The organism is Sulfurimonas sp., from assembly GCF_028714975.1.
GTDB lineage: Bacteria > Campylobacterota > Campylobacteria > Campylobacterales > Sulfurimonadaceae > Sulfurimonas.
This window is the reverse complement of sequence record NZ_JAQTLH010000012.1, coordinates 1-52,973: the sequence shown is the minus strand read 5'-3', so window position 1 is coordinate 52,973 and position 52,973 is coordinate 1. Positions and strand designations below refer to the sequence as shown.

54 protein-coding genes and 1 rRNA gene are annotated in these 52,973 nt (G+C 36.6%); 13 read left to right on the top strand and 42 right to left on the bottom strand.

Going from position 1 to position 52,973, the window contains the following annotated elements; translation table 11 throughout:
- The first annotated feature begins 116 nt into the window (after window positions 1-116).
- On the top strand, window positions 117-1,259 hold the full coding sequence (nusA, locus tag PHQ93_RS09925; RefSeq protein ID WP_299943861.1) for a transcription termination factor NusA: 1,143 nt from the start codon (window positions 117-119) through the stop codon (window positions 1,257-1,259).
- 88 nt (window positions 1,260-1,347) lie between these two features.
- Here the strand turns inward: nusA and PHQ93_RS09920 are convergent, their stop codons facing one another.
- Window positions 1,348-2,307, bottom strand: a complete 960-nt coding sequence (locus PHQ93_RS09920) for an ABC transporter permease (protein ID WP_299943855.1) — start codon at window positions 2,305-2,307, stop codon at window positions 1,348-1,350.
- Between the two features lie 108 nt (window positions 2,308-2,415).
- A complete protein-coding gene (locus tag PHQ93_RS09915) occupies window positions 2,416-3,726 on the bottom strand; it encodes a hypothetical protein (protein WP_299943852.1) in 1,311 nt (436 codons plus the stop codon).
- A 156-nt stretch (window positions 3,727-3,882) separates the two neighbouring features.
- Between PHQ93_RS09915 and PHQ93_RS09910 the strand changes: the two genes are divergently transcribed.
- Window positions 3,883-4,236 carry a hypothetical protein gene (locus PHQ93_RS09910; RefSeq protein WP_299943849.1) on the top strand — a complete coding sequence of 118 codons (354 nt, stop codon included), beginning with the start codon at window positions 3,883-3,885 and terminating at the stop codon, window positions 4,234-4,236.
- Window positions 4,237-4,313: 77 nt separating this feature from the next.
- Here PHQ93_RS09910 and PHQ93_RS09905 read toward each other — a convergent pair whose 3' ends face one another.
- The 5 genes from PHQ93_RS09905 to gap form a co-directional block, all read right to left on the bottom strand.
- Window positions 4,314-4,979 carry a TorF family putative porin gene (locus PHQ93_RS09905; protein WP_299943846.1) on the bottom strand — a complete coding sequence of 222 codons (666 nt, stop codon included), beginning with the start codon at window positions 4,977-4,979 and terminating at the stop codon, window positions 4,314-4,316.
- Window positions 4,980-5,123: 144 nt separating this feature from the next.
- Window positions 5,124-5,945, bottom strand: coding sequence for an enoyl-ACP reductase FabI (gene fabI, locus PHQ93_RS09900; protein ID WP_299912213.1), 822 nt, complete (start codon window positions 5,943-5,945; stop codon window positions 5,124-5,126).
- A gap of 19 nt (window positions 5,946-5,964) precedes the next feature.
- Window positions 5,965-6,672: a triose-phosphate isomerase gene (locus tag PHQ93_RS09895; protein WP_299943843.1), complete on the bottom strand. Its 708-nt coding sequence runs from the start codon at window positions 6,670-6,672 to the stop codon at window positions 5,965-5,967.
- 2 nt (window positions 6,673-6,674) lie between these two features.
- Entirely contained in the window at window positions 6,675-7,874 is a 1,200-nt protein-coding gene (gene pgk, locus PHQ93_RS09890) for a phosphoglycerate kinase (RefSeq protein WP_299943840.1), read from the bottom strand.
- Window positions 7,875-7,911: 37 nt separating this feature from the next.
- Window positions 7,912-8,910 (bottom strand): type I glyceraldehyde-3-phosphate dehydrogenase, encoded by a 999-nt coding sequence (gene gap, locus PHQ93_RS09885; RefSeq protein WP_299943837.1) that lies wholly within the window; start codon window positions 8,908-8,910, stop codon window positions 7,912-7,914.
- A 66-nt stretch (window positions 8,911-8,976) separates the two neighbouring features.
- Here gap and nadD point away from each other — a divergent pair, with 66 nt between their 5' ends.
- Window positions 8,977-9,507 (top strand): nicotinate (nicotinamide) nucleotide adenylyltransferase, encoded by a 531-nt coding sequence (gene nadD, locus PHQ93_RS09880; protein WP_299943834.1) that lies wholly within the window; start codon window positions 8,977-8,979, stop codon window positions 9,505-9,507.
- Between the two features lie 22 nt (window positions 9,508-9,529).
- On the top strand, window positions 9,530-9,865 hold the full coding sequence (gene rsfS, locus PHQ93_RS09875) for a ribosome silencing factor (protein ID WP_299943831.1): 336 nt from the start codon (window positions 9,530-9,532) through the stop codon (window positions 9,863-9,865).
- Between the two features lie 36 nt (window positions 9,866-9,901).
- Here rsfS and mltF read toward each other — a convergent pair whose 3' ends face one another.
- The 6 genes from mltF to PHQ93_RS09845 all read right to left on the bottom strand — a co-directional run bounded on the left by mltF (window position 9,902) and on the right by PHQ93_RS09845 (window position 17,045).
- Window positions 9,902-11,311: a membrane-bound lytic murein transglycosylase MltF gene (gene mltF / locus PHQ93_RS09870; protein WP_299943828.1), complete on the bottom strand. Its 1,410-nt coding sequence runs from the start codon at window positions 11,309-11,311 to the stop codon at window positions 9,902-9,904.
- A 34-nt stretch (window positions 11,312-11,345) separates the two neighbouring features.
- Complete coding sequence (locus PHQ93_RS09865) at window positions 11,346-12,620, bottom strand: ArsS family sensor histidine kinase (RefSeq protein WP_299943825.1); 1,275 nt, start codon at window positions 12,618-12,620, stop codon at window positions 11,346-11,348.
- Between the two features lie 26 nt (window positions 12,621-12,646).
- Entirely contained in the window at window positions 12,647-13,309 is a 663-nt protein-coding gene (locus tag PHQ93_RS09860; protein ID WP_299943822.1) for a response regulator transcription factor, read from the bottom strand.
- 62 nt (window positions 13,310-13,371) lie between these two features.
- Window positions 13,372-15,513 (bottom strand): ferrous iron transport protein B, encoded by a 2,142-nt coding sequence (gene feoB, locus PHQ93_RS09855; RefSeq protein WP_299943819.1) that lies wholly within the window; start codon window positions 15,511-15,513, stop codon window positions 13,372-13,374.
- Entirely contained in the window at window positions 15,510-15,740 is a 231-nt protein-coding gene (locus PHQ93_RS09850; RefSeq protein WP_299943817.1) for a FeoA family protein, read from the bottom strand. The genes feoB and PHQ93_RS09850 overlap by 4 nt, the downstream gene beginning before the upstream one ends.
- An 81-nt stretch (window positions 15,741-15,821) precedes the next feature.
- Window positions 15,822-17,045 (bottom strand): hypothetical protein, encoded by a 1,224-nt coding sequence (locus PHQ93_RS09845; RefSeq protein WP_299943814.1) that lies wholly within the window; start codon window positions 17,043-17,045, stop codon window positions 15,822-15,824.
- A 172-nt stretch (window positions 17,046-17,217) separates the two neighbouring features.
- On the opposite strand from PHQ93_RS09845, the gene PHQ93_RS09840 reads away from it, so the two are divergent.
- Window positions 17,218-17,775 (top strand): CDP-alcohol phosphatidyltransferase family protein, encoded by a 558-nt coding sequence (locus tag PHQ93_RS09840; protein WP_299943811.1) that lies wholly within the window; start codon window positions 17,218-17,220, stop codon window positions 17,773-17,775.
- Window positions 17,776-17,777: 2 nt separating this feature from the next.
- Here the strand turns inward: PHQ93_RS09840 and PHQ93_RS09835 are convergent, their stop codons facing one another.
- Window positions 17,778-18,161, bottom strand: coding sequence for a DoxX family protein (locus tag PHQ93_RS09835; protein WP_299943808.1), 384 nt, complete (start codon window positions 18,159-18,161; stop codon window positions 17,778-17,780).
- Entirely contained in the window at window positions 18,151-18,348 is a 198-nt protein-coding gene (locus PHQ93_RS09830; protein ID WP_299943805.1) for a hypothetical protein, read from the bottom strand. Before PHQ93_RS09830 ends, PHQ93_RS09835 begins: the two co-directional genes overlap by 11 nt.
- Window positions 18,349-18,714: 366 nt before the next feature.
- On the opposite strand from PHQ93_RS09830, the gene PHQ93_RS09825 reads away from it, so the two are divergent.
- The 3 genes from PHQ93_RS09825 to PHQ93_RS09815 all read left to right on the top strand — a co-directional run bounded on the left by PHQ93_RS09825 (window position 18,715) and on the right by PHQ93_RS09815 (window position 21,507).
- The gene (locus tag PHQ93_RS09825) at window positions 18,715-20,337 is read left to right on the top strand and encodes a DEAD/DEAH box helicase (protein WP_299943802.1); all 1,623 of its coding nucleotides are present in this window, start codon (window positions 18,715-18,717) and stop codon (window positions 20,335-20,337) included.
- 213 nt (window positions 20,338-20,550) lie between these two features.
- The gene (locus tag PHQ93_RS09820; protein WP_299943799.1) at window positions 20,551-20,922 is read left to right on the top strand and encodes an HIT family protein; all 372 of its coding nucleotides are present in this window, start codon (window positions 20,551-20,553) and stop codon (window positions 20,920-20,922) included.
- 51 nt (window positions 20,923-20,973) lie between these two features.
- Window positions 20,974-21,507, top strand: a complete 534-nt coding sequence (locus PHQ93_RS09815; protein ID WP_299943796.1) for a hypothetical protein — start codon at window positions 20,974-20,976, stop codon at window positions 21,505-21,507.
- 297 nt (window positions 21,508-21,804) lie between these two features.
- Here the strand turns inward: PHQ93_RS09815 and PHQ93_RS09810 are convergent, their stop codons facing one another.
- The 7 genes from PHQ93_RS09810 to metK form a co-directional block, all read right to left on the bottom strand.
- Complete coding sequence (locus PHQ93_RS09810) at window positions 21,805-22,809, bottom strand: beta-ketoacyl-ACP synthase III (protein WP_299943793.1); 1,005 nt, start codon at window positions 22,807-22,809, stop codon at window positions 21,805-21,807.
- Window positions 22,809-23,807 carry a phosphate acyltransferase PlsX gene (gene plsX, locus PHQ93_RS09805; RefSeq protein ID WP_299943791.1) on the bottom strand — a complete coding sequence of 333 codons (999 nt, stop codon included), beginning with the start codon at window positions 23,805-23,807 and terminating at the stop codon, window positions 22,809-22,811. Before plsX ends, PHQ93_RS09810 begins: the two co-directional genes overlap by 1 nt.
- Before the next feature lie 3 nt (window positions 23,808-23,810).
- On the bottom strand, window positions 23,811-23,960 hold the full coding sequence (gene rpmF, locus PHQ93_RS09800; RefSeq protein ID WP_294880190.1) for a 50S ribosomal protein L32: 150 nt from the start codon (window positions 23,958-23,960) through the stop codon (window positions 23,811-23,813).
- A gap of 132 nt (window positions 23,961-24,092) precedes the next feature.
- Complete coding sequence (locus PHQ93_RS09795; RefSeq protein WP_299943789.1) at window positions 24,093-24,473, bottom strand: hypothetical protein; 381 nt, start codon at window positions 24,471-24,473, stop codon at window positions 24,093-24,095.
- A gap of 47 nt (window positions 24,474-24,520) precedes the next feature.
- On the bottom strand, window positions 24,521-24,934 hold the full coding sequence (gene ndk / locus PHQ93_RS09790; RefSeq protein ID WP_299912126.1) for a nucleoside-diphosphate kinase: 414 nt from the start codon (window positions 24,932-24,934) through the stop codon (window positions 24,521-24,523).
- A 143-nt stretch (window positions 24,935-25,077) separates the two neighbouring features.
- Window positions 25,078-25,362: a 4Fe-4S dicluster domain-containing protein gene (locus tag PHQ93_RS09785; RefSeq protein WP_299912123.1), complete on the bottom strand. Its 285-nt coding sequence runs from the start codon at window positions 25,360-25,362 to the stop codon at window positions 25,078-25,080.
- A 153-nt stretch (window positions 25,363-25,515) separates the two neighbouring features.
- On the bottom strand, window positions 25,516-26,691 hold the full coding sequence (gene metK / locus PHQ93_RS09780) for a methionine adenosyltransferase (RefSeq protein ID WP_299943787.1): 1,176 nt from the start codon (window positions 26,689-26,691) through the stop codon (window positions 25,516-25,518).
- 177 nt (window positions 26,692-26,868) lie between these two features.
- On the opposite strand from metK, the gene PHQ93_RS09775 reads away from it, so the two are divergent.
- Complete coding sequence (locus PHQ93_RS09775; RefSeq protein ID WP_299943784.1) at window positions 26,869-27,465, top strand: peroxiredoxin; 597 nt, start codon at window positions 26,869-26,871, stop codon at window positions 27,463-27,465.
- Between the two features lie 18 nt (window positions 27,466-27,483).
- Here PHQ93_RS09775 and PHQ93_RS09770 read toward each other — a convergent pair whose 3' ends face one another.
- A complete protein-coding gene (locus PHQ93_RS09770) occupies window positions 27,484-28,764 on the bottom strand; it encodes an ATP-dependent RecD-like DNA helicase (RefSeq protein WP_299943782.1) in 1,281 nt (426 codons plus the stop codon).
- Window positions 28,765-28,814: 50 nt separating this feature from the next.
- Here PHQ93_RS09770 and PHQ93_RS09765 point away from each other — a divergent pair, with 50 nt between their 5' ends.
- Window positions 28,815-30,059 (top strand): diguanylate cyclase, encoded by a 1,245-nt coding sequence (locus PHQ93_RS09765; RefSeq protein WP_299943780.1) that lies wholly within the window; start codon window positions 28,815-28,817, stop codon window positions 30,057-30,059.
- Here PHQ93_RS09765 and PHQ93_RS09760 read toward each other — a convergent pair.
- The 18 genes from PHQ93_RS09760 to bioD form a co-directional block, all read right to left on the bottom strand.
- A complete protein-coding gene (locus PHQ93_RS09760; RefSeq protein WP_299943777.1) occupies window positions 30,056-31,156 on the bottom strand; it encodes a VWA-like domain-containing protein in 1,101 nt (366 codons plus the stop codon). The two genes, PHQ93_RS09765 and PHQ93_RS09760, sit on opposite strands and share 4 nt — an antisense overlap.
- On the bottom strand, window positions 31,137-32,972 hold the full coding sequence (dxs, locus tag PHQ93_RS09755; RefSeq protein WP_299943774.1) for a 1-deoxy-D-xylulose-5-phosphate synthase: 1,836 nt from the start codon (window positions 32,970-32,972) through the stop codon (window positions 31,137-31,139). Before dxs ends, PHQ93_RS09760 begins: the two co-directional genes overlap by 20 nt.
- Before the next feature lie 9 nt (window positions 32,973-32,981).
- Window positions 32,982-33,770, bottom strand: a complete 789-nt coding sequence (gene fliH, locus PHQ93_RS09750) for a flagellar assembly protein FliH (protein ID WP_299943772.1) — start codon at window positions 33,768-33,770, stop codon at window positions 32,982-32,984.
- Window position 33,771: 1 nt separating this feature from the next.
- Complete coding sequence (gene fliG, locus PHQ93_RS09745) at window positions 33,772-34,800, bottom strand: flagellar motor switch protein FliG (protein ID WP_299943769.1); 1,029 nt, start codon at window positions 34,798-34,800, stop codon at window positions 33,772-33,774.
- Window positions 34,801-34,813: 13 nt separating this feature from the next.
- Entirely contained in the window at window positions 34,814-36,514 is a 1,701-nt protein-coding gene (gene fliF, locus PHQ93_RS09740) for a flagellar basal-body MS-ring/collar protein FliF (RefSeq protein ID WP_299943767.1), read from the bottom strand.
- An 18-nt stretch (window positions 36,515-36,532) separates the two neighbouring features.
- Window positions 36,533-37,627 carry a histidinol-phosphate transaminase gene (gene hisC / locus PHQ93_RS09735; RefSeq protein ID WP_299943764.1) on the bottom strand — a complete coding sequence of 365 codons (1,095 nt, stop codon included), beginning with the start codon at window positions 37,625-37,627 and terminating at the stop codon, window positions 36,533-36,535.
- Complete coding sequence (gene pheA / locus PHQ93_RS09730) at window positions 37,617-38,708, bottom strand: prephenate dehydratase (RefSeq protein ID WP_299943761.1); 1,092 nt, start codon at window positions 38,706-38,708, stop codon at window positions 37,617-37,619. Before pheA ends, hisC begins: the two co-directional genes overlap by 11 nt.
- The gene (locus PHQ93_RS09725) at window positions 38,705-39,481 is read right to left on the bottom strand and encodes an HAD-IIA family hydrolase (RefSeq protein ID WP_299943758.1); all 777 of its coding nucleotides are present in this window, start codon (window positions 39,479-39,481) and stop codon (window positions 38,705-38,707) included. Before PHQ93_RS09725 ends, pheA begins: the two co-directional genes overlap by 4 nt.
- A 1-nt stretch (window position 39,482) precedes the next feature.
- Window positions 39,483-40,694 (bottom strand): diaminopimelate decarboxylase, encoded by a 1,212-nt coding sequence (gene lysA / locus PHQ93_RS09720; RefSeq protein WP_299943755.1) that lies wholly within the window; start codon window positions 40,692-40,694, stop codon window positions 39,483-39,485.
- A gap of 43 nt (window positions 40,695-40,737) precedes the next feature.
- Window positions 40,738-41,835: an LptF/LptG family permease gene (locus PHQ93_RS09715; protein ID WP_299943752.1), complete on the bottom strand. Its 1,098-nt coding sequence runs from the start codon at window positions 41,833-41,835 to the stop codon at window positions 40,738-40,740.
- Between the two features lie 30 nt (window positions 41,836-41,865).
- Window positions 41,866-42,426 carry an aminoacyl-tRNA hydrolase gene (gene pth / locus PHQ93_RS09710; protein WP_299943858.1) on the bottom strand — a complete coding sequence of 187 codons (561 nt, stop codon included), beginning with the start codon at window positions 42,424-42,426 and terminating at the stop codon, window positions 41,866-41,868.
- On the bottom strand, window positions 42,426-42,962 hold the full coding sequence (locus PHQ93_RS09705) for a 50S ribosomal protein L25/general stress protein Ctc (protein ID WP_299943749.1): 537 nt from the start codon (window positions 42,960-42,962) through the stop codon (window positions 42,426-42,428). Before PHQ93_RS09705 ends, pth begins: the two co-directional genes overlap by 1 nt.
- 79 nt (window positions 42,963-43,041) lie before the next feature.
- The gene (locus tag PHQ93_RS09700; RefSeq protein WP_299943746.1) at window positions 43,042-44,241 is read right to left on the bottom strand and encodes a type IV pilus twitching motility protein PilT; all 1,200 of its coding nucleotides are present in this window, start codon (window positions 44,239-44,241) and stop codon (window positions 43,042-43,044) included.
- Entirely contained in the window at window positions 44,238-45,218 is a 981-nt protein-coding gene (locus PHQ93_RS09695) for a transaldolase (protein ID WP_299943743.1), read from the bottom strand. Before PHQ93_RS09695 ends, PHQ93_RS09700 begins: the two co-directional genes overlap by 4 nt.
- A gap of 54 nt (window positions 45,219-45,272) precedes the next feature.
- Window positions 45,273-46,670, bottom strand: coding sequence for an ATP-binding protein (locus tag PHQ93_RS09690; RefSeq protein ID WP_299943740.1), 1,398 nt, complete (start codon window positions 46,668-46,670; stop codon window positions 45,273-45,275).
- 12 nt (window positions 46,671-46,682) lie between these two features.
- Window positions 46,683-47,621 carry an aminodeoxychorismate synthase component I gene (locus PHQ93_RS09685; RefSeq protein WP_299943737.1) on the bottom strand — a complete coding sequence of 313 codons (939 nt, stop codon included), beginning with the start codon at window positions 47,619-47,621 and terminating at the stop codon, window positions 46,683-46,685.
- Entirely contained in the window at window positions 47,611-48,486 is an 876-nt protein-coding gene (locus tag PHQ93_RS09680) for an aspartate carbamoyltransferase catalytic subunit (protein ID WP_299943734.1), read from the bottom strand. The genes PHQ93_RS09685 and PHQ93_RS09680 overlap by 11 nt, the downstream gene beginning before the upstream one ends.
- Window positions 48,487-48,535: 49 nt before the next feature.
- A complete protein-coding gene (bioD, locus tag PHQ93_RS09675; protein ID WP_299943731.1) occupies window positions 48,536-49,183 on the bottom strand; it encodes a dethiobiotin synthase in 648 nt (215 codons plus the stop codon).
- 182 nt (window positions 49,184-49,365) lie between these two features.
- Here bioD and PHQ93_RS09670 point away from each other — a divergent pair, with 182 nt between their 5' ends.
- Genes PHQ93_RS09670 through aat form a run of 3 tightly spaced genes read left to right on the top strand, consistent with a single transcriptional unit; the run spans window position 49,366 to window position 52,531 of the window.
- Window positions 49,366-49,665, top strand: a complete 300-nt coding sequence (locus PHQ93_RS09670; RefSeq protein WP_299943728.1) for an ATP-dependent Clp protease adaptor ClpS — start codon at window positions 49,366-49,368, stop codon at window positions 49,663-49,665.
- Window positions 49,665-51,842: an ATP-dependent Clp protease ATP-binding subunit ClpA gene (gene clpA, locus PHQ93_RS09665; RefSeq protein ID WP_299943723.1), complete on the top strand. Its 2,178-nt coding sequence runs from the start codon at window positions 49,665-49,667 to the stop codon at window positions 51,840-51,842. Before PHQ93_RS09670 ends, clpA begins: the two co-directional genes overlap by 1 nt.
- Window positions 51,839-52,531 (top strand): leucyl/phenylalanyl-tRNA--protein transferase, encoded by a 693-nt coding sequence (aat, locus tag PHQ93_RS09660; RefSeq protein WP_299943720.1) that lies wholly within the window; start codon window positions 51,839-51,841, stop codon window positions 52,529-52,531. The genes clpA and aat overlap by 4 nt, the downstream gene beginning before the upstream one ends.
- Before the next feature lie 54 nt (window positions 52,532-52,585).
- Here the strand turns inward: aat and rrf are convergent.
- Window positions 52,586-52,701: ribosomal RNA gene (gene rrf / locus PHQ93_RS09655) — 5S ribosomal RNA — on the bottom strand.
- Window positions 52,702-52,973: the final 272 nt, after the last annotated feature.

The following is a 52,973-nucleotide window of genomic DNA, read 5'->3' as shown; positions in this document are numbered from 1 at the left end:
AAATCGTATTAAAGATGATTTTATGCTATTTTGGTATAATGTCATAACTTCATAAGAAATCCCTATATTTTTTAACACTGTTTTTTTATGAGACAACCCTGTACAAGGATACAATAATAGAAAAAATTTTAGATATAGTCGAAGCAATTGCGCATGAAAAAGGTCTCAACCCTGAAAAAGTAACCGAAGCTTTAAAAGCGGCATTTATTCAAACGGCAAAGAGAGTTATAAACCCGAAATTTGCTTTTGAGGCAGTTATAAACAACCAAACAAAAACTATTGATATCATTCAAACAATTACCGTTGTAGAAGATAATGATGAAAAACTTCAAGATCCAAATATCGCTCCGGCTTATATCTCTATAAAAGAAGCAAGAGGGTATGATGACCAAGTAGAACTTGACGATCAACTTCAAATCCCGCATGATTTAGAACAGTATGGCAGAACAGCCGCATCGTCGCTTCATCGTGAGATAGAGTATCATATTCAAAGATTGGTAGAAGATGAGATTTTTAACAAATACAAATCAAAAATCGGTACACTCGTCACAGGCAGAGTTACTAGAGTCGATCCTCAAAATGCAACTTACATAGAAATTGATGAAATCAGAGCCGTACTGCCGATGAAAAGCCGTATAAAAGGTGAGAAATTTAAAGTCGGCGACCACTTAAAAGCAGTAGTCCGTCACGTAAATATGGACAAAGACAACGGCATCCAAATCGAACTATCACGCACTTCACCAAAATTTTTAGAAGAGCTTTTGGCACTTGAAGTTCCTGAAATTGCGGATGGAACCGTTATCGTAGAAAAAAGCGCTCGTATTCCCGGCGAGAGAGCTAAAATAGCACTTATAAGCACACACCCTCAAGTAGACGCCGTTGGTGCTACCGTGGGCGTAAAAGGTGTTCGTATCAATGCCGTAAGTCAGGAGTTAATCGGGGAAAATATAGATTGTATAGAGTACACATCTATTCCTGAACTTTTTTTATCAAGAATTATGAGCCCTGCTATCATATCTGCCGTTGAAATTATAAGAAATGAGAACGGTGAGGCTACCAAAGCGATTATTACGCTTCCATCGGATCAAAAATCAAAAGCTATCGGTAAAAACGGCATAAATATCCGTTTGGCGTCAATGTTAAGCGGATTAAACATCGAACTTGTTGAAAATGATAGTAAGATAGGCAAAACTATCGAAAAGAATGAGCCGCAAAAGCAAAAAGATGGTGTTGATGCATTAAAAGCATTGTTTAACTGATTAAATACTCTAAATAAATAAAGATTGCCGCGCTTCGCTCGCAATGACAGGCGCGGCAATCTTAAAAGAATAACAACAAATTTTATTTTTACTCTCTCTTCATATACGGATTTAATTTTAGCAGTATCAAATCCGCAATCATATTCCCCAAAAGCGTTAAAAATGCCGTTATCATCAAAGTGCCCATAATTATCGGATAGTCACGACTCAGAGCACTCATAAAAAAGAGCTGACCCATCCCCTCAATGCCGAAAATAGACTCTAAAATCACACTGCCGCCTATAAGCCCCGGCAAAGACAATCCCAAAAGCGTAATTATCGGCGGAAGCAAATTCGGCAATATATAGTAACGAAGCAGCTTTTTTTTATCAAGCCCGCGAGATAAGGCAAAGTAGTAGTAATCGCTCTTTAGTATCTCCAGAGTTAGGGAGCGGATATAGATTATCATGCTTCCAAGACCGACAAATATCATAACTCCGACCGGCAAAACCAAGTGCCATGCCATGTCAAGATAGTAAGAAAATCCCTCTTTTGGCTCGATTGAGTGCAATCCTGCTATGGGAAACAGATTTAAAGTTAAAGAAAAAAAGATTATAAAAAGCAGTGCTAAATAGTATGACGGCATAGAAAAAGAGACAAGTGATATCTGACGAATAATATAATCACTCTTTTTTTCATAGTTTAGAGCCGATTTTATCCCCAGATATAGAGATATAACAAAGACGGCGACAAGTGCAATAATATTCATAATCAAAGTAACAGGAAGTCGCTTGAATATCTCTTTTGCAACATCTTGACCGCTTACAAAAGAGATACCGAAATTTAGTGAAAAAAGATTTACAACCCAGTCGATATATTGCTGCGAGAGTGATTTATCAAGCCCGTAAACAGCCTTTAGTACGGCTATGGCTTCCTCCGTCATATTTGGATTTAACTCGCCTGCCCCAAAAAAACTATTAGGTGCCGCATGAATCGCCAAAAATGAAATTATAGAGATTAGAAACAGCATAAACAAAATATAAGAGATTTTTTTCAGTAATTCCATCATAAAGAAATTATAGCAAAAAGTTTATAAGAGCGCCCATTTTCTCCAAAAACAGGAAGGAGAAAAGAGAAAATGGGCTGTTTTAAAGGATAATTCTAATATGTAGCACTATTAGAAGTTATATGTTAAATAGACTTGAACATCTGTACTTTTTACATCGTTTGCATTGTTAAGCGCATCCGTATCTGCAAAGATAAGTGCCAACGAAGTATCAAGCGGTCCAAAAGATTTAGAAGCAGCAACGGTAATCTCTTTTACTTTTTTCTCTTCAAATAGAGTTAATCCTGCACCTTTTGGCGCTATGTCTGCAGCATAAAAACCGGCAAGAAGTCCTATATCAGGACCAACTTTTGTTTGAGCAGTAATACTATAAGAATCAGCACCTGCTGCAGATACTAAACCACGATTCCACCACATTTCGGTATATAGCTTAGATTGTCCGCCTTTAGTAGCAAATGAACCAGTTGCAGTGTTTGCCACACCTAAAAGACCGTCATCGTCGATTGAAGAGTATGCAACTTTAAAAGTAGCAACATCTTTCATCTTATAACCTAACATTGCGGCGTATCCTGTCGTATCAGCCGATGGCGCTGCATCTGCCTTGGTATTCATATATTGAACACCTGCTAAAATACCGTCTATATTTAAATCAGCTTGTAGCCAATATGCTTTAGCAAGTCTCACCATATCATAATACCAAGCTTGAACAGTTAAAGGTTTAACCGAGTTATTTACGATACCGTACGCATATGTACCGTTTGTACCGAATGTACTAAAAGCTCCTTTAGCAGCAACATAACCCGCCGCAGCCAAACCTAAATTATTTAAGCTACCCGCACCGCCTTCACGCAAACTTGCTCTATCATCTGCACTGCCGTTTGATTTACCGATGTAAGTAGCAACTAAAGTAGTATCTTTTATGCTTTGGTTGATTAAAACAACCGCTTCAAAAGTGTTTTTATCAACACCCCATTTTTCAGTAAAAGCAAGCGGCGTATCAAGCGATTGACGACCGATTTTTACCGTAGTATCAAATGCGCTGCCTGCAAGCCATACTTCATCAACCCACATAGCGCTTTCAACTTGAGCACCACCCGCAAAAGATGCACCGCTAGAACCAGCCGCAGTATGAGCGTTTGACCAAACGCTGTCGACTAAGTTATGCTCAACGCCTAAAGTTGTAACTACTTGCATACCTACACCGGCAGAAACGCCTTTTGTCAAATCGGTAGTTAAATCTGCACGAGCGGCAAAGTTAGTGTAGCCTGAATCTTTAGTAAACATACTCGGCGAATTAGCTGCGTCAGAATCTTGCGTTCCATAATACAATTTAGCATTACCTGAAACTTTTGTGTTTTCAATTGCAAATGCACTTGAACCTATTAGCATTGCTGCTATTAAACTTAATTTCGTTAATCTCATTTTAACTCTCCAAATTTAAAAATTGCCAACATATTGTCAACAAAATGTCAATACATTGTCAGCATAATGTCACATTTATCTTTAATTTAAGATTAACTTATAGAAAAGTATTAATATTTTTATAATATTTTGGAATTATTTATGTATACTTGCACTATGAATAATTTAATATTAGCTATATCGGCGGTCGTACTTTTAACTTCCTGCAGCAAGGTAGACGGTGCAAATCCATCACAAAACAGGGCTTTGAACAGTATCTCAGGGGAATTGGAAAATAAAAAAAGCAGCTTTTTGCAAAATAAGCTTGATAGTTGGGTAAAAGAGGAGTGGACTCCTACGGTTGAAAAAAATGAAACCATCAAAAAGAAAAATGAGGATGAAAGTAGAAATTTTGTTTTGCAAGAGTATGTAGATAAAATGGGAGTTTATAACAAGGAGCATAACTCAACTACAGCAGAGTCTCACACGCAAAAAATATCTTCTATGCCTATCATAGGAGATGTAAAATAAATTATAGGATGGGGGCTGCAAGGGACATTTGCCCCTGCAGTTAAAACGGACTCGTTCGTTTTAATGCGTAATATCAGTTAAAACCTAAAGGTAACCGTACCTACAATATTCTCTTCATCAGCAGCGGAATCAATTCCATGGTTAAAGTCAATATACGTAATGCTTAACTCAAATTTTTCAAATGCTCTGTTTAATCCTATGGAGTAGTATGTACCAATATTGTGATAGTCGCCGTAATTAGCACTAAATCCTACATCGTAAGGCAATTTAGCCGAAGCACCGATTTCCCAAAAATCTTGAGGATTTAAATTATTAGTTTTAATACTCTTGTTATATTTCGCTTTTACGCCAAATTTTTCCCACTCTTTACTTAACCCGAAATATACATCTGCAAAGTTGTATTCATTTGACATATTAGGATAAGAATATTCAATAGCACCGATATCAAAACCGATTCCGGCTAATTCACTCTTGTATCCACCGTAAATATCCGCTTCTAAAGAGTTTTTCGTATCTCCAAAATCAACATTTGATCCCCAAACGCCTACATATAAACCTTTATACTCTAAGTCGACTCCGCCTTGAACAGCAGGGCTGTTCTTGGTTTGAGTCATACCTCTAAATATGTAGTTACTTGTAATTGCCATATTTGCACTTATGCCAAAATCAGATTTTTTTTCTTCTTCTGCAAATGCCATCGTCGTAATAAGGGCTACTGATAAACTAAGTTTAATAAATTTCATTTCATATCCTTTTTCTAATGAAGAGATTATGACATATTGATTTTATTATGAAGAGGGATAATTGATTAAAAATTAGGCAATATAGTGCCCATTGGAAAGTGGCAGTTTAACTCTTTTGGTAAGAGTTAAACTGCATTAAAGTTATTATTTAGCAGCATCCCAAGAGAGAACAGTTTTACCATCCTCGTTAACTTCGGCAGCAGCCATTCCCATAATGTTATATCCTGCATCTACATAGTGGATTTCACCAGTCACGCCTGATGCCAAATCACTCAAAAGATACATAGCCGAATTACCGACCTGCTCCGTTGTTACATTTTTCTTCAGCGGTGAATTAATCTCATTCCAATTAAGAATCTGTTTAAAATCACCGATTCCCGCAGCTGCAAGAGTTCTAATAGGTCCCGCAGAGATTGCATTAACGCGTTGACCTTTTTTACCCAAATCAACAGCCATATATCTAACCGTTGATTCAAGTGCGGCTTTTGCTACACCCATAACATTGTAGTTTACTATATATTTCGGGCCGCCTAGATAAGAGAGAGTAAGAATTGAAGCATCATCGCTTAAAACAGACTCTAAACGGTTTGTTAAATCTATCAAAGAGTAGACGGAGATATCCATCGCAATAGCAAACGCTTGCTTTGTAGTCTTCATAAACGGCTCGCTGAGTGCTTCTTTTGGAGCAAACGCAACAGAGTGAACTAAAAAGTCAATCTTTCCGAAATCTTTCTCTATCAAACCTGCGATTTTTGACATATGCTCTTCGTTTGAGACATCAAGCTCATAAACTTTATCACTGCCAAAACTCTCTGCCAACGGCTCTACTCTCTTTTTTAATGCATCATTTAAGTATGTAAACGCTAACTCCGCACCTTGCTCGTGACAAGCTTTTGCTATTCCGTACGCTATTGATTTGTCATTTGCAAGTCCTACTATTAAACCTTTTTTGCCCTTCATTATCATCTTTATATATTCTCCTTGATTATTTATTTAATTTTTCTGCATACTCGCACATTGTACAAAAATGCTCCACATATAACGCTGCACTGCCTACTAAAATACCGTCTACGCCTTCAAGTGCCAAAACCTCTTTTGCATTTGTAACTTTTACGCTTCCTCCATAAAGAAGAGGTGCGCTTGATTTGGCTTTTAACTCTTTATGGATAGCTACAATATCTTCTAAAGTCGGTGTAAGCCCAGTTCCGATTGCCCAAACCGGTTCATACGCAATAATTAGATTTTCATATGTAACATCTATCCCCGCATACTGCTTGGATATATACTCCATCATCTTTTCGTGTCCCGCTTCTCTAACCTCAAGAGGCTCTCCGACACAGTAGATGATTTTAAAACCGAGTTCTTTGTAAAAATCAAACTTTTTTACAAGCATCTCTTGAGTTTCGCCTATAACATGTCTTCTTTCGCTATGCCCGATTAAAATAGTTTTTATGCCAAACTCTTCTAGCTGTTCATATCCTATTTCGCCAGTAAAAGCGCCGTTTATAGTCGGATACGCGTTTTGCGTCCCAATGGTTACTCTTCCTGAATGTCGATTTAAATTGGATATTGCAGGAAAAACTAAAACCTCTTGCGAGATACTATTTTTATCTAAAAAATTTTCTACCTCTTTTATATACTTAACACTTTTTTCTCGTGTTAGATTTGTTTTTAAATTCGCTGCAATTATCAAAATCAATCCTCTTCAATCATTAAAGATGCTACACCCGGCAAGATTTTGCCCTCTAATAGTTCTAGCGAAGCACCTCCGCCTGTTGAGATAAACGTCATCTCGTCGTCTACTCCGATTCTTTGAACAAGATCGGCAGTATCACCGCCGCCGACGATCGTCGTAGCATAGCTATCGGCTACGAAATTAGCTATTTTGTTTGAGCCGCGTGCAAATCTATCCATCTCATAAACGCCCATAGGTCCATTCCAAAGAACAGTCTGTACATCGCTTAAAACTTCTCTATATAGTCTTACGGTGGCAGGTCCGATATCTAAGCCCATCCATCCTTCAGGTATCTCTTGAACGGAGACCAGCTTGCTTATAGCATCCTCCGAAAACTTCTCCGCCGCTACGACATCTACCGGAAGATAAAATTTAACTCCCAGTTTCGTAGCCTCTTGCATAACACGACCCGCTTCTTCAAGCAAATCATCCTCTACTAGTGAAGCACCTATATCATACCCGAGTTTTTTTAAGAATGTAAACGCCATTCCCCCGCCGATTAATACCTTATCGACTCTAGGAAGCAAGTTAATCAACGCTTCAAGTTTACCGGATACTTTTGAGCCGCCGATAATAGCTGCAAACGGGCGAACAGGATTTTGTATAATTTTACCTAAAAACTCTATCTCTTTTTGTAGTAAAAAACCGGCAGCTTTATGTTTGTTGTCAAAATAATGAGTTATTCCCTCAACCGAAGAGTGTGCTCTATGACTTACGCCAAAAGCATCATTTATGTAAAAATCCGCCATAGATGCCAATTTTCTTGACAACTCCGCATCATTTTTCGTCTCACCCTCTTCATAACGAAGATTTTCAAGAAGAAGAACTTCACCTGACTTAAGTGCAGCGGCTCTGCTTAATGCATCTTCTCCTATAACATCTTGCGCAAGCGCTACTTCTCTCTTTAGCAGATGGTGAATTCTTCTAGCCACCGGAAGCAGTGAGTACTTAGCAACGACCTGACCGTCGGGGCGACCGAGATGGGATGCCAAAACAACCGCACAACCGTGATCTAAACAATAGTTAATGGTAGAGAGCGCCGAACGAATACGGCGGTCATCGGATATATTTCCGAACTCATCCATCGGGACATTAAAATCACATCGAATAAAAACTTTTTTACCCGCTAAATCCAAATTTTTTATATTTAAAAGTTCCATATATCTCCAAAAATTTTATTTTAACAAAGCGTTAGTTCTACTTAGATATGTGCAGAGCCATATCTATAAGTCTTGTCGAGTATCCCCACTCATTGTCATACCATGCCATAACTTTTACCATATCGCCGTCAATTACCTGAGTTAAATCCTCTGCAACGATTGAACTGTATTCGCATCCGACGAAGTCTTGGGAAACTCTCATCTCTTTATCTATCAAAAGAATACCTTTTAAAGTTGTATTTGCAGCTTCATTCATAACGGCATTTATCTCTTGTTTTGTTGTTTTTTTATTTACTACGACATTTAAGTCCACCATCGAGACATTCGGCGTAGGAACGCGAACGCTTTGTCCGTGAAGTTTGCCTTGAAGCTGAGGAAGAACCAAACCGATTGCTTTTGCGGCACCCGTAGTTGTCGGAATCATATTTATTGCTCCGGCACGGGCACGGCGTTTATCTTTTGAGTGCTTTACATCTAAGATATTTTGGTCATTCGTGTATGAGTGAATAGTCGTCATAAGACCTTTTTGGATTCCAAAAGCATCATCAAGCACTTTTGCGATAGGTCCAAGGCAGTTTGTAGTACAAGAAGCGTTTGAAACGATGCTTTGTCCTGCGTAAAGATGCTCATTCACACCCATAACAAAAGTAGGCGTATCATCTTTTGCAGGTGCCGAAAATAGAACTTTTTTTATGCCGTTATCGATGTGAATTTGCGCATCTTCTTGACTTAAAAAAACGCCCGTACACTCTAAAACTATATCTGCACCGCACTCGGCAAATTTTAAATTTTTTGGATCACGATCACTAAAAACTCTTATTTTTTTGCCGTCAATCGTAATGTTTTCACTATCTAGTTGAACTACATCATGTCCGAATGTCCCATGAACAGAATCATTTTTAAGAAGATAGAGCATCATATCGATAGTTGCCATGTCGTTTATAGCCACTATTTCTACATCATCTCTAGTTGCAGCTATTCGGGCCACGCAGCGACCGATTCTACCAAATCCGTTAATTGCTATTTTTAGCGCCATCATATTTCCTAATTAAAATAAAAATTGGGCAATTTTACCTAAACTTAGTTATAATTCGCTTTAAATATGGATACAATCGCACTTTTTGGCGGCTCTTTTGACCCGCCGCATATCGGTCATGAGGCTATTGTTAAGGCTTTGAGTGAGTTCAAAGATATTGACAAAGTTATAGTAGTGCCGACATTTTTAAATCCGTTTAAATCTCAATTTTATGCCCCCGCATCTCTTAGGGTAAAATGGCTAAAAGAGATTTTTAGCGACTATAATAATGTTGAAGTCTCAGAGTATGAAGTTCTTCAAGAAAAAAAAGTACCTACTATTCAAACGGTTAAACACCTTTTAAAAAGTTATAAAAAAATATATCTTGTAATCGGTGCCGACAATCTTGCTTCACTCCACGAGTGGAACAGATATAATGAGCTTAGGGATTTAGTTACTTTTATTGTCGTTCCCAGAGACGGGATTGAAATTTCACAAGAGTTTTTAAGGCTTAATATTGATGAAAAAGTTTCATCGACAAAACTTAGAGAAGAGATTGAAATTTCAAAACTACCGAAAAAGTGTGCAAAAGAGATATATAATTTTTATACCGAATAAAATTTGGCATTAAGGAAAACAATTGCAAAGCAGAATAGAAAAAATAACAGAAGTTTTAGACAAAAACAAAGCAGAAAATATTGAAGTTTTTGATCTTAGAGAAAAGAATTACTTTGTTGATTATGCGATTATTGCATCATCACTCGGTTCAAGACACACATCGGCTCTACTTGATCATCTAAAAAATGAACTCAAACCGGCAGAAAAATTTAACAATGTCGATGAGAGCAGTGACTGGATTGTTGTTGATTTAGGTGATATTCTTATACACATTATGACACCCGAGTACAGAGTCAAGTATGACATGGAGAGTTTTTTAAGCTCTTTAGCCGACGGCAAAGAGGGCACGCCTCTTTAATTTTATGCTTGAGTTTTAAAAAACTCAAGTTATTAACTACTGTGCTGCTTTACTTAATAGTTTTTCACTGCTATTTTTTTGTAAAATATCCATGTAGCTATATATCGCTTCAACATATTTAACCGCTTCACTTCCTCTTGCATATCCGTGTTTTAATGTCGTATGATATTTCTTCTGAGAAAGAAGCGGCAGCACTTTTTTCAAATCAGCCCAACTGTTTTGGTTTAATCCCATCTGCTGTGCTAATTTTTGAGCATCTAAAACATGCGCCTCTCCGATATTGTAAGCAACAAGCGCAAACTTTAAACGATCCTCTCCGACTACTTCGTTTGAAACGGTTTTCATTATCTGATTTAAATGTTTTGCTCCGCCTAATATACTCTGCTTAGGATCTACCCTATCTCTCACTCCTAAATGTTCTGCGGTATCTTGTGTAAGCATCATAAGTCCTCTTACTCCGGTATCGCTTCTAGCATTTTCATTCCAATGCGACTCTTGATATGACAATGATGCCAATAATGAAAAAGGTATTTCATACTTTGTAGAAGCCTCTTGAAAATATTTTTCATATTTTGGCAGTACGGTTTTTGCTTTTTCGTTAAACATTGCAGTATCGTTATAATTGAAAAATAGTACATAGCTATAGTAACGATCTTTTAGTTGTGACATCTCTTTGCTTTGATTAAAAGAGTTTAACCAAGAGTACATATCCTCTTTGAGTTCTTTTGCGTCTTGAGCTAAAACCCATGCTTGTTGTGTACGGCTGCTTATATCAAATGCAAGTGCTATATTTTGAAAATAGCGCTGATTTAGTACATATATGTTTGAGTCCACTATGGTACAGTCTATCTCGTTTGAATCGACTTTTGCAATCAGCTCTTCAGTCGAATACTCCGAAGTGTAAGTTGCATTTATATCAAACCCTTCAGTTTTTAACAATTCTATGGTTTCACTATAACTTGTACCTTCTCCTACAACAATTTTAAGTCCCGTTAAATCATCGACATTATTTGGAAATTTGCCGTTTAACAACATTTTTTTATGGCAAACAACTTGTTCTTGAGCTTCAAAATAGGATGGTCCGAAATTAAAATTCTTTTCTCTCTCTTTAGTCTTTGAGAGTGCTGCCGATGTGATATGAATATCCGGATTTTTACTAAGCTCAAGCGCCTCTTTTGTAGTATTTGCGGTAGTAATATTTAACTTAACTCCCAAATGTTTTGAGTAAGCATCAAGAAGATCATATTCAAAACCTTTTGATCCGTCCGAACCTATATAATATGTTGAGGATGAGTTTAGCAATACTACATTGAGAATTCCTCCCTCTTTTATCTTTTTTAATGTTTTTGTCTTGGTTTCTTTTTGCACACCCTGATATAATGTATGGCTTATCCAACCGAAAATAAAAAAATATATTGCAAAAAAAGCGATTGTCGATTTTTTCATATAACTGTTCATCCTAATTATTTAGACTTAAAATTCATACAAATATAAAACGGTTGAGACCGTTTTCATACTCATGTGCTAAGACTTGACCGTGAGCTTTTAAAATAGAATCAACTAAATATAGTCCGAGTCCGAAACTATTTTTTGACGGATTGTCTTTCGTAAACGGCTCTATGTAATACTGCAAAGGATGTGCTATACACGCTCCTTTACTTTCAAAAGAGAGTTCATTATTTTTTATCAAAATCTTTACATGCGCATCAGTTGAATATTTGATACCGTTGTCTATCATATTTTTAATAGCCGTCGTATATAACCTATAATTTACATTGATTTTATGCGTTGCATCAACTTCAATAGTCACGCTGCTTCTCTCTATCATCGCCATATCGATGGCACCGTCTATTATATCTACCAAACGGTACTCTTTAACCTCAGTTTTATCTCCTAAACTTGTGACTTCCTCTATAAGTGCAAATTCATTAATCAGTGACTCTAAGCGACCGAAAATAGAACTAAACCTATCTCTTTGTTTTTGAGATTCTAACATTTGAGTCGCGATTGTTCCCTTTGCAATAGGAGTTTTAAGCTCATGCATAATATTTCTTAAAAAGAGAGTTCGTGAATCTAAAATATTATTAATCTTCCCTCTTGTTGATTCAAGTTCATTTGAAATCAATGAAATTTCATCGCACCCTTTTGTTTTAAAAGAGACATTCATATCTCCGTTACCATAAAGTGCGATTTTCTTTCTAAGTCTGATAAGCGGACGCAACTTTTGTAAAATCAATGCAAACGAAAAGGTGAGAATCGCTATTATTAGCAAATATGCGTAGGCAACATTCCAATATTTATACGGTTTTAACTCTTCATCTAAAATAAGTACGGAAGATGACGGAGATTCGATGTAAAAATATATATTTTTATTAAACTCCAACATATTTACTTTTAAATCGGTAACAACTTTTTTAGTATAAAGACCTTTTTGCGAAAGCATAAAAGAAGCGTCAACATTTTTAAAATCTTTTTTCTTTAAAACTTTTGCATTTTTTAAAATAACATCTACAACTTTTCTATCTTTTTCCAGCACAAACTCATATATAGCCAAATTTGCTTCAAGCATAATTTGAGAAGTAACTTCTTGTTCATGTTGACGGAATATTTGAGTGATTATCGCATGTTTTGTAAAAATATGATCTATATAGTGCTGTTTATTGAGTTGAAAAAACTTCCAAAACACGACACTTACACTCACTAAAGTAACAGTGAGTGCAAATAAGACAGTTATTAAAACGGCATGTTGACGCATTGGTTTATCTCCTAAAACAATGACAATTATTTAAGAAGCTTATAACCCACACCTCTAACCGATTCAATAAGAGATTTATCTCCGAGTTTATTTCTAATTCTTCCGACCATTACATCAATGCTTTTATTTGAGGAATCTTCATTTATAGCATTTACATTATGAATCAAATCTTCTCTTGAGACGACAAGCCCCTGCTTTGCAATCATATATGACAAAATTCCAAACTCTGCATTTGTAAGGTCGATGTTTCTACCCTTATAGGTAATCATCATAGACGAAGTATCACATTTAAAGTCGCTTTTTGACTCCTCTTTTTGTTGTGATTTTGCTTCGTATCGTCTTAAAACTGAGTGAATTCTAGCCTCAAGCTCTCGCGGATCATACGGCTTTGGAATATAATCGTCAGCCCCAAGCTCAAGTGCTTTTACCTTGTCCGTAACATCGCTTCTAGCAGATGAGATGATGATTGGGATATCCTGTCTCTCGCGAATTGCTTCACAAACCTCTAAACCGTCCATACCAGGCAAGGTTAAATCCAAAATAACCAAGTCAAATGGCTCCAACTTCAATATACTTACCGCTTTAAAAGGGTCGTCCTCTGTGACAACCTCAAACTTAAACTGTTGAAGATATTCCGTCAATATCTCCGCCAATTCTAAGTCATCTTCAATCATTAATATTTTTTTCATACATGAATCTTAACAGATATCAACTAATAAGTGGTTAATGATATATAAAAAGTATCTATAAATTAATTATAAAACATAGATGTAACGTTAAACGCTATAAATGCAAGCGTATATGCTACTACGGATGTTAATGCCAAAAGATAAAAGAAGTATTTTATACCGCCGGCTTCACGCGTAAATACAACCGAAGCCGCCAAACACGGCAGATATATCATTACTACCACTATAAATGCAACAGCTGAGGGAAACGGAATATTTTTAGATATTATCTCTTTTAAAGAACTACTGTTTTCTTCATTTATATCCTTACCCAAAGCATATAAAACACCAAGCGTTGAAACAACTACCTCTTTTGCTGCAAGTCCCGTTTGAAGAGCCACGCTCATTTTCCAGTCAAAGCCAAGCGGTGCAAAAATAGGCTCTGAAAACTTACCGATTTTACCCAGATAACTCTGTTCTAAATTAGCTTCAGCGAGTCTGTTTGCAAGCTCTTTTTTCTCATCTTCATTTATAGCATTTTCAATTTTTTTGCCATACTCTTCTTTGAGCTTTAAATTGTGAGGATAATTACTTAAAAACCATATAAGCATTGAAGCCGCCGCAATAAAAGTACCCGCTTTTTTCAAATACATCAAAGTTTTTGTAACAACCGTATGCCAAATCAGCTTAACTGAGGGAAGTCTATATTTTGGCATCTCCATAACAAACGGCTCGTCTATGCCTTTAAAAGCAGTTAGTTTTAATATTTTTGCTGCAAAAAGTCCAAGCATAGCACCGGTTATATAGATAGCAAAAAGAACATTTCCCGCCATACTCTCTGAGAAAAATGCACCCGCAAAGAGAACATACACGGGAAGTCTTGCTCCGCAACTCATAAACCCGATTATAAAGAGAGTTAAAAGTCTGTCACGGTCATTTTTTAAAATCCTTGCACTCATATAAGCAGGAATAGAACAACCAAAACCCGTTACAAGCGGTATAAACGACTGACCGTGAAGACCAAATTTATGAAAAAATCCATCAAGCAAAAACGCAACTCTTGACATATAACCCGTACTCTCCAAAAGAGCGATACCGACAAACAGTATGGCAATATTTGGTACAAAAAGAACGACCGCTCCGACACCCGATATTACTCCGTCTACTACAAGCGAGCGAACATCATCGTTAGATATAGTAGCACCTACCGTCTCGCCAAACCAAGAGAAAAAAGCATCAATCCACTCCATCGGAATAGAACCGATTTTAAATGTAAGTTGAAAAAGCGCCCACATAAAAAATAAAAATATCGGTATACCGAATATTTGGTGTATCAAAACAGAATCAATTTTATCGGTAAGTGTTTTTTTCTCCGGCTCTCTACTTTGTTTTAAAACCTCAGCAACTACCCCTCTGTTAAATGAAGCATATTCTGAAGCAAAAGCCTCTTTTATGTCATCACAATCGTGATGCAACTCAATATGTTTGGATGCCTCGATAAGAATCGGCTGCAACTCCGTCCAAATAGGATCATCATGTAGTTTTGCATATGTTTTTTTACTGTTTTTTAGAAGATTTACCGCTATGTTTCTATATGAATTTTCATCCTCGTATTTGTGTTTGGTTAAATAGTCTGCTATTATAGATATTTCCTCTTCAACCGCTTCACTAAAGATGAGCTTATGCTCCATAGTTTCATTTTCATACTCTTTTATTATCGCTTCTATTAGTTCGCCTATGCCCTCTTTTGTAGCGGCAGATACTTTTACGCATGAAAAACCAAGAAGCAAAGACATCTGCTTATCATCTATCTCTATACCCTCTTTTTTTGCTTCATCGCTCATATTGAGTGCTAATAACATCTTTTTACCAACACTCATCAGTTCAGAAGTCAATTGAAGATTTTTTTCCAGATTTGTAGAATCGACTACATTTATAATCAAATCATAATCTTCAGCTAAGAGATACTGCGTAGTTACTCTCTCTTCGATGGAGTAATCACTCAAAGCATAAGTCCCCGGCAAGTCGACTACGGTAAAGTGATAATCTTTATAATCAAATAAAACTTCGCTTTTCTCTACCGTTACACCCGTAAAATTTCCTACTTGCAAGTGTGCATTTGATATAGAGTTTATGAGCATGCTCTTTCCGACATTCGGCTGCCCGACTAATGCTACTTTTATATGGTTTGCCGTTATCGGACAAACTTTTACATTTTTATTCATATTTTTACAACCTCTATCAGCTCAGCTTCTTGGGCTCGAAGAGCTATTCTCATTTTGCCTACTTTTATCTCTATCGTACTTTTTGCAGGAGCAAGTTCAAGCACTTCAACAACCGCATCTTTCATAATTCCAAAAGATATCAATCGTTGTCTGAGCTCCGAATCGGCATTTAACTTAGTAATTTTTACTATACAAGCTTTTTTACAATCGCTTAATTTTTTCTTCATATTTATATCTTTTATTATAAGGTATTTGTACTTTTTTATATTGCAAAATGATAACCGATATCATATTAAATATCGGTTAAATCAAAAACTATATGTAACCGTCACTTGAAAACGATTCCAGTCATTATCCGTTTTTGTAGAATTTTCTTTGTCTTCTTGTACCGCATAAAGAGCACAGATAAGAACCTTATCTTCAATAACACTATATTTTAATCCGATATTTTGTTCTACAACATGAGCCTTCTTGCCGGTAGCATCGGAACCACCGTCAAAATCACCGTAAGCATATGTTAAAGATAGCTTTTCAATTTCATAACTTATACCTCCGACCATTGCTTTTGCATTGCGGTCATTTGCTATTTCATCTAAAATCATCGTATCCATATTTGTAAAAAGTGCTCCGCTTCCAAATCCTCTAAAACTTGCTTTACCGGCTTTCTTTTGAGATTTGTTATACGCCGCACTAAGAGTAACCCCGTAAGCCGATAATTTTACCAAAGCTCCGTAGATATCTGCTTTTGTGCCGCTGAGACCTATCTCGCTTTCGTTTAAATACTGAACAGCTCCGGTGCCCGACACATCGCTGTTTATCTCATACTTAAGAGTCGTATCAAAATAAGCGGCATTTGTAAGTTTGGTAATGTTATAGTACCAACCGCTTGCTTCTATGATATCATCGGCATATGCCGCCCCGCTAAAGTACGTAGCGTCTTTACCCGTTTTAACCCAGCCATCGTTCAACCCCGCATCATAGCCTTGCCATTTTTGCAACTTACCTGCCATAAAATTGAAATTTGAAAATTTATATGAAGCGATATAAGCTTCAAATGTATTTTGAATCATTCTAATATCATCACTGTTTGCCAGCGGCGTGTCAATAACTTGACGACCTGCACGAAAATTAAAATCATCATATTTATAATTGAGATACGCTTCGCTTAAAACCGTATATTTACCCGCAGAAGACGACAACTCATCATTTTGTTTTACGCCTTTATCTCCTGTTGCAAAACCTAAATCATGGGATGTTGCAAAAGCCGTAGCCGCACTAAAACCGTTTAACTCTGCCGTCTCATATTTTAAATAACCGCCAAGAGCGGTAGCATAGATATCATTCTCGTTTTCTTTTTTTATATTGTATCCGGCATACATAGATCTTATATTTCCCGAAACTTTACCCTCTTCAAACATCTGCCCAATGGTTGAAATCTCATTTTGTTCTATTTTTACAATTTCATCAGCTATAGCTGATACGCTATATGCCAAAGTAGAAATTAAAAATATGCTTCTTATTGAATTTTTCATGTAAACTCTTTTTGTAATTTTATTTTAACTGATGTTATTTAACCTTTGAAATGATAATGAATATCAACTTATAGAGTCCTTAAATTGATAATTGATATCAAATAGATATAAATATTGTGTTTCTATTAATTTTGTTATAATTTCTATCAAATTCACTTGCATCGGATAATATATGAAATTTCTCTATAACTCATCATCACATTTTAATCTTGCAAACTTATTTACATTCGTAAATATTACGGCGGGACTTTTGGCGACCTATTTTATAACTCAAAATAACTTTTTTGTAGCTATTATCTTAGCATGGGTCGGCGGAGCTTTTGATATTTTTGACGGCAAAATTGCCAGAAAATACCATTTGTCGAATGAGTTTGGAGTTCAACTAGATAGTTTTGCGGACTTTTTAAGCTTTGTTCTTGTTCCCGTATTTCTGATTTTTCAAGCTGTTTACACTCTTAACCTCTCAGGCATATCGATTTTACTGGCTGCAGTCGTTAGTATCTACTATGTTATCTCAGGACTAAGAAGACTTATCCAATTTAATATTAATGCAGATGCGGGAGAGGTTGCGAAATTTTTTACCGGCGTGCCTACACCGCTTGGCGCGATTTTACTTTGGCTAACCTATCTGGCTTTTACCTACGGGCTTTTACCGATTTTTGGAGTTATAGCTCTAATGATTATCATCGGATGGAGCTTAAACTCTAAGGTAAAAGTTCCGCATCTATAATATTATTTATTATTTAATGAGTACTTTCCGCTTCCAAGCATAAATATTAAGATTGACATTACAAGATATAAAAACGGGAGTTCAAAGAGAGGTGCTCCGTGTTTACTCAGCGAAAACAGTGAATTGCCGTAGGCTAGAAAAATTGCAACAGCCATATTGAACGCTAAAACTAAAGATGCAGCTCTTGTATATGCCCCAAGAAGAATAAATATAGGCATTACGACTTCACCGACAAATACGCCGTAAGCGAAAAACTCAGGAAATCCCGCACTTACGGTTAACTGTTTTACTCCATTTATACCATTTGTAATCTTTTCAAATCCGTGAAAAAGTATCATAACTCCGACTGTAAGTCTTAAAATGAGTTTTGCTATATCATTTGTCATTTTTTTCTTCTCTAAACCTACAACTGCCGACTGTTATCACTTTGCCGCTTTTTATCGCCTCTTTAATATACGCCAGCGTGCCTTTTGGATCCGCATCGCCTACCTCTTCAGCTATAATTCGTAAAAGATCATCCTCTTTCGTTATTCTCCAAGTTTTTTCATAACTATATTGTGTTTGTATCTGCATAATTAAATAATTCCTTTATATAATATATTTACACACAAAATGAGCAAAGCCCATTTTGCCACGCTAGCCGCTATGGCACTAAAGCTTGCCTCTTGCGAGGCAGAATACTTCTTGCAGTTTATAGAAAGAAGTCTAATAATATCTAAAAATTAAATAATTTACGGTTTCTCTCAATAACCCCAAAATCACAACTTAATAAAGACTTTTTAAATCCCTTTTCTACACAATATAAACTTAAACAATTCTAAATATGATTTATTTAAATAAAAAATCCAATATATTTGGGTATAATTCGCCAAATATTTTAGGGGAAGGTGCCTTGTCATTAGTGACATGCTTGTATCATCTCCTACTTAAAGGAAAATGATGCAAGAAAATGCACAAACACACGAGAACGAAAAAGTAATCACATTTGATGATTTAGGATTGAAAAAAGAGATACTTCAAAGTATCAAAGATGCAGGATTTACAATTCCAAGCCCAATTCAAGCAGCGGCAATACCGTTTATCTTAGCAGGTCGTGATATAGTCGGTCAAGCTCATACAGGTACAGGTAAAACAGCAGCATTTGGTCTTCCCGCGCTTAACAACATAGACACAAGGGACGGTGTCGGGATTTTAGTTATCACTCCGACTCGTGAGCTTGCAACGCAAGTTAGCGACGAATTATTCAAATATGGAAGAAATATCGGCGCTAAAACGGTAACGGTATATGGCGGCAGTTCTTACAATAGACAGATTGATCTTATCCAAAGAGGTGCTAGTGTTGTTGTTGCAACTCCGGGTAGACTTTTAGACATACTTAAAAAGAACCTCCTAAAAGATTTTGCTCCAAGCATTGTGGTACTTGATGAAGCAGATGAGATGCTTGACATGGGATTTTTAGATGATATCAATGAAATCTTCTCATACCTTCCGTCAAACCGTCAGACACTTCTTTTCTCGGCTACTATGCCAAAACCTATCAAACTTCTTGCTGAGAGAATTTTAGATAATCCTGAGTTTGTAAGTATCACAAAAGGTGAAACAACAAATACGGATATTAACCAAGAGTACTATGTAATCGAAGAGAGTGAAAGAGATGACGCTATTATTCGTCTGATGGATTCTGAAAAAAGCAAAAAATCAATAGTATTTTGTAGAACAAAAAGCGAAGTAGATAGACTCTCAAATGTTCTCTCAAGCGCAGGATATCTTGCAAACGGTCTTCATGGCGATATGGAACAGAGACAAAGAGAGACTGTAATTAAAGGCTTTAAAAACAACGGTGTTAAAGTTTTAGTTGCTACGGATGTTGCGGCACGCGGTATACATGTTGACAATATATCTCATGTTTTCAACTACCATATTCCTTTTGATCCGGAGTCTTATGTTCACCGTATAGGTAGAACAGGTCGTGCAGGAACAAAAGGTAAGGCGATTACACTTTTAACTCCGTTAGAGTTTAAAGAGTTACAGAGAATCAAAACAAAAGTCGGAACAACAATGACTCATGCATTTGTTCCAAGCAAAAATGATTTAAGAGCAATCAATCTAAAATCTATTGTTACAAACATAGAAGAGCAACATATATATGACGAAGCACATCAAATTCTTGATATGTTAAAAGAAGATATAGACGAAGAGACGATTATGTTTAAACTTGTTTCTATGATTTTAGACAAACAAACAATTCAAGGTCCAAATACAATAGGGATTCCGGCTGATAAATTAGCGGCTATTCTTGACCGTGCGGATAAAAGAAGAGACACTAGAGGCGGTCGCGGCGGTTTCCGTGGAAGCAGAAGCCGTTCAAGCAGCGGTAGTGGAGACAGAAATCGTTCTGGAAGCGGAGATAGAAATCGCTCAGGAAGCGGTGATAGACCTCGTTCAAGCGAGGGCGGTGATAGAAGCAGTCGTCCTAGCGGCGGCGGTTACCGTGGCTCAAGCAGTGGCGAAAGAAGTCGCTCAGGAAGCGGTGATAGAAACCGTTCTAGAACTAGAGACTAAAAAACTACTACAAACCCGAAATTTATTTCGGGTTTGCTACAATACAAACTACTTTCAACCCCATTCAAAACGATATAATTTAATAGACTTTGCAAAATTCTGCCTCGTAAGAGGCAAGCTTTAGTGCCTCAGCGGCTAGCGTAGATAAATGGGCTTTGCTCATTTATCGTGTAAATTGAGTTCTGCAAGAACTCTAATAAAAAAAGAGACAATATGATTATTTATGAAGATAATGAACTATATATAGAAAAAGAGCCGAGTGAAATTCCATGGCTAAAAATTTTTACAAAAGAGCCTTACAGAGAGTTAGGTGATGTTCCAAAAGATTTACGCACAAGACTTTGGGAAGTTTACGACATCATAGAGTTTGAGATGAAAAACTACTATAATCCGACTAAAATAAATATGGCGTCATTTGCAAATATGCTTCCGCGTGTTCACATACATGTAATGGCAAGATTTAAAGATGACAGCTATTTTCCAAACCCGATGTGGGGAGAGAAGCTAAGAGAAGCAAAGCTAAATCTTCCAAATGAAGAAGAGTTTTACACAAGAGTTGCCAAATCTTTAAATTTTAATAAATAAACAAGACTACTTATCATAAAATAATCTAAATTAACTAAAAAAGGTGAAGAAATGAAGAAAATAGCACTATGCTTATTGCTTGTATCAGGATTAATGGCGGCTGAGAACAAAGATTATTTTGGGTTTTCGGCAGGGAATGCAGATTATAGATTAAAAACTTCTGCCCTCGGAGTAACAACAAAAGATAATATGGATGACACGCACTACTCATTTACATTGGGTCACTATTATGAAAATTCTCGTGTATCCGGCACATATACCTATGTGGATAGCGTTAATTCAAATTATTCTTTCTCTTTTGCTTACGATTTTATTTTACCGGTAGTTAAAGATCAATTCTCTCTGTATGCCGGACCGGTAGTTGGGTACACTCGTCTTACAGACGGCGAAATTAATCTAAGCGGTATTAATTACGGCGGACAAGCCGGTGTAATTGTAAAAGTAATTAATAATATCGAACTAGAAGCCGGATATAGATTTGTAATGGGAACAGGAAATGATAAGATTAATGTTTCAGGAGTAGATTTTAATTTAGAATCTGAATATATGAAAACTTGGTATGCGGGAGCGAATATTCGCTTTTAACTTTTGTGCTAGTGATTTTAAATAATCAAACTATCTGAATGATTGTGTTTTTAGACTGCCGCGCTTCTAAAGAAGCTCGCAGTGATCGTCATTTTGTCATCCTGAACTTGATTCAGGATCCAAGTTTTGCAAGAATTCTATTAAATTAAACTCTAACGCTTAAATCGAACAAAAGAGTTATTCTAAAAATTCTCTATTTTGTTCTAGTTCAAGGCGAAATTTAGTCAATATGAGGAGCTTACTAAATGTAAGTGACGAATATTTACTCAATTTCAACGAAGAAATTGAACAAAAGAGTTATTTTTTTTCTAACGGTGAGAATGGGACTAGCGCAGAACCCCATGTCAGTCCGCCTCCAAATGCATCCAAAAGCATAAGCTCTCCTGCTTTTAACATCCCATTTTCATATATATCATTTATCGCCATCGGTATAGAAGCGCCTGAAGTATTTCCATATTTTTCAACCGTAATTACTACTTGCTCATCTTCTAGCTTTAGTGCATCTCCGACGGCTTTTATGATTCTTAAGTTTGCTTGATGCGGCACAAAATATTTGATGTCGGAACCGGCAATATTATTATCTTTTAAAATATCTACAACATCTTTTGTTAAAGTTTTAACTGCAACTTTAAAAGTTTCATTCCCTTTCATCTGCATAAAACAACTTGTTGCTTCCTGATTGAGGGTATCATGAGCAGAGCCGCTTCCGCCGTTTGGCGACATAAGCAAATCTGCAAATTGCCCGTCAGCTCCGGTATGAACATCGATTATTGCTTCATCTTTGTTGTCAGTTGCGCTAATTATGGCAGCACCCGCACCGTCACCGAAAAGAATACATGTGCCTCTATCAGTGTAATCGGTTATAGCCGAGAGTTTTTCAGCACCGATTATAAGAACATTTTTTTTCATTCCTGATTCTATAAATGCTTTTGCTATAGATAAGACATAGACAAAACCCGTACAAGCTGCAGAGATATCAAATGCCGTAACATTTTCAAGACCGAGTTTTGTAGAGATGATAGTTGCGGTTGAAGGCATACAAAAATAATCAGGTGAGATTGTAGCACATACCACCATATCTATTTCGCTCTTATCTATACCGCTTCTCTCAATTGCTTTTTGGGCAGCTTTAGCACCCATATCGCTTGTAAATTCATCTGCAGCTGCAATGCGACGCTCTTTTATACCCGTTCTTTTGGTTATCCACTCATCCGAGGTGTCAACCATCGAAGAGAGCTCATCATTAGAAAGTATTTTACTAGGAGCATAAGCACCTATGGAACGAAACGCAGCATATGCCATTATTTTTCCTTGTTTTTTAACGCTTCAAGTCTTTGGATAATGTGTTCATTTACACCTGTATCAACATAGCTTATAGCTTGAAAAATCGCATTTTTAATTGCTTTTGGATTACTTTTGCCGTGACTAACAATTGCACAGCCTTGAATTCCGATAAGCGGAGCACCGCCTATCTCTGCATAATCCATCTGTTTTTTAAGAAGTACAAACACTTTTCTCATTAAAAGTGCCCCTGTGATAGCAATTGGGGATTTTCTTATATACTCTTTTATCAATCCGCTGATAGTAGAAGCTACGCCCTCAGATGCTTTTAGCACCAAGTTGCCGACAAAACCGTCACAAACTATAACATCACAGCTGGCATTGAAGATATCGCTACCCTCAACATTACCCTTGAAGCCTTTGTATCCCTCAAGCAGTTTAAATGCCGCTTTTGTAACTTCATTACCCTTGCTTTTCTCTTCACCGTTTGCTAAAAGACCTATAGACGGATTAGTAATTTTAAACATATCCTCGGCATAGCATCCGCCCATTACGGCAAATTGTGCTAAATGTTCAGCTTTAGAGTCAACATTGGCTCCAACATCCAAAACTACTGACTTGCGAGTGGTTTTTGTCGGCATTAACGCTACAAGAGCAGGTCTTAAAACACCCTTTAGGCGTCCCAATCTAAGAGTAGCCAAAGTCATGGTCGCTCCGCTATGTCCGGCAGAAACTACACCGTGAGCTTCACCGTTTTTTACTAACTCAATAGCTTTATAGATTGAACTTTCACTTCTTTTAAGCGCATCGGTAGCTGCATCATCCATAGATATAACATCATCAGCTTCAACTATAGAAATCTTATCTCTATAACGCTTGGGTAACAGAGGTAAAATTTCTGATTTTTTACCTACAAGAATAGGAATGAAATTTTTTTGCTTGAGAGCTTGAATACAACCTTCTACAATTGGCTTAGGACCGAAGTCCCCGCCCATTGCATCAATAGCAATCTTTACCATTGACTATTTATACTCACCGGTAGTTGGGTTAATATGGTGTGGAAGCTTGTATGTTCCATCTTTGTCTTTAACTGGACGAGCTAAAGAGATTTTATAGTGAGTTCTTCTTTTCGCTGCGCGAGAATGAGAGACTCTTCGTTTTGGTACTGCCATAATATATTCCTTTCTTTTTTGTTTAAAAACGCAATATGAGCAATACCCAAAAGTGAGGGTACGCGAGCCCATCTTGCTACGCTGCCGCTATGGCACTAAAGCTTGCCCCTTTTATGGGGCAGAAAACCTTGTTTAAAACGCTTCTTGTTCAGAAGCACTATTTTTCTTACAATTTTCGCAGACATTATAATCGCTTTTTATAAGTTCTATCTCTGAATTCATAATTTCTTCTAAATCTGCTGTAGAATTTAATACTTCTACAACATCCAATAGAGAGTCTTCACTTTTTTCATAGATACCATCAGAGATAAAAAATTCTACATCTTCATCAACATCAAGCTTAAACTCATCAGCGCAAATATCACAATCTACATCAATTTTTCCACTTAATTTTGCTTTTAACAAAATTAATTTGCCGGAATCATACTGTAAATAACCTTTAAAAGTTATTTCATTTGATTTAATTTCAAAGTCTAAAGGAGTAGTATTTACTTTTCGCAATACTACTTTCATAAAGCCAACCTGTTATAAGGCAGTTTTACTAATTTTTTCTTCATAAATTAAGAGATTTCTCTCGTGGAGAAGAAAAATGCGATTTCAACAGCTGCATTTTCAGCAGAATCACTTCCGTGAACTGCATTTGCATCTATATTTTCAGCGAAATCTGCACGAATTGTTCCTGCTTCAGCCTCTTTAGGATTTGTTGCACCCATTAGGTTACGGTTTTTCATTACTGCATTTTCACCCTCTAGTACTGAAACGACAACAGGACCGCTAATCATAAAATCAACTAAATCACCGAAAAAAGATCTCTCAGAGTGAACTGCATAGAAAGCTTCTGCATCTGCACGAGAAAGTTGAATTTTTCTTGTTGCTGCTATTTTAAGACCATTGCTCTCAAAACGATCTAAAATTTTACCGATAACACCTTTAGCAACGGCGTCTGGTTTTATTATTGATAGTGTGCGTTCCATCAAATCTCCTGTTAAGTATATAAAATTAAGATGGAATTGTATCCAAAAAGAGTCTGTTTTAAGTTGAAATGAGAAAAATTATTGATTAAAGAGAGTAAGAAGGAACCACAAAGAGTAAAACACTTTGTGGTTTTATAAAAAGATTATGCTACTACGGCTTTGCCGATTCCACGCATATCATCTGAAATGTCTTCACGATGTGCCGGACTTTCACCAACAACATCCCATGTAATACATCCTTCAGTAGGACATGCCGTAGCACAAGCAGGCTCATCATGATGACCGACACACTCTACACATTTATTACCGTATACATAGTAAGTATCATTACCAGTCGGGTTATCATCCTCGTCTACAATCGCTTCTACCGGACACTCATCTATACAAGCGCCACAGTTAATACATGTATCACCAATAATTACTGCCATTAGGATTCTCCTAGTTTTTAATTTCGTGGTAAGTTTAACAAAAGATTTTTAAATACAGCTAAAATATCTTTTATTCAAGCGCAATAATATAAATTTGTTACGCTTTTAACATAACAAATCCTCCTTAATTGAGGGATTTGATAATGATTACTATTAAATTTTCAAGTAATCTCTGATTTCTTGGACTCTATCCGTTTTCTCCCAAGTAAAATCATCCTCTTCTCTTCCAAAATGACCATATGCCGCTGTTTTTCTATATATAGGGCGAAGAAGGTCTAGCGATTTTATAATTCCTTTTGGAGATAAATCAAATAGCTCTTTTACGCACTCTTCAATCTTCTTCTCATCAACTTTACCTGTTTTATGCGTATCTACCATAATAGAAGTAGGCTGAACGATACCGATTGCATATGAAACTTGTATTGTCACTCTGTCGCATGCACCGGATGCGACCAGATTTTTAGCTACATGTCTTGCCGCATAAGCAGCACTTCTATCTACTTTAGTCGGGTCTTTACCGCTAAATGCGCCGCCACCGTGAGGACAACTTCCGCCATATGTATCTACTATAATCTTTCTACCGGTCAATCCTGCATCGCCTTGAGGACCGCCTATTACAAATTTTCCGGTCGGGTTTATGTGAAATATCGTACTCTCATCCATCATATGTGCAGGGATAACATGTCTAATCACCTCTCTAATAACATCTTTATGAATCTTATCTTGAGAAACATCAGGAGCATGTTGGGTCGACACGACTACGGTATCTACAAAAACAGGCTTATCTCCTACATACTTAATGCTAATTTGTGCTTTTCCATCGGGACGAAGATACGGAAGAATTCCCTCTTTGCGAACTTCTGCCAATCTTTGAGTTAAGCGGTGAGCCAAATATATAGGAAGCGGCATAAGCACATCCGTTTCGCGGCATGCATAACCGAACATTAAACCCTGGTCTCCGGCTCCTATCTCACCGCCTGCAAGGCTTACTCCTTGATTGATATCGGGCGATTGCTCCCCGACGGCATTTAAAACAGCTGCGGAACGGTAGTCAAAACCGTAAGTTGCATCGGTATAACCTATCTCTTGAACAACCTTGCGGACAATCTCCTGCATCGGTGCATATGTCGTAGTTTTGAGTTCGCCTGCTATTATACAAAATCCATTTGATACTAATGTTTCGCACGCAACATGTGCAAAAGTATCTCGTTCAATAATATAATCCAGAATTGCATCACTGATTTGATCTGCCATCTTATCGGGATGCCCTTCTGTTACAGACTCTGAAGTAAAAATATACTCTTTTGGAGCAGTTGCTTCTTTTGTCATCGATTTTCCTTATTGAAATACAGAGTCCAGCTCTATAAATCGTCAAAAGTATAGCAAAAAATCAATTACGAAGTTTTATTTTATCTTAACTCATGCAGTAGATAAAAATAGTTAGATTTTAATTAATATATTTCTGTTAAAATTATGTCAAATTAATCAAAAAATTAAGGATTATATATGTTAGTAACAAACCCCGCTCCGGATTTCACGGCAACAACAGTTTTAGCAGACGGCTCAATAGTAGATAATTTCAAATTATCGGAAAATTTCGGCAAAAAAGGTACGGTTCTGTTTTTTTACCCGCTTGACTTTACTTTCGTATGTCCATCTGAAATTATTGCTTTTTCACATAGAATAGAAGAGTTTAAAAGCCGCGGAGTAAATGTTATAGGTGTTTCCGTCGACAGCCAATTTTCACACTTTGCATGGAGAGAAACGCCTGTAAACAAAGGTGGTATCGGCAGAGTTAAATTTCCTTTAGTTGCAGATTTAAGCAAAAAAATATCTAAAGATTATGATGTACTTTTCGGCGAATCGGTTGCGCTTCGCGGTTCATTTTTGATTGATGCTAAAGGCATAGTTCGCCATGCCGTAATCAATGATTTACCGCTTGGCAGAAATATTGATGAGATGATCCGCATGGTAGATACTATGCAGTTTACCGATGAGCACGGTGAAGTTTGCCCTGCCGGCTGGGTAAAAGGCGATGAGGGAATGAAAGCTTCAACTGATGGCGTTGCCGAATATTTAGCAAAACACGAAGCTAGTCTATAATCATTTTTTATTTAACTCTCACATCTTAGTGGGAGTTACACCTCTTTTTTTTACAAATATTAAAGCTTTTTGATTTACAAAAACTATATCTCTCCACTGTTTTCTTGGAGCGATTAGATTTAGGCGTTTAGGGTTTGAACTTCTTGAAATTGCCACATAAAACTGCGAAGGTGCAAAAATCTCGTTTGTCTCTATAATCAAATCTTCAATGGACATACCTTGCGATTTATGAATAGTTATAGCGTAAGCCAATCTTATCGGGTACTGATAAACGCTAAAGAGACTCTCTTCTACCATCTCTTTTTTACCATTAACACTTTTTTCACTCCACACACTTTTACTTTGAGCTACCGCCTCAAGTTTTACAATCATACCGTCACTCTTTTGCACATAGACAAAACTGCTATCTATATTTACGACAACTCCGCGCTCACCGTTGAAATAGTTCCAAGAGTTTCTCGTAAAAAGCACTCTAACGCCTACTTTTAGCTCCAGCTCTTTTTCTATTCTGGCATCATCCATAAATCGCTCTATCTCTAACTCTTTAGCACTTTTTAGATGTTTAATGACCTGAGCTTCTTTTACATGCAGCTCTTTATCCACAAACTCTAATTGATTTTTATTGTGTAGCGATGCCGAGTTGTTTTTACCAAACAAAAAAGTAAACTCACTTAAATTTTGCGGCAGAGGTTTTATAAACTCATTAAGTGTATTATGCACCTCTTCATCTACAAAACCATCTCTAATACGTGCTAAAAGTTCTATAAAATCCTTGTCATCGGTTCTGTAAATATGAGTTAGCTCCACAATCTCAAAGAGAAATTTTTCCCATGAAATGGATTCAAATGCAAATCTAACTTCTGCGTAACCTCTAACAACCGGAGGAAGCTGTAAAAAATCACCCACCACTAAAAGTGAGCCTTTAAAATCAGCTTGTTGCAGTCTAAGGCTTATCATGTCAAGCAAGGCGTCACTTACCATGGAGATCTCGTCTATAACTATCAAATCCATGCTAAATATAAGTTTTTTAACTTTTTTGCTAATCTCAAATTTGCCTTTTTGCTCCAACTCTTTTAAATCACCTGCAATTCCAAGGTCTAAAAAGCTATGCAGAGTCTGCCCGCCTATAAGCGTAGCGGCCATTCCTGTTGAAGCGAGTTTTGCAACTTTTTTTGCCTCATCTTCATAAAATTTTATAACTGCTCTTGTAATAGTTGTCTTTCCTACCCCCGCACCGCCGGTTAAAAAAACATTTTTTTTATCTTTTAATTTTTCAATAATATCTTTCAAATAATCCATAAAAAATTATACTATAATAAAAAAAAGTTTATAAGGATGTTTATAGAATTATGCAGAGAATATTAATAGTAGAAGATAACAAAACTTTAGCAAAATTAATAGCAAAAAAGATAAGTAGTGAGCTTGATTTTGAAGTGGATGTGGCGTATAGTCTATCTGAAGTCAAGCTGTTTTTAAGCAGATATAGCTACTTTTTAACTCTTTTAGATATAAATCTTCCCGATGCGCCAAACGGTGAAGTTGTGGATTATGTTTTAGAGAAAAAAAATCATGCAATAGTACTCAGCGGAAATATTGATAAAGATTTTAGAGCTAAAATACTGAAAAAAAACATCCTAGATTATGTAAATAAAAGCGGCATAAATGATGTAAACTACATTATTCAAATGATAAAAAGAGTTCAAAAAAATCAAAATCATAAAATTTTAGTGGTAGATGACTCTATTGTTTTTAGAAAACAGATGCAAAGCATGCTTGAAAATATGTTTTTTAAAGTTATAACAGTTGCGCATGGAGAAGAGGCACTTGGAATTCTAAGCACGACTCCTGATATCAGTTTGGTTTTGACCGACTATCATATGCCTGTTTTAAACGGACTTGAACTTACACATGAAATTAGAAAAACTTATACTAAAAATGATTTGACAATTATAGTCGTCTCAAGTGACGATAGTGAAGAGACAACCGCTCTGTTTTTGAAAAACGGTGCAAACGACTACATCAAAAAACCCTTTTCAAAAGAGGAATTTTCTTGTCGCATAAATAACTCCATAGAAGCTTTAGAAAACATACATGCCATAACAAATCATGCTAACCGCGACTTTTTAACCGGACTTTATAACAGAAGATACTTTTTTGACAATATGCGAACTTATTTTAAAAAAGCAATAGATGAAAATGAAAATTTTGCAATTGCCATGATAGATATCGACCATTTTAAAAAAATAAACGATACATACGGACATGATGCAGGAGATAAAGCTATAAATACTTTAGCGGATATTTTAAGAGCAAATACAAATCAAAACGATATGGTATCAAGATTTGGCGGAGGAGAATTTTGTATAGCTATAAAAAATGTATCATCACAAAATGCACTAAAAATAGTTGAAAGATTACGGGAAAAGGTACAAAATTCAGTTACTGTTTCTACCAAAGGAGAAGAGGTAAGATTTACAATCTCTATAGGTGTTACGCTAAATCATGAAGACACTCTTGAGGAGAGTGTAAATCAAGCAGATATGATGCTATATAACGCTAAACAAAACGGCAGAAATCAAATAATTCACAACTAATCTTGTAAAACTATAATATCTCCAAAGGGAACTCTGCTCTCTTTTGGAGATATCCATTTTACTTCATAATTCGGCTCATTTTTTGGAAAAACTCCGTCTAAGTCCGTAAAATAGAGAAGCAGTTTTACATCTTCTAACTCATTTTCTATAAATTCAAAAACGGCTCTAAAGTCAGTAGCTCCTCCGCCTTTTACTTCAGCTTCTAAGATATCGCCGTTATAAAAAGTTTTGTGCGTTTGAATCTTATCATCACTTATAAGTAAATCTATCTGATAGTTTGAAATCGTATTTGTTAAAAAATTCAGCTCACTCAAAAACTCGCCTAAAAGTTTTTCATCAACTGAACCCGAACTATCAACTGCCACAACAAGTTTAAATCTTTGACTTATGCAAGACGGCAGATAAATGCCCAAATGTAGAAATTTTTTGTTTGGCGGAAGAAGAGTATAGTCATCTTTATGGAATCTATCAAGTGCGGCCTTTAGCTCATCTCTCCAGTTGATTTTACCGTTATACTCAAGAGCAAAAAACCTGCCTATTGAAGTAGGAACCTCACCGTTTTTAATCTCTGCTTCAAGTGTAGCTTTTGCAAATTCCTCAAAGATCTGCTCATTTAAATCCTCGTTATTTTCAGGATTTTTTGAAGAATCTGCTTCATCTTCTTTATCCGTCTCATACCGGAGTTCGTCTCGTAAAATATCCTCTTTTAACTCTTCGTAAATCTCTTCGGCATAAAGTCCGCTAAATCTTTCTGAGTAGTGGGCTTCATTCGGTCTGTCCAGTCCATTTTCAACTAGCATATCATTTATAGCATAATCGGTTGATAGCTGCCAAAGCCATCCGCTTCTGCCGCTTTTTCTAGCCTCATGAGCAAGTGAAGCGTGCATTGCGCCGTTTGCAAAAACAAACTCCATCTGGCTCGGCTCTAAGCTCTTTAAAAAATCACCGTTATACTCAAGTCTAATACCGTTACTTTTAAAACTTTGTATATCATCATTTTGAATAAGTTCCAGTCTTGAAGCAATCGTTCCAAAAAGCGGATAGTTCATTAAAAGCTTGGCTTTTGCTTGAGAGATTTTATTTTGAAGACTCGGCAACTATCTTCTCAACTCTTTTTGCCAGCTGCTTTGGTAAAAGTCCAAGCGACTCTTCTACCTGATTTGTATTTCCGTGTGCTATAAAACTATCCTCATATTCAAAGCTTTCTACTCTTATATGCAAGATTTTTTCTTTGGCTAAAAACTCTAAAATAGCGCTGCCAACCCCGCCCATTTTGGCACTGTCTGAAAATACAAACCATTTTTTATGTTTTTTAGATAGCTCACGAAGCATATCTTCATCAAGCGGCTTCACAAATCTTAGATCCAAAATATTTACTTCAATCTCCAAAAATTCGGCACTCTGGTATGCACGCCCTACTCCGTTTCCATATCCGATAAACAAAACATCGCTGTCATTTGAACGAAGCAGTTGCGATTTGGCAATCTCAAAAGGAATAGACTCAGGCAAATCGGTCTCTATAAATGAACCTCTCGGATACCTAATAGAGCACGGGTGATTATACTCGGCTGCAAATGCCATCGCCTGATGAAAAGATTTCTCGTCTCTTGGAGCAAAAAGGGTCATATTCGGGATTGCTCTTAAAAAGCTGATATCAAAAACCCCTTGATGAGTCTCTCCGTCCTCACCTACGATTCCTGCACGATCCAGTGCAAAAACAACCGGCAAATCCATCAAGCAGGTATCATGTATTATCTGATCATATCCGCGCTGCAAAAACGTAGAGTAGATTGTACAAAACGGTTTAAAACCCTCTTTTGCGAGTGCCGCCATAGAGGTTACGGCGTGCTGCTCGGCAATCGCCACATCCCAAAATCTCGTCGGGTAAAGTTCTATAAGTTCGCTCAACCCTGTGCCGCTGGGCATAGCCGCCGTTGCACCTACTATTTTTTCATTTTGTTTAGCAAGATGAAGCAGAGCTTCCGAGTAAATCTGAGTAGCACTTTTAGAAGAACTTTTTTTAGATGCGTTTCCGCTATCTATGTCAAATGGTCCCACACCGTGCCACTTCTCCTCTTTACCCTCTGCAATTATGTAACCTTTGCCTTTAAGAGTTTGCACATGCACGATTACAGGTTTTTTAAGTTCTTTTGCTTTTTGCAATATCTCAACTAGCGAAGCCAAATTATGCCCATCAACCGGTCCGATATAATCAATTCCCATCTCTTCAAACATAATTCCGGGAGTTATAAGCTTTAGTGATTCTTCCATCCTTTTTGCAATGTAATGGGCGCCCTCTCCAAAGTTGTCCACAAAATTTTCGGTGTGTCTCTTAAATGTCTGATAAAACGGAGATGCCATTGCCGAACTAAGCATTCTGCTGATTGCTCCGATTGGTTTAGATATGCTCATCTCGTTATCGTTTAGTATAATTACCATCGGATATTTTCTATCCCCTAGCTCGTTTAAAGCTTCATATACCATACCTGCCGTCATAGAGCCATCACCAATCATTATAACCGGAACCCTTGAATCCTGTTCACCTTTGAGCGCTATTGCTTTTGCGGCACCGACACCCAAAGAGATAGAAGTTGAGCTATGTCCTGCAACAAAATAGTCATGCTCGCTCTCACTTGGTTTTGTATATCCGGATATGCCGCCGAATTGCCTTAGCGTGTCAAATTTACTCCATCTTTCGGTAATAAGTTTATGAGCATAGGATTGATGAGATACATCAAAAATAAAAGGATCTTTTTTGCTGTCAAATACTTTATGCATTGCTACTATAATCTCTGTTGCACCGAGTGTAGAACTCAAGTGTCCGCCGTTTTTGCTAACTACTCTTAGTATCTCTTCTCTTATGTCTTTGCAAAGCTTTTCCAACTCTTTAATTGTGCTTTTTGTTATATTCATAAATTTATTTTACTCACTTAATGCTACTCTCTTTACTCTCTCAAATCTCTTTGATATCTGTGCATCAATATTGCCCGCATCGCTAATGGCAATAACTCCGCCCAAACTTACGGCACTATCTGACATAACTTCTACATGAGCCAATGAACCGGCAGCTTGCGAAATTGCCCCGTGATCTTTTGGATTAACTTTTAAAACTACTTTTGAAGCATTTTGCAACTCTTTAATTAACTCTTGAGATAAAACTACCGCTACTCTGTTTGAATTTTCACTAAGTTCAACCTTGATTACCTCTTTGGAGATATCCAGTGCAGCACTGATTAACTCTTTTTTTATCTCCTCTAATGCGGCTTCAAACTCTTTTGCGCTATTTTCTAACTTTATAACAGATGCAGAATATTGAGATAGAGCATTTGTACTGTTTTTTTCCTCTTCTTTAAGAGCAAGTGCTTTACCTGCCTCTAGACCGGCTGCATAAGACTCATCTTTGACTTTTTTAAGTTCTATCTTATGCTCGTCACTCATACTCTCTAGTTTCATTTGAAGCTTTATAAAGTTTGATGACATCTCATCAGTTTTTTTAAGCAGAGATTCAATCAAAGAGTCTTTAGAACTTTGACTTATTGCACTTGTATCAATTTCACGCTCTATTTTAGGCTCCTGTGCTTCAAAAATCGATTTTTTTGTCTGTGCGCTCTGCACCTCGTCTTGAGACTCCGTACCGAGTGCTAAAACCTTAAAACTATACTTATCGACATTATGCTTTTGGATTTTTTCGCTGCTTATTATACTTGACAAACTATTCCACCATTTCTTCCGATGAAGATCCTAATTGAATAGTTCCGGCCTCGGCAAGCCCGTTTACAACTTCAACAATTTTTCTTTGAGCGCCCTCTACCTCTTTCATTTTAACGGCACCCAAAAACTGCATCTCTTCTTCAAACGACTCTCTTGCTCTCTCACTCATAGAGCTAAAGAATTTCTGTTTAAGATCTTCAGGCGCACTTTTTAGTCCCAGCATCAAATCCGGTTTTTCTACGGCTTTAAGAATTTCCATAATTGCATTTTTGTCCAGTTTTGCAATATCTTCAAATGTGAACATCATCTCTTTTATTAGATTTGACATCTCTTCGTCTCTCTCTTCAATTTTTGCAAGAGTCTCTTTAGAAGCTTTTGCTCCAAGACGGTTAAAGATATCGGCAACTGCACGAGGACCGCCGACTTCGACTTTGTATGAAGCAAGAGATTCTAGCTTAGACTCAAGTACTGCCGATACTCTCTTAATTACCGACGGAGAAATATCTCCAAGTTTTGCCATTCTCATAGAAACTTCGCTTCTTAAATCATCGGGAAAATACTGAAGCGTATCGGCAGCTTCCGTTGCATCCATATGAGCTAAAATAAGCGCAATAGTCTGAGGATGTTCATTAATAATAAAGTCTGAAAGTTGTTGAGGCTTGATTTTTGAAAGATAGGCGAAATTCTGACTCTCCTGCATACTTCTTGAGAGTTTTTCCAAAATCTTTTTTGCCTCTTCGGGGCCAAGTGTTCTATAAAGAAGCTCTCTTGCATACTCCATACCGCCGGATGTTATAAACTGACCCGATTGCAAAATCGCATAGAACTCTTCAAGCACCGCTGTCGCGACTACCTTTTCCACGCTTTTATTCATAGCGATATATTTTGAAACATCGGTTATCGCATCAACACTCATATTTGAAAATATTGCAGCTGTTGAATCTTCACCCATTTGCAATAATAAAATTGCAACTTTTTCTCCCATGCTCATTTCATCAAATCTTGCTTGTTGTGCTGCGCTTAAATTCACTTACATTCCTTTTTTACTTAGAAGTTGCATCGAAATCTTCTGTTACTAAGGCTTGCAGAACAAGAGCAACGGCTTCAGGCGATTCTTCAATCATAGCTCGTACTTTTTCAAGAAGAACATCATATTTAAGCTCATCCTCACTAAAGCCTTCTCCGACTCCAAGCTGCTCTTCAACTTTTTTACGCATTAACTGAACTTTTTCCACCAAATCCTCATCTTCATCGTTTCCTATATCTAAAATCGGCTTGCCAAGCTCTTCCTCTTCTTTAGAGACTTCAAGCATTTTTTGTGCAAAAGGAGATATGACTTTCTTGTATAGTATAAAAAGAAGTATAAGCACAAAAATATATTTAAAGAGTCCTGAAAACGGTTCCAAATAGGCTTTGGAAAAGGCAATGGCTTGACTAACTTTCTCTTCTGCCGTATTGATCTCGGCTGTTTTAAATTGTAAATTTTTAACGCTTATCTGATCGCCTCTCTCTTCGCTAATACCGATAGAGCGGCTAACTAACGCAGTTAGAGCCTCCAAATCACTCTCTGAGAGCGGCTCATAATTCAGCTCAGTTGTAGGCTTGCCCTCCGCATCAGCTTTATTCTTATATTTTCCGTCTACTACAACGGCAGCCGTAATTCTTTTGACCCGTGCAAATTCACTCTTTGTTGTCGAGACTGTTTTTCCAACCTCATAATTTGTCGTACCGCTGCTTTTTTCATACTTTTCGTTCGTTTGATTACTTGCTAGACCCTCAACAGGACCTATATTGCTTACTGTTCCCGGAACTCCGCCGACTTCACTCGGACTTTTGCCGTCTCTTTTTTCTTCGCTAACCTGCTCACTTCTAACTACATTTTCAGGGTCAAACTTTTCCGAAGTTGAGTTTTGAATAGAAAAATCATACTCTATAGTAACTTGAGCAACTACTTTTTGCTCTCCGCCGACAAAAGGAGAAACAACTTCTATAATTTTTTTCTGTCTTTTCTTCTCTTCTTTTGTTTTAAAATTCTGCTGAACAGATGATAATTCGCTCATTTGAGCCATCTCATTCTCATCACCCAAAGTTTCGCCGTCACTGTCAATCAATATAACATTCGCCGATGTTAGATTCGGTACTGCGGCAGACACAAGGTTTTTTATTCCTCTGACTTGTTTTGAGGATAACTTTCCGCCCTCCACTAGCTTAAGCATAACGGAAGCTGTGGGAGCCGTCTGTTTTTCAACAAAAAGCGTATCTTTAGGCAGAGCCAAACTTACATTCGCATTCTCTATGGGCGCAAGAGCGCCAATGGTACGAGAAAGCTCGCCTTCTAGGGCTCGAAGATACTTCACATTTTGATCAAAGCTTGTCGCACCGAACTCTTGAGTATTAAAAAGTTCAAAACCGACACCGCTTTTTTTTGGAATTCCTAGTGAGGCAATAGCTATCCGTTCTTTATAAACTACATTTTTAGGAACTTTTATAATATTATTATCTAATATTTCATAAGGTATATTATTTTTTTCTAATTGCTCAATAACTTTTACGGCATCTTCTGAACTTAAAGAATTAAAAAGCACTTCCATCTTGTTGGTTGCTTCTTTTTTAGCCGTATAAACAACCATAAAAATCAAAAATGCAACGATACCGACAATAGCAGCACCTATAATAAGCTTTTGTTGTTTAGTTAGCTTATCATATAAAACAACTAATTGTGAAAAAAGTACCTTAAAATCCATTAACTTCCCATTTTAAAATTATAAGAATTGTGTAACTAACCCAAAAAAACGACTATTTTGTTCTTCTGTACCGACGGTAACCCTGATAGCGTTCATATTGTAACTGCTTAAATCTCTAACTATCATCCCTTTTTGCAACAATAAGTTAGATATCTTAGAAGAATTTTGATTTTGGTTTAAACACAATGTAACAAAATTTGTATAACTGTTTATTATATCTATTTTTTGCTCTTTTGCAAACTCTTCATACCTTTTCATCTGCTCTAAATTAAGAGTAATACTTTTTTGCACAAACTCCTCATCGCTTAGAGCTACGGTTGCCGCTTCAAGAGAGAGCGTAGTAATATTAAAAGGCGGTCTAAGTTTATATAGCTCTTTTATTATTTTTGCATCTGCTACACCGTAACCTACTCTCATTCCGCCAAGCCCGTACGCTTTAGAAAAAGTTCCCAAAAAGATTACATTGTCGAACTCTTTTATCAGTTCTTTTACGACTATCTCTTTTTTAGCATCTTTTGCGATTGCATACTCCATATAAGCGCCGTCAATTACGACTAAAGTATCGCTATCAATCTTTTTTAAAAAATCAAATATTTTCTGCGCATCCAACGCATCTCCCGTTGGGTTGTTCGGTGTGCATATAAATATAATTTCAGGTTTTTGGCTCTTGTACAACTCATAAAACTCATCCATATTATGCTCTTGCGAAGCTGTTCGTATAACCTCTGCGCCTATATGTTTGGCATATATCTCATACATTGCAAAAGTTATACTGTTCATCAATATTTTTGAGCCGGAATGTGCTTTTGCATGGATTAAAAACTCTATTACCTGATCGCTTCCCGAGCCTATAATTATATTTTCATTCTCTACGCCGTATCTGGCACTTAGGGCATTTTTTAGCTGTATCATAGAATCATCCGGATAAAGAGCCATTTTTGATAAAATATTGCCCACTGCCGTTACAACTTTTTGCGAACATCCACAAGGATTCTCGTTTGATGCAAGTTTTACGATATCTTTTGGATCTATTCCAAACTCTCTTACGACTAATTCTATCGGCTTTCCTGCCTCATATGTTTTTATATTTTCTAAATTTTTGTTAAACTTCACTATTTTCACCTTTTGCGTAACTTCCTAACCAAGTTACCTCTCCCTTATGTTTTTGTAATACTTTTTGAAATTTTTCATCATCGATATGCCCATAAAAATCTATAAAGAACCAATAGTCAAACCCGCCCTTATTTTTTGAAGGTCGAGACTCTATTTTTGAAAGATTTATATTTTGTTCATCAAAATCCTGCAGAAAATGAACAAGCGAACCGGCTTTCACGGAATCTTTGAGTCTTACCAAAATAGAAGTTTTATCATCTTGGCTTTTTTCATTTTTAAAGTCACTTAGTATGACGAATCTCGTTTGAGAACCTATATCGTCTTCTACATGGTCAAACATAGTCGGTATACTATACAACTTTGCTGCGATATGACTGCAAATTGCGGCTGAATTTGGATTTTGGGCTGCCAAAATAGCCGCTTTTGCAGTAGACTCTACGGGAATTTGCTCGACATTAACAAGATTATGTTCTTGAAGAAACTCCCTGCACTGCCCAAACCCTTTATCTTTTGAGTAAATTTTAGTTATTTGACTAAGTTTTTTTGCTTTTGTGGCGAATGACATATGAATCGGCATATAAAGCTCTGCTACAATCTTTACGGAACTTTTTGCAAGCAAATCAAGCGTTTCTCCGACTACTCCGTCTCTTGAATTCTCAATCGGAACGACACCGAATTTAGCTCTTTTTGCCTCAAGCGTTTTAAAAACGGAGTGAATAGAACCAAGAGAGAGATAATCACTCATAGCTCCGAAACGACTCTCTGCCGCTTGGTGCGTAAAACTTCCCTCAGGACCGAGATATGCTATGCGCTCAGGAAGTTCTAAATTTCTTGAAACTGCAAAAATCTCTAAAAATATAGCTTCGATTGCACTTGCGTTTAACATCCCTTGCTGATCAATGCTATGTTGGGTCAATCTTTGAATAATCGCCTTTTCTCTCTCAGGTCTATAGATTGCGCCGCCGCTGCTGTTTTTTATCTCGCCTACGCGTTTGACGATTATCATTCTTTTATTAAGAAGTTCTAATATCTCATTATCAATAGCATCAATAGCAACCCTGCAATCATCTAAAGTTTTCATAAAGCCTCCAAGATTTCTTGCATATCTGCATACACATAGTCAGGTCTTAACTGCGGTTTTAGGAATGGAACTATCTCGTCGGCACTCTTGTACTTTCCGCTTGTTACAAAAATCGTCTTCATACCCATCTCTTTTGCTCCGCCTAAATCGCCTTTTACATCATCGCTAATAATGGTTATATCGCTAAATTTAGCACTGCTGTTTTGTTTTTTGATTACTTCTAAAGCTTCATTATAAAATGCCGTACTTGGTTTTCCGACCACATCATAACCGCAAGATGTTGCGAATTCAAGCATTTTTAAAATCGCTCCCACACCCGGATATCTTTTAGAGTTTTTGGCATATATAGAAGTTTCATGCATTCCGACTAAGCCTGCACCGCCAAGTAAAAAATCTATGATTTGAGCAAACTCATCCGAAGTAAAATTCTCTTTTATAGAAATTAACACTGTTTTAGGATTTTCATAATTAAAAACATACCCCATTTTTAACAAAATATCCAAAAACTCATCTGAACCGTAAGCGGCAACACTATCTTTTTCCACACGAGACTCTAAAGTCATTAAAGGATCTAAATATGCGCCAAAATCAAAATTAAACCCAAGAGACTTTAAAAAATTGTAAAAGTCAATCGATGTTTTTTTAGTACTGTTTGTAATAATCACATATGGAATTTTTTTCTTATTTAGCATATCTATAAACTTTATGCTCCCGCGAATCGGGGATTTATCGGTATCGCTAATCAAAGTACCCTGAACATCAATAAAATACATCTTAGTTTTCCAAAAATTCTTTCTCTAAGGCAATCAAGTCTTCAAACTCTTCTCTTCTTCGAATAAGTCTTGCTTCGCCGCCCTTTATTGCAACTTCGGCGCTTCTTCCTCTTGTATTGTAGTTACTGCCCATTCCAAATCCGTATGCTCCGGCACTGTGAATTACAAGTAAATCATTATGCTCTAAAATCGGTAATAAATAATTTTTTGCAAAAAAGTCACCGCTCTCGCAAACAGGACCGACTACATCAGCTTCACTCGTCTCTGTTTTGCTTTGCGTTATTGCTTCAATTCTGTGATATGCTTTATATAAACTCGGGCGCAGCAAGTCATTCATCGCGCCGTCTACGACAACAAATCTTTTTTCGCCGTTTTGTTTTTCATACAGAACTTTAGTTAAAAAATATCCGCCGTTTGCAGTCAAAAATCTTCCCGGTTCACAAATAACCGTTAGATCTAAACCTTTTAGCGTAGAGAGTATCGCTTGAGCATAATCATACGGCTTTATAGTCGTCTCATCTTTATACTTAACGCCCAAACCTCCGCCTATATCAAAAAATTTCAACTCTATTTTTATGTTTGAGAGAGAACGAACTAAATCGGCAACAATCTCGGCAGACTCATAAATCGGTTTAAGTTCAGTTAGCTGAGAGCCTATATGAAAATGGATTCCTACCGGATCTAAATGCTCCGAGTTATTCGCACGGATGTACATTCTTTTTGCAGTATCAATCTCAACTCCAAATTTATTGTCATGCAAACCTGTTGAGATATACGGGTGAGTCAAAGGGTCGATGTTTGGATTTACTCTTATGCTTATTCTGCATTTAGCTTTTAGCTCTTTTGCGATAAGCTCTACACGACCCAGTTCTGCTTCGCTCTCAACATTGATATATAAAATATCTCTCTCTATCGCTTCTCTAATCTCATCATCACTCTTTCCGACACCGGAAAAAATAATCTTATAGCTTGGAATTCCAGCTAAAAAAGCACGGCGTACCTCACCGATGGAGACACAATCGGCTCCGCTTCCCAGACTTGCAAAATGCTTAATAATACTAAGATTTGAGTTTGATTTTATGGCATATGCCATAATGGATTTTCTTCCCTTAAAAGCCTCTTTTAACTCTTCATATTGCTTTGTCATGTAGTCTAAATCGTATATATAAAGCGGTGTTTTATATGTAGATGCCAATTCTTTAAAATTAATCATAAATATCCCAACTATTTTTTAAATCATTCTATCAAAAAAGTACTTATATTTTTGTTATAAAACCTCTTGCATCGAATTCTCTGCAATACTTCTTCCACTGCCTCAAAGCAACCAAAAAGAGTATAAAAACAGGAATAAATATACCGACTTCACTCGGTATTGCTTTATTGCTAGAGAGTTCAATCAATGTAAAAAGAAGTGCCCATACGACAAGTGATGAGATGATAGCTCCAAAACTAAATAACGAAACATTTAAAAATCTAACACTTATGGGAACAAAGAAGAAGATAATAACAATTAAAATAGGCACAAAAAACGGATAAACAAATATTTTATACAAAGAACTCTTCACGACATCCGTGTTAATTTTCTGTTCCTTTAAAAGTATATACGCATCAATCGCATCTTTTATCGTAAAGTTGACTTTACCCTCATAAACTTGATCTAGCATTTTGGGTCTAAAACCCTCAAGAATTTTCAAGTTTTTATGCTCATCCACTTTTATCCCAAGTGAATCAAAATTAATATCATCAGGCTTGGTAATAATATCGGCTCTATCAATTTGCCATGCATCATTTCTGTACAGAGCTCTTGAAGCTATTAAAACTTCTTTTAGGGAGTTGTTGTCAAAACTAAATACTCTTATATCTTCAGCGCTCTCTTGCAGGGGCAGCATCTTTGAAAAATATACAAATTTATCTTTATATGTGAAAAAGAGATCTCGCGTAGGACTAAGATATTGTGCATTTTTACGAATATTTTTAGCAAACTCGTCGGCTCTTGCAAAATTTGAGATTGAGTGCAGTGATATAAAAAGCATAATAACAATAGTCGATACTACGACAAACGGTTTAAGAATATCGGCTCTTGAGTAACCAAGTGAGTAAAACGAGACAAGTGCATTGGAGCGGATTAATAATATTTTTGTGCTTATCATTGCAAAAACAAGTGAAATAGGAAGCAGCATATCAACGGCGTAAAAAGTTTTATAAACTAAATATATAATAAATAGGTTTGCGGAAATATCTGATTTTTCTGCATTCCCCATATAATCAAACCCGACCAAAAACAGGACAAGCGCCGACAATATAATAGCGAAATATTTAATATAGTGAAAAGAGATATATTTAAAAGCTAACATATATTAGATATCCCGCTAAGAAGTTTGATGCTATTTTAGCTGAAAATTTTTAATTGTGTGTTTAGTACTAACATCTTCTAGTGAATTAGTTAACAAACACTCAACTGCTTCACATGTAGCCAAAATCCACTCTTTAAGATATCCTTGCTCATTTTTACCAAAATCACTCAAAACATAAGAAGCAACCTCTCCTTTATGCTCAGGTTTTCCTATACCCATTCTAACTCTAATATACTCTTTTGAAATATTTTCATCTGTAGATTTAAGCCCGTTATGTCCGCCGTGTCCGCCGCCTCTTTTAAAGCGAAGCGTTCCAAACGGCAAATCCAAATCATCATGTATTACAACTACCTCATCAATTTTATAGAACTTTTTTACGGCTCCTATGGCAATTCCTGAGAGGTTCATAAATGTAAGCGGTTTTAATAAAAAATGATTTGAAAATTTGAAGAGTTCGCCGTTAAATGAAGACGAAGAGAGTTTTTGCGCATTTTGTCGTTTAACAAGCTCGTCAATAACCATAAAACCTATGTTATGACGAGTGTGCTCATAATTCGGACCAGGATTTCCCAGACCGACTATTAACATAATTACTTAGCTTTAATTATACTTAGTACAGATACGCGATCAGCATCTGTGAATGTAACATTGTCAATTCTTGCAATGTCACGAACAAGCATAGAATCACCGACATCCATTTTCGCAATATCTACATTGATGCTATTTGGAACATTCTCGATAGTAGCTTTAACTCTTAAACGAGATTTTGAAAGGTTTACAAGACCTTTGTTTTTAAGACCGATTGCATCACCATGTGGAACAACAGGAACATGATAATGAGTTAAAACACCAGATTGTGCTACCATTAAATCTACATGTAAAAGCTTGCCTGTTAACGGATGTGCTTCATATGATTGAACAACAACATTCATCTCTTTTGCGCCTACTTTAATAGGAAACGCCAAAGTATCTTTGTTGCGAACAGTACGGATATACTCATTGTCTTTAAATGCAGCGTGAATATTTTCAAGCCCTTTTCCGTAAATGTTTGCAATTAGATAACCATCACGGCGAAGCGCCTTCGTGCCTTTTTTGCCAATACTCTCTCTAATAATGCCTTCTAACATATTAAATCCTTAATAAAAAATGTTTGGAATTATACCCATTTAAGCTTTAAGCACGGTTAAACATGGCATATACTAAAGGCTATTTTAAATCAAATACATCATCTTGCGTTGTCGTCTCCTCTTTAGCGTTCTTCTCCGTCTTATTAATAAAATCTGCAGCTTTTCCGCTATTTAAACCGCTCATTCTAAGCTCCAAATCGGATGCGCTTGTCGCATAATCTTTTGCTTTTTCCTTCGTGATTATTCCTTGATTATATATATCTAAAATATGTTGATCAAAACTTTGCGATTTATAGTGTTCTCGACCTTTTTCTATCGCTTCGCGAATCTCGTAATCTCTATTTTCCAGTATCAATTTCTCAATCGTAGGAGTTTTTACAAGTATCTCCATTGCCGCAACTCGTTTGTCATCTACCGTAGGAATCAGCCTTTGAGAGACAACCCCCTTTAGTACACTAGCCAATGAGAGGCGAACACGATTTTGCTCCTCATTTGGAAATATAGCTATGATACGGTTTATCGTCTCTTTTGCGTCTATCGTATGCAGTGTTGAAAAAACCAAATGTCCCGTATCTGCCGCATGAAGTGCCAACTCAACCGTTTCGCGATCTCTCATCTCTCCGACAAGTATGATATCGGGATCTTCACGCAGAGCCGCTCTTAAAGCTCTCTCAAAAGAAATCGTATCTTGCCCGACAGAGCGCTGATTTATTACACATCCCTTGTCTTTATGCACAAACTCGATAGGATCCTCAATGGTTATAATATGTTTTTTATCCATCACATTTATCTCATTTACCATAGCAGCAAGAGTGGTTGATTTTCCGCTACCCGTTGCTCCCGTAACAAGAACAAGTCCTCGTCCCTCTTTTGTCAAAGTTCTTACAACTTCAGGATAGTTCATTTGATCAATCGTCGGTATCTTCATGGGAATAACACGAAATACGAAAGAGGGACCGTCTGTTTGAAAGAAAATATTTACACGAAAACGATTACTCTCGTCAAATTGATAAACCAAGTCGATATCTTTATTTTCCGTAAATTCGGAATATCTGCCTCTTAATATCTCTTTTGCTAAAGTCATAGCATCCTCATGAGAAAATATACTTCCCGAAAACGGAATTATCGTACCGTTTATCCTTGCGCGGATTACGCCATTAGCTTTGACATGCAAGTCGCTTCCACCGTTTTCGATGAGTTTTTTAAGATACTCTCTGATTTTTTTTAACTGCTCAAACGTTAATTTACTTATATCTACTTCATTTTTACCGTCACTCATAACGACTCCAATATATCTTTAAATGCATCTTTAAAAGATTTCAACCCATCCGCTATCTGCTTATCCAAGACGGTATCAAAATCTATACCTAAACCCTTAACCTTTTCAAAGTGCTCCTCTATAGTTTGAGCCGAAACCGGCAGAGCACTTACTTTGGCTCCATTTGAATGAAAAGCCTTTATGGTCTCTACCGGTGCCGTATTTACACTATTATATGCCAAAAGTTTTTCTATATAGTAGTGCGGAGGCAGTGAATCATCTTTTACACCCGTACTTGCAAAAAGCACTCTGCACCCATCAACCCCCATCCTCTGGATCTCTGCATAGATATCGGCACTGTTATATATTCCGCTAAGTGCCGCATCCACACCTCCTCTAATCAACGCTTCATCCAAAGCTCTATCGACTCGGCTCACAAAAACGCTTATTACTGTATCAACTTTTTCTCCATATTTTGCCGTGCCCTCCCTAAAAGCTTCTGCGCATGATACCGCCTGCTCTTTTTTAAATATAAGCGTCGCATTAACCGGTATTCCCTTAGCGGTAAGTTCACGCATAGCCGTATATCCTGCCTCCGTTGCAGGAACTTTTATCATAACATTTTTACGGTTTATCTCAAAAAACAGCCTCTCTCCCTCTGCAACGGTTGCATCGGCATCATCGCAAAGATAGGGATCTACCTCTATGCTTACATATCCGTCATCGCATTTATCATAAAGCGGTTTTAATATATCTGCTGCTTTTCGTATATCATGTATCGCTAGAGCTTCATATTTCTCTTTCGGAGTCAAAGAAGCAAGAGTGGATAGCTGCTCTTTATATGCATTTGAGCTTAGTATCGCATTTTTAAAAATCGCAGGATTAGAAGTCGCACCGTTAATAATTTTACTATTAATTAACTCTTTAAACTCGTTATCTAAGTAATCCCTCTCAATAAAATCAGCCCACAAAGAGAACTTCAAATCTTTTAAATACATCTACAAACCCTCGTTTTTGATAAATTATATCCCAAAAATTACCAATTTATATCGTTAACCTATATTTTTTGGAATTTTTACGATAAAGGTAGAGCCGTTTTGGGAAGTCTCTACCTCAATCTCACCACCGAATTGTTTTTGAACAATCATCTGGCTCATATACAGCCCAAGTCCGGTTCCGTTTTTTCCTTTAGTGCTAAAATATGGCTCAAACAGATGCGATAAATGTTCACTATTTATACCTCCTGCATTGTCTTGTACGTATATCAAAACTTTATTTCCGACTACTTTGACACTTAACGCTATAAACGGATTTTTAACATTGAGATCATTATGCGCATCTATTGCATTGTTTAAAATATTTAATATAACTTGAACAAGCTCATTTATATATATTTTTACATGTATATCTGTGAGCTTATTTACTGATATTCTTATTTTTTTGTCATTTATCCTCGATATGGCAAAATTGACCGCTCTTTGAAGCAACTCATGAATTTCAATATCAACTATCTCCTTATCCGGACGAAAATAGGTCTGAAAATCATCGATGGTATCGGAGAGATAAACAATAGTATCGCTTATATTGCTTAACGCTTTATCAATATCTTGGTCGCTTCTATCTTTGCCAAGCAGCTGCTTAAACTGCAAGTTTGCTATTTGAAGCGTAACCGTAGAGAGCGGTTGCCTCCACTGATGTGCTATCATGCTTATCATCTCACCCATCACTGCCTGTTTTGATTGGGTTTGCAGTATTTGGTCTTTGCTTTTTAACTCTTCTAGTTTTTGCTCAACTTTAAGCTCTAATGATTCGTTTAGTTTGATCAACTCGGTTGTTTTTTCTTTTACCTGCTTTTCAAGTTCTAAATTAAAATCTCTCAGCATATTTTGCTGTTCTAAAATAATATTTCTGGCTTCATCTATTTTTCTCTGATAAAAGTAGATAATTATGCTGATTATGATTAAAACAAATGAGATATATGTAACCTGATACATAGAGTATTTAATAGGTATAAAATTTTGCAACGGTGCGATTATGAGCATAAAAATAATGAATATAAACCAGTAAATTGCATGTATAGTTTTTTGAAAATAAAGAAGTATTATCGGATAGGTAAATATCCAGAGATGTTTTAAGTCATTCGGTTCACCGATATAGATAAGAAAAAGAAACAAAAAAGTGTATTGAAGGGTCATGATTATGGCAAAATATTCGAAAAAATTACGATATTTTCTCAAAGCAAAAAATATAACAAAGTTCATACATAAAAGGGCGACCTCTATCGGTATAAACCCCGATATATCTCTTATATAGTTTCCGATAATTCCGTAAATAAGTCCGCCGGCAGAGAGCAAAATACCGATATTTACCATCTGGTATCTATTTTTTAAATACTGCTCTGATTCGTCAAATATCCATCCGCTTGTAAAAAAACCGTCTATTTTAAACATAAACTACACCTTTTATGGTAAGTAAACTTTATCTAAAAGCTCATTATATTCGCTTTGTGCATCACTGTCTAAAGTTATACCGCCGCCGCTTTTGTAGATATAACCCTCTTTTGAATTTTGCACAAATCTTATCATTACCGCACTATCGAGTGTTTTACCGTCATAGATGCCGAAAACTCCGCTGAAATATCCGCGTTCATAATTTTCAACTTCACTTATTATATCCAAAGTACTCTTTTTTGGCGCACCGCTTATGCTTCCCGCCGGAAGAAGTGCCTTTAATATATCACCTATCCTCTCATGCCAATCATCTCCGATATCTCCGCTTATATGAGAGCTTACATGCAGAAGTTTTTTTTCACCCGCTTCTATCTCGGTGATATATCTAAATTTTTCTACTTTTACATTTTTTGCAACGATTGAGAGGTCGTTTCTAAGCAAATCGACAACCATAACATGTTCTGCCGTCTCTTTTTGGTTGTTTAAGATACTCTCTTTTGCGTTAGGAATCGATGCGTCAATAGTACCTTTCATCGGAAATGTGGAGATTTTAGAATCTTTTATTTGAATAAATTTTTCAGGTGAGAAACAGACAAATTCATCTTTGTATCTTAACTTATAGTGAGCATTGGCACACTCAAATATCTCTTTTAGGGTTAACGGAGTTTTTATAGATGTAGGCTGTGTAAGATTTAAAAGATAGGTGTCACCGGCTTTTATCTTCTCTATGACAAAATCAAACTTTTTTTTATACTCGCTAAAAGAGAGTGCATATTTATCTAAAAAATCTTCATGAGTTTTAAGATGATAATCTTCATCTATGCAAAATTCGATATCGTTTGCTTCAAGCTCGCACAAAGCAGATACTATGATATTTTGAGCCTTAAAATCGACTATAAATAAAAAAGCCTCCCTTTTTGCACCAAAAGAGTTTAAATCATCAAATGTCATTAATCAATTTTTTAAGCACAGCCATTCTAATTGCAACGCCGTTTGAGACTTGCTCTAAAACTTTACATCTCTTATCTGCCAAGAGTGCATCGCAAATATCAATATTTCTATGAACGGGTCCGGGATGAAGAAGAATTATATCCCTATCCCCTACAACTTCCGAGGTTATGCAGAAGTCGCTTGCGTAATCTTTGAGCGATGCGTAAGTTTGCGAAGAGTGTCTCTCCGTTTGAGTTCTAAGACTCATGATGACATCAACTTCATCAATTATCTCATTTATATAGTGAGTCGTTCTTAAATCTGTTTTTGGTAAAAATTGCGGAGGGGCTACTAAAATAACCTCCATACCGAATCTGCCGAGAAGTTCAATATTTGAGTTTGCAACTCTTGAATTTTTTATATCTCCGACTATTGCTATTTTTTTTCCTTTAATATCTCCAAAATGTTTTTTAAGAGTAAAAAGATCTAAAAGCGCTTGCGTCGGATGAGCATGGGCACCGTCTCCGGCATTTATTATAGAAGCTTTCGTATGATTTGAGAGAATTTTGGGCACACCCGAATTTTGATGTCGCACTATGATGGCATGAGGACCCATCGCGTCGAGATTCATAGCGGTATCGACTAGCGTTTCGCCTTTTTTTGTAGAGCTGTTTGCAACATCAAGATGAACAATCTCAGCGCCCAGCCTCTTTGCGGCTATCTCAAAAGAACTTCTAGTTCTTGTCGAGTTTTCAAAAAAGAGCGTAATTATGATTTTATCTTTTAAAATCCTATCAAATCTGCCGTCGCTAAAAAGCTTTGCATCCTCTAAAATCGACTCTATCTCTGAAGTCGTAAAATCATCCGTACGAATTAAATGTTTCATTTTTCCCTTAAGCTCGTCATTCCGTACTTGATACGGAATCTAATTTATTTCATAGATTATACAAGACATCACATATTTTTTCAATATCACGACCGACTTTTAACACCTCAAAACCTGTTTTTAAAAAATACGGCTCCGAAATTTGAGAAAAACTCTCATCATCCTCTCTGCAGTTAAAAGCTACCGCATATGATATATTTTTATCTTCAAGGGCTTTTTTGCTTAAAAGCGTATCGTTTATGCAGCCAAGGGAGCAGTGCGTAACCAAAAGTGCGGAAGCTTTAAAATATTTTATCAAATCAATCATCATATAATTTTCATCAATAGGCACATAAAGCCCGCCTGCCCCCTCAATGATAACAATATCGCAAGAAGCTTCCATCTCCTCAATCTTATTTTGGATTTTTTTTAAATCAAGAGGAGTGTTGTTTGATGCCACAAACGGAGCCGTTGCCGCCTCATAGGTAATCGGGACGATATCTTCAACCTCCAAGTGCCACAACTTTGGATTTAATTTTTTTATAAGCTCTAAAAGCTCCTCTCCATCCGTCGCATATCCATCCAAAACTCCCGTCTCAATCGGCTTTATAACTCCAACGCTAAAACCACGCGAAGCAAACTCTTTTAATAATAATTTAGTTGTATAAGTCTTACCGATGTTTGTATTTGTAGCGGTCACAAAAATTCGTTTTGTCATAGTTATCTCATCTTATTGCTATTTTATAAAGCAATTGTATCGAAATCGAAAATAGTTTACGGCTCAAAATAATTTACTCAACCTAAATTCACAGCTTACATAAGCTCATTTTTTATTTTACTACAATTATCTCAATTTGGCTATAATTTTTAACTATCAAAGATAATTATTGCAGGAATATTATGGCAACAAATACGGAATTAGAAACTATCAACGAGATATCGCTCAAATATCCTAAAAAATACAAAGTATTGATTTTAAATGACGACTATACTTCTATGGAGTTTGTTATAGATGTTTTAATGAGCATATTTCATAAAAGCTTTTTAGAAGCCGAAGCTATAATGCTTGAGGTGCATAAAAAAGATAAAGGTGTGTGCGGGGTATATACATATGAAATTGCAGAAACCAAAGTAGCTCAAGTTCATAAAAAAGCCAGAGACAACGGTTTTCCGCTAAGAGCCGAAATGGAGGAAGAGTAATGATTAGCTACTCGCTAAATGAGGTTTTTCAAAAATCAATTATCTATGCAAAAGAGCTAAAACATGAGTATATCACTATCGAACATGTATTTTATCAACTTTTAAACTCTCCCGAGGGTGCAAAAATCATCTTTACATGCGGCGGTGATGTTGCAAAAATGAAAGAGCTTATAAAAAATTATATATACTCAAACATCGGCACACTGCCGCAAAATGTAAACGAGGAGCCTTTTGAGAGCGTTGCACTTTCTAGGCTGATAGATAGAATGATAAAACATATCCAAAGTTCCGGACAACAGAGCGCCGACATAGGCGATTTGCTTGTTGCTATCTATGATGAAGTAAACTCGTTTGCCTATATGCTGCTAAATGAGTATCATATTTCAAGGCTTGATATATTAGAAACTATCTCGCATAACGAGGAACCAAAAAGCGATAACGCAAAAGAATCTTATCTGCAAAAATACTCTATAAACCTTCTTCAAAAAGCAAAAGAGGGGAAAATTGACCCCGTAATCGGACGGGATGAAGAGATACAAAGAGTTATTCAGATTTTATGCCGCAGAAAGAAAAACAACCCTATTTTAGTCGGAGAAGCCGGAGTCGGAAAAACGGCTATTGCAGAAGGGTTAGCACTAAATATAGTCGCGCATAAAGTTCCTCCCATCATACAAAACAGTGAGCTTTTTGCACTTGATTTGGGCGCAATGCTAGCCGGCACAAAATATAGAGGGGATTTTGAAAAGCGGCTAAAAGGTATTATGGATGAGCTAAAATCAATTCCAAACGCTATTCTTTTCATCGATGAGATTCATACTTTAATCGGTGCGGGATCAACAAGCGGAACCATGGACGCAGCAAATCAGCTAAAGCCGGCTTTAGCTTCGGGTGAGCTAAAATGCATGGGTGCCACAACATTTGCAGAGTATAGAAACGGTTTTGAAAAAGATAAAGCACTAAGCAGAAGATTCTCTAAAGTTGACATAAACGAGCCATCAGTTACAACAACTTACAAAATTTTAAAAGGGTTAAAGAGCAAATATGAAGAGCATCATGATGTAACATTTACCGATAAAGCTCTAAAAACTGCCATTGATCTATCTAAAAGATATATTACCGACAAATTCTTGCCGGACAAAGCAATTGACCTAATAGATGAAACTGCCGCATCATTTCATCTAAAAAACAAGAAAAAAAGAGTAGTCAAGTCATACGATATTGAAAATACTATTTCAAAAATAGTAGGTATCTCAAGCTCAAAAGTAACCAAAGACGAAACACTCTCTCTAGTAAATTTAGAAGAAAATCTACGGAAAAAGGTAATCGGGCAAGACAAAGCAGTTGCAGAGGTAGCAAAAGCCATAAAAATTTCTAAAGCCGGACTAACGCCCGAGAACAAGCCTATTGCTTCCTTCTTATTTTCAGGACCTACGGGTGTAGGCAAAACGGAACTAGCACTTTCTCTTAGCCAAATATTGGGCGTTAATTTTGAGAGATTTGATATGAGCGAATATATGGAAAAACATGCTCTTAGCCGCCTTATCGGCGCACCTCCTGGTTATGTCGGGTATGAACAGGGCGGTTTGCTTACTGAAGCGATAAAAAGACATCCTTACACGGTTTTACTACTAGACGAGATAGAAAAAGCGCACCCTGATTTGGTAAATATTTTACTTCAGATTATGGACAATGCCACTCTTACGGACAACAACGGCTATAAAGCTAATTTTCAAAATGTTATACTTATTATGACATCAAACATCGGTGCAACTGCCAGAAGCGTAATGGGGTTCAATAAAGACAGCTCACTATCAAAAAATGAGGAGTTAAAACTATTTTTTACACCTGAGTTTAGAAATAGATTAAGTGCAATAGTAGAGTTCAAACAACTAGATAGCGAAGTTGTAAAAAATATTGTAAATAAATTTATAGATGAACTAAACAGTGAGCTAAAAAAGAAAAAAATCACTGTCACTTTATCTCCAAAAGCCGTAGAGTTTATAGCCCAGAGTTCATACTCTGCAGAGATGGGTGCCAGACCGATAAAAAGATATATTGGGGACAATATAACAAATAAACTAAGTGATGAAATTCTATTTGGAAAACTAAAAAACGGTGGAAGTGTAGAAGTTTTATATGAAGAAGAGTTGATTTTAAATTTCAAAGAACCTGCTTGAATATACCAAGACTAAATAAATATAACTTAACATTTCCAAATCCAAACGATGCCAATGAAGACGGTATCGTTGCGTGGGGAGGCGATTTAAATCCCTCTAGGCTCATTAATGCATATCAAAATGGGATTTTCCCTTGGTATGGCAAAAATGACCCGATTATTTGGTGGTCTACTAACCCAAGACTGATTATGGAACTAGATGATTTTAAACTAAGCCGTTCACTGAAAAAAAATATGAAAAATTTTGAATATAAGTTTGATGCTAATTTTAAAGAGGTTATAAAACAGTGCAGCAGCATAAAAAGAGAAAAACAAAACGGAACTTGGATACAAGATGATATTATTGAGGCTTACTCTTCTTTGCATGATATGGGCATAGCACACAGTGTCGAGAGTTATTTTGACGGTAAATTAGTAGGTGGACTATACGGTGTTGCAGTAGGCAGGGTTTTTTGCGGAGAGTCTATGTTTTCCCTTGTAAGCGATGCTTCAAAATCTGCTTATGCCATACTAATAAAACATCTAAAATTTTGGGGATATGATTTCATTGATTGTCAAGTACCGACAAATCATCTAAAAAGTTTAGGTGCAAAAGAAGTAACAAAAGAATATTTTTTGAATAGACTTTATAAAGTAAATATGCCAAATATAAAACATAAATGGGAAATAGAAGATTTTCTGATAAATTAAATATTGATAAGTTAATAATTTGATTGTGATTTGTTAAGTAAGAAGAAATGATCAACTAGGCAGCGACCTACGTTCCCAACCCTGCAAGGATCAGTATTATCAGCGATGAGAGGCTTAGCTTCTGGGTTCGGAATGGAGCCAGGCGTTTCCCTCTCTCTATAGCCACCTAGACAGACCATATATAAAGACACGGCAAAGGAAGTAATTCCTTTACCTACGCTAACGCTAAGTTTGACTCAGCGTCAGGCTCACGCTCAGTAAACCGAGCTTATTGTGCCCTCATATATAATCTGTAAAGATTAGAGAAGATTCTCATTGTTAAAGTCAACATAACTAAATAACTACTACAGGATACTTATACACTAAGTAAGGTAGTGAACTTGAAATGAAACCTAAGTTTCTAAAAAAAAGACAAACGTACTATTAGTACTGGTCAGCTAAA

Coding starts and splice junctions, on each gene's coding strand:
- PHQ93_RS09905 (WP_299943846.1), bottom strand. CDS start 4,979: ATGAAATTTATTAAACTTAGTTTATCAGTAGCCCTTATTACGACGATG.
- PHQ93_RS09680 (WP_299943734.1), bottom strand. CDS start 48,486: ATGAAACATTTAATTCGTACGGATGATTTTACGACTTCAGAGATAGAG.
- PHQ93_RS09715 (WP_299943752.1), bottom strand. CDS start 41,835: ATGTTAGCTTTTAAATATATCTCTTTTCACTATATTAAATATTTCGCT.
- PHQ93_RS09700 (WP_299943746.1), bottom strand. CDS start 44,241: ATGAGTGACGGTAAAAATGAAGTAGATATAAGTAAATTAACGTTTGAG.
- PHQ93_RS09690 (WP_299943740.1), bottom strand. CDS start 46,670: ATGTTTAAAATAGACGGTTTTTTTACAAGCGGATGGATATTTGACGAA.
- PHQ93_RS09910 (WP_299943849.1), top strand. CDS start 3,883: ATGAATAATTTAATATTAGCTATATCGGCGGTCGTACTTTTAACTTCC.
- rpmF (WP_294880190.1), bottom strand. CDS start 23,960: ATGGCAGTACCAAAACGAAGAGTCTCTCATTCTCGCGCAGCGAAAAGA.
- PHQ93_RS09850 (WP_299943817.1), bottom strand. CDS start 15,740: ATGAAGAAAAAATTAAGCGATTGTAAAAAAGCTTGTATAGTAAAAATT.
- PHQ93_RS09840 (WP_299943811.1), top strand. CDS start 17,218: ATGAAATTTCTCTATAACTCATCATCACATTTTAATCTTGCAAACTTA.
- PHQ93_RS09830 (WP_299943805.1), bottom strand. CDS start 18,348: ATGCAGATACAAACACAATATAGTTATGAAAAAACTTGGAGAATAACG.
- PHQ93_RS09810 (WP_299943793.1), bottom strand. CDS start 22,809: ATGGCATATGCTGCGTTTCGTTCCATAGGTGCTTATGCTCCTAGTAAA.
- PHQ93_RS09815 (WP_299943796.1), top strand. CDS start 20,974: ATGAAGAAAATAGCACTATGCTTATTGCTTGTATCAGGATTAATGGCG.
- pgk (WP_299943840.1), bottom strand. CDS start 7,874: ATGGAACTTTTAAATATAAAAAATTTGGATTTAGCGGGTAAAAAAGTT.
- PHQ93_RS09825 (WP_299943802.1), top strand. CDS start 18,715: ATGCAAGAAAATGCACAAACACACGAGAACGAAAAAGTAATCACATTT.
- PHQ93_RS09920 (WP_299943855.1), bottom strand. CDS start 2,307: ATGATGGAATTACTGAAAAAAATCTCTTATATTTTGTTTATGCTGTTT.
- PHQ93_RS09705 (WP_299943749.1), bottom strand. CDS start 42,962: ATGTTAGAAGGCATTATTAGAGAGAGTATTGGCAAAAAAGGCACGAAG.
- PHQ93_RS09915 (WP_299943852.1), bottom strand. CDS start 3,726: ATGAGATTAACGAAATTAAGTTTAATAGCAGCAATGCTAATAGGTTCA.
- PHQ93_RS09820 (WP_299943799.1), top strand. CDS start 20,551: ATGATTATTTATGAAGATAATGAACTATATATAGAAAAAGAGCCGAGT.
- PHQ93_RS09775 (WP_299943784.1), top strand. CDS start 26,869: ATGTTAGTAACAAACCCCGCTCCGGATTTCACGGCAACAACAGTTTTA.
- PHQ93_RS09860 (WP_299943822.1), bottom strand. CDS start 13,309: ATGAAAAAAATATTAATGATTGAAGATGACTTAGAATTGGCGGAGATA.
- PHQ93_RS09865 (WP_299943825.1), bottom strand. CDS start 12,620: ATGCGTCAACATGCCGTTTTAATAACTGTCTTATTTGCACTCACTGTT.
- PHQ93_RS09695 (WP_299943743.1), bottom strand. CDS start 45,218: ATGTATTTAAAAGATTTGAAGTTCTCTTTGTGGGCTGATTTTATTGAG.
- dxs (WP_299943774.1), bottom strand. CDS start 32,972: ATGAATATAACAAAAAGCACAATTAAAGAGTTGGAAAAGCTTTGCAAA.
- ndk (WP_299912126.1), bottom strand. CDS start 24,934: ATGGAACGCACACTATCAATAATAAAACCAGACGCCGTTGCTAAAGGT.
- plsX (WP_299943791.1), bottom strand. CDS start 23,807: ATGGTAAAGATTGCTATTGATGCAATGGGCGGGGACTTCGGTCCTAAG.
- PHQ93_RS09725 (WP_299943758.1), bottom strand. CDS start 39,481: ATGTATTTTATTGATGTTCAGGGTACTTTGATTAGCGATACCGATAAA.
- bioD (WP_299943731.1), bottom strand. CDS start 49,183: ATGACAAAACGAATTTTTGTGACCGCTACAAATACAAACATCGGTAAG.
- nadD (WP_299943834.1), top strand. CDS start 8,977: ATGGATACAATCGCACTTTTTGGCGGCTCTTTTGACCCGCCGCATATC.
- fliF (WP_299943767.1), bottom strand. CDS start 36,514: ATGGATTTTAAGGTACTTTTTTCACAATTAGTTGTTTTATATGATAAG.
- PHQ93_RS09685 (WP_299943737.1), bottom strand. CDS start 47,621: ATGACATTTGATGATTTAAACTCTTTTGGTGCAAAAAGGGAGGCTTTT.
- PHQ93_RS09785 (WP_299912123.1), bottom strand. CDS start 25,362: ATGGCAGTAATTATTGGTGATACATGTATTAACTGTGGCGCTTGTATA.
- PHQ93_RS09835 (WP_299943808.1), bottom strand. CDS start 18,161: ATGACAAATGATATAGCAAAACTCATTTTAAGACTTACAGTCGGAGTT.
- metK (WP_299943787.1), bottom strand. CDS start 26,691: ATGACAAAAGAAGCAACTGCTCCAAAAGAGTATATTTTTACTTCAGAG.
- gap (WP_299943837.1), bottom strand. CDS start 8,910: ATGGCGCTAAAAATAGCAATTAACGGATTTGGTAGAATCGGTCGCTGC.
- PHQ93_RS09770 (WP_299943782.1), bottom strand. CDS start 28,764: ATGGATTATTTGAAAGATATTATTGAAAAATTAAAAGATAAAAAAAAT.
- PHQ93_RS09765 (WP_299943780.1), top strand. CDS start 28,815: ATGCAGAGAATATTAATAGTAGAAGATAACAAAACTTTAGCAAAATTA.
- fabI (WP_299912213.1), bottom strand. CDS start 5,945: ATGATAATGAAGGGCAAAAAAGGTTTAATAGTAGGACTTGCAAATGAC.
- mltF (WP_299943828.1), bottom strand. CDS start 11,311: ATGAAAAAATCGACAATCGCTTTTTTTGCAATATATTTTTTTATTTTC.
- feoB (WP_299943819.1), bottom strand. CDS start 15,513: ATGAATAAAAATGTAAAAGTTTGTCCGATAACGGCAAACCATATAAAA.
- PHQ93_RS09845 (WP_299943814.1), bottom strand. CDS start 17,045: ATGAAAAATTCAATAAGAAGCATATTTTTAATTTCTACTTTGGCATAT.
- clpA (WP_299943723.1), top strand. CDS start 49,665: ATGATTAGCTACTCGCTAAATGAGGTTTTTCAAAAATCAATTATCTAT.
- lysA (WP_299943755.1), bottom strand. CDS start 40,694: ATGATTAATTTTAAAGAATTGGCATCTACATATAAAACACCGCTTTAT.
- pheA (WP_299943761.1), bottom strand. CDS start 38,708: ATGAAAACTTTAGATGATTGCAGGGTTGCTATTGATGCTATTGATAAT.
- PHQ93_RS09670 (WP_299943728.1), top strand. CDS start 49,366: ATGGCAACAAATACGGAATTAGAAACTATCAACGAGATATCGCTCAAA.
- PHQ93_RS09795 (WP_299943789.1), bottom strand. CDS start 24,473: ATGAAAGTAGTATTGCGAAAAGTAAATACTACTCCTTTAGACTTTGAA.